Genomic DNA, 57,671 nt, shown 5'->3' on the forward strand with positions numbered 1-57,671 from the left:
TGTTTTTACTTAGATTGGTATTATAGGTCTTAATTTTTAAAGCCCACAAACAAAAAAAGAGCCCTTAGGCTCTTTTTGAAATTAAGTTTAAGGTCGAATTAACGACGTAGACCTAATTCTGCGATTAATGCTGTGTAAGCTGCAACATTTTTACGCTTTAAGTAGTCAAGTAATTTACGACGTTGACTAACCATGCGTAATAGACCACGACGGCTGTGGTGATCATGGATGTGCTCTTTGAAGTGACCTTGAAGGTGGTTGATTTGTACTGTGTACAATGCAACTTGAACTTCAGGTGAACCAGTATCGCCTTCTGCGCGACCAAATTTTGCTACAATCTCAGCTTTCTGTTCTGCACTTAGTGACATAACGTACTCCGATATTTTGCGGTTATGTGGATAACCTATTTTAATTATTATCGCCGATCACTAATTCAGCGATAAAGTGAAGGGCGAAGTTTACGGACTTTTAACCTTCTGTGCAACTACAAAAACGCTTATTTCTAGGTTATTTATTTAGCTATGACTTCCCTGCTCACACAAGAGTGTAAAGTGAGAGAAAATCAGCCTTACCGCCGCTATAGATATTAACTAGCAGGTCATTGTTAATAATAAAAAACGGCTTTCTCAAAAAGTGAAAACCGTTTTATTTAATAATTACCGTAAAGGATTTAACGTAATGGTTTCATTAAGCTTTTAATCACCGAACGTAAACTAACGAATACTACAATAATAGCCAGTACTGGCAATATGATAAACATACTTGGATGCCACTGTGGCGATAACTCGAATCCCCAAATCATTAGTGCAGATAAGATAATTTCAGCAGCAATCGCTGCAACAAAGCCCCCGCTTAATGCCAATAAACCATATTCAGCCCACAATGTGTGGCTAATACGTTTTTTACTCGCACCTAATGTGCGGTAAAGCGTTATTTCTCTTTTACGTTCACTCAAGCTTAAACGTAATAAAGTAAAAATTAAGAGAATACCGGCGACGACACCCAGTGCAGCTAAACCAGTTAGCGACCAAGATATTTGTCTTAATAAGCTTTGTACTTTAGTCGCCATCGTACGTAAATCGAGTAAAGTAACCGTTGGATAAGATCGCGCTAACTCATTCACTAAAGGTGTTTGATCTTCTTCCGCTCTAAAGCTGACCATCCAAGTAGAGGGTAAGTCGGCTACCGCATCCTTACTAAAAATAAACACAAAGTTAGGTTTTAAGCTTTGCCATTCCACCGCCCTTAATGAATTAACAGTAGCAGTGAAAGGTTGGCTATTCACTTCAAAAGTCATGGTATCGCCAATTTTCAAACCAAGCTCTTCGGCTACTTCTTGCTCTACTGATACGGTTTTTTCACCAGTCCAATCGCCCGCAACCACTTCGTTATAAACAGGAAGCTGATCCATCCAGGTAAAGTTTACTTCTCGTTTCAAAATACGTATTTCTGGATCTTGATAAGCAGGCAACTCAGTGGTTTCTTGACCTTTTATTTTAGTGATTCGACCACGAATAATGGCAAAAGCATCACTGTGTGGTAATCCTGACTTATCCAGCTCTTGTAAGTAATCTTGCTGTTGTTCAGGGCTAATATTAATAGAAAATACATTAGGTGCATCTGGTGCTAGGGTTTGCTGCCAATCTCCTAATAAATCACTTTTAACTAACCAAATTAATGCGACTAACATCAGCGAACCAGATAGAGCGGCGAGTTGCATCATGCTATTTTTTGGCGAGCGACTAATACGACTTAAAGCTAAGCTGAAAGCAGCTCCCCACTTTAACTTGCCCAATAATTGTAAAAAACCATAACTCAAGCCAGCCAGTACAACAAATAACACCAATAAACCGATTAACACCATCCAAACTAGTTTATTGCCACCATAAAACACGACTAACGCAGTGAAAGGCAGTAGCAATAACCACCAGCTCGTTTTACTGTATGTGACAGATTGCTTTTGGATAACATTAATCGCCGGCGCATCCAATAAACGAGTTAATGGAATTAATAGAGCAGGTAATCCGATACACAGTGCGACACCCAAAGCGAACAAGAAAGGTTGAATACCTACACTAGGTAACTCTTGCGGGAGAATATCCGCCAAAGGCACTCGTAATAAATACTCTAGTAACAATCCTAATGAACTACCGACTACAAATGCACTGATAAACATGATTAAGACTTGTGTGGTTAACCAAGATCGTAACCAAGCTCGGCTTGAGCCCATACTTTTTAACATAGATACGGTTTCACTACGATTTCGTACGTAATGAAGACAGGTTAAAATAAGCGTCACCGCAGCCATTAATATCACCATTAAAATAGTAAGTGATAAATATTGCTTGGCCTTATCCATTAATCGGACGGCACGACTTTCTCTATTTTGGTCTACCCAAGACTCTCCCGGCTGTAACTCATAACTTTCCTGAAAAGCAGCTAATGCAGTAGGAGGACCATTAATAAATAGACGATAACGTACCCGGCTGCCAATCTGAATAGCACCTGTTTTCTCTAGGTCGCTACTATGGATAAATACATTAGGAATGCTATTAAAAGGGTTATAGGCTAACTCAGGTTCTTCTTCTATTACACCTGTGATCGGCAGTTCCGCATCACCAATAGCAATAGTATCACCCACTTTACTTTCTAAGATTGAAAATAAGCGAGGAGAAAGCCATAGCTCACCTGGTTTTACTTCGTTTCTGGCGGATTGATTGGCATCACGAAGAGTTAATGAACCGCGCAATGGGTAACTACTTTCAACACTTTTCACTGTGACTAACTGTAATTTTTCGTCACTGAAAGCCATTGTTTGAAAACGGCTTTGAGAAGAAATAGTTAAACCTGCATCTTGCGCTTTTTCTACCAACAGCTCAGGAATCGGGTTCGAGGACCTTAACACTAAATCAGCAGCTAATAGATCGCGCCCTTGATTGGTCATCACCTTTTCAACACGTAACGCTAACGTTGATAAAGCGACAACACAAGCAATGATCAAGGTTAATGCCACCATTACTGGCCATAACTGACCAGACCAGATCTCTCGCCAGCTCCAGCTGATTATCATTTTATTTGTTTTCATGCGCTTTCCTGACATTGACCTGCATTCATAACCAAAGTGCGTTGGCATCTTTTTGCCAATTCAGGATCATGTGTCACTAATACCAGCGTGGTTCCCTGCTCTTTATTCATTGCAAATAAAAGCTCAACAATCGTCTTAGCGGTTTTTTGGTCCAAATTCCCGGTAGGTTCGTCAGCAAATAATATTTTAGGCTGAGTAACAAAAGCTCGTGCTAACGCAACGCGTTGCTGTTCACCACCAGATAACTGTGTAGGTAAATGGGTTTCTCGACCAGATAAGCCAACTTCTGCTAATAATTTTTTTGCTTTTAGTTCATTGTCTTCTTGGTCTTCATTGCCGCGTAATAGCATTGGCAAAGTAACATTCTGCAAAGCGGTTAGAGAGGGGATTAATAAAAAATTCTGAAAAACAAAACCTATTGATTCACTGCGCATTTTAGCGCGTTGTTCATCATCCATATCGGAAATAGTAGAGCCTAAAAGACTGATTGAACCTGAGCTTGGCAAGTCTAATCCAGCTAATAAACTCATCATGGTGGATTTGCCTGCACCAGACGTTCCCATAATAGCGACAGACTCTCCTTCATTGATGTTAAAGGAAATCCCCTTTAGGATAGACAGTTCGTTATCATTACTAATCACTGATTTAGTAATATTTTCAACACTTATAATGGATTGACTCATGATTAAACTTGTTTCCTTAATATTTTCGTTGCTTATTTTTTCATCTGCGGCCAACAGTAACACGTTACTAATTGTTGGAGATAGCCTAAGCGCAGGGTATAAAATACCAGTTGAAGAAAGCTGGCCAGTTTTATTACCAGAACAGCTCAGCGCGCAAAATCAAAAAATTGATGTAATAAATGCCAGCATTTCTGGCGATACAAGTGGTAATGGCCTAGCACGATTGCCCGGTTTATTAGCAACACATCAACCCGATTATGTATTAGTTGAATTAGGCGCTAATGATGGATTACGAGGCTTTTCTCCGACCATTATTAGTAAAAACTTAAAAACTATAATTGAAACAATAAAAGCGCAGAACGCTAAACCAATATTGATGCAAATTCGTGTCCCAACAAATTATGGGAAACGCTACGGACAAGCTTTTGCTGATATCTACCCTGCGCTAAGTGAACAAGCAGACATACCGTTAATGCCATTTTATTTAGAACAAGTCATCACAAAACCAGAATGGATGCAAAATGACGGTTTACACCCTAACGTTAAAGCACAAAGTTGGATTGCAGAATTCATTGCCACAGAACTTGGTAAAATAATTAAATAGCCTTAAATCGATAGCAGATTAATACAGCCACATTTATAGTGACTGTATTAATCGACCGCCCTACTACCTAAATAATTTCACTGATTTATAAATCAAAATAAAATAACTAGCCTGCAAAACATTTTAGATTTAATATCAAAAACTTACTCTAGTCAAAAATCCAAAAAATAATATAACAATAAGTACGACACTACTCTTCGCGGGGATCAAGGATGATTAAAAATCAAAAAACAGCGACTCTATTTGCTTTATTAGCGGTACTTATGTGGTCAACTGTTGCCACCGCATTTAAAGTAACACTTATCTATTTTAGTGCCTTGCAAATGTCATTAGTTGCAAGCTTAGCCAGCAGTGCTGTCTTGTTAATTATCTGCTATCACCAAGGTAAGATTAATTTATTAAAAGATAGCTTTTTAAAAGCGCCATACTTTTATTTACTGATGGGTGCAATCAACCCCTTTTTATATTACTCACTGCTATTTCAAGCCTATGACTTATTACCTGCGCAACAAGCACAGTCACTCAATTACACTTGGGCCATAACATTATCTTTATTAGCGGTGCCTGTGTTGGGACAAAAATTACGTAAGAATGATGTTATTGCGATTACTTTAGGTTATTTAGGCGCCTTAATTATTGCGACTAAAGGCAACTTATTAACTCTCGACTTTGAAAGCCCATTAGGTGTTGGTTTAGCGTTATTGAGCACTATTTTATGGGCCTGTTATTGGATATTTAATAGTAAGAATGAAGCCGATCCAATCGCCTCTTTATCACTTTGCTTTCTATGCAGTTTACCGATGATTTTCGTTGCAGTACTCATATTTGACGATATCACCATGACTTCATGGCAAGGTTGGTTAGGTGCAACCTATATAGGGTTATTTGAGATGGGGTTAGCTTTTGTAGCTTGGTTGACTGCGCTTAAATATGCTGAGAGTACGAGTAAGATAAGCAACCTAATTTTTATCTCTCCTTTTGTTTCCCTATTACTGCTCAACGTTATTATTGGTGAAACTATTTATCCAGCAACAATTATCGGACTAGTACTAATTATCGTGGGTTTATTTATTCAGAAAAAAAATTAATAGGCATCACACTAACTTTGTAATCTATAAGAAAATAATTTATAGCGATTAGTTATTTTTAAAGGAGTGGTATGAGTTGAGGATTAAAAGGAGTTGAAACAGCTTAACTCAAATTTTAGGTATAAAAAAACCAGCTTATCGCTGGCTTATTTATAGAATTGGTGCCCGGAGCCAGACTTGAACTGGCACGCCTATTAAGCGACGGATTTTAAATCCGTTGTGTCTACCGATTTCACCACCCGGGCAAATTCTATAATGGAGGCGGAACCCGGAGTCGAACCGAGGTGGATGGATTTGCAATCCACTGCATGGCCACTCTGCCATTCCGCCAAAAACATTTGGAGCGGTACACGAGACTCGAACTCGTGACCCCAACCTTGGCAAGGTTGTGCTCTACCAACTGAGCTAGTACCGCATCACTATGTTTATCTCAAGAAGAAGCAGTAACTGTTTCCCCTCTCGATGTGTGCGCATTCTAATGATTCTTAACAATGAGTCAATACTATTTATCGACTTTTTTACTTCTTTTACTCTGTTCGCCGCTTTTTTAGCCTAAGCGGCGAGATATTCATCAATATAAGTGAAATTAATCACCTTTTACTTCATTACCTTTCTTCAATAACGGCCAAGCTGCTTTTAGGTACACAATCATAGACCACAGCGTTAACGTCGTCGCAATATATAAGAATATAAAACCTGCCCATTCCATTGTGACTGAGTATTGCCATATTAATAAAAACAACGCTAACATTTGTGATGCGGTTTTCACTTTGCCAATCCAAGAAACAGCGACAATTCCTCGCTCTCCTAATTCAGCCATCCATTCACGTAAAGCTGAAATAATAATTTCTCGACAAATCATCACCATTGCGGGAATAGTTATCCAAATAACAGCATAATGCTCAACGATCATCACTAAGGCGACTGCCACCATGATTTTATCGGCAACAGGGTCTAAAAACGCACCAAATGGGGTTTGTTGGTTTAAACGGCGGGCTAAATAGCCATCTAGCCAATCTGTCACACCTGCTAACCAAAATACAAAGGCAGCGGCTGCAGCTGCCCATACGCTTGGAAGGTAGTAAATAATGACAAATACAGGGATTAATAAAATTCGAAAAGAGGTTAGTATATTTGGTATGTTAAGCATTGATATATCCTTTAGGCTATGCACGCTTATTTTGGCACTTTATGCTTAGCTTTTGCAAATGCTTAACTCATAAAATAAGTAATAAAATGAACTAACTACTTGTTATGAGAAATATAATTTATATTTTACTCGTGGATGATGATTTAAAGTCATTTTTAAATGTAATTAATGATGTAAAGCTTCATGAATGGTTTCAGCTAAACTTTTACTAATACCATTTAATTTGCATAATTCATCAATACTCGCCGACTTAACCCCTTGTAACCCACCAAAGTGATTTAACAACATTTGGCGACGTTTAGCACCTATGCCCGCAATACCTTCTAAGGTACTAGTTCGCCTTACTTTATCGCGTTGCTGTCTATGCCCCATGATCGCAAAACGATGTGACTCATCGCGAATCTGTTGAATAAGGTGTAATGCCGGTGAATCACTTTCAACTTCTAATATTTCATGACTATCAGCAAGTATTAGTGTTTCTTCTCCTGCTTTACGGGCAACGCCTTTGGCAATACCAATAAGTAATGGATACTTCTCAGGAAAATTATGCTCTAAAGAGCTAATAATAGTCTCTGCCTGGCTTAACTGCCCTAGCCCACCATCGATAAAAATGATATCAGGAGTGGTTTCTGCAGTTTGCACGTCTTTAAAGCGACGAGCTAAAACTTGCCCCATCGCAGCATAATCATCGCCTGGAGTGATGCCTGTAATATTGAAACGGCGATAATCAGATTTTTTGGCGCCTTCTCGATTAAACACAACACAAGACGCTACGGTTTTTTCGCCCATCATATGAGAGATGTCATAACACTCCATACGTTGAATAGGAGAGGTTAACTCTAGCTTTTCTTCTAGGAGGTTATAACGTTGTAGAATCGACTTCTGTTGGCTTAAATGGGTACTTAACGCGACTGTTGCATTCGTTTTAGCTAACTTAGTAAATCGTAAACGCTCACCACGCATGACTATTTTTAATTTAGTTTTATAACCGCTGTGTTCCGAAAATAATTCTTCGAATATTTCACGGTCTGCAAAATCATCGGTTAACAGTATTTCTCTTGGTATAGCTCGGCCATTCTGACCTGACAAATAAAATTGGCTTAAAAAACTACTTAGCACCTCTTCTTGAGTCGAGTTTTTAGGTACCTTAGGAAAGTAGTTACGGCTCCCCAGTACGCGGCCTTGTCGAATAAACAACATATGAATACTGGCAACGCCATGTTGATAAGCAAAACCTAATACATCTAGCTGCTCTACCTCACCACTCACCCATTGCTGCTCTTGTACCTTTTTCAAGGATTGAATTTGATCGCGTCTAACTGCAGCCTTTTCAAACTCTAGATTAACACTCGCATCTTCCATTTCAGTTACTAGCTGCTCAATAACGCCTTGGCTTTTACCTTGTAAAAATGCTGTCGCAAGCTCCACTTGATGTGTGTACTCCTGTTCAGGCATTGCCTTAACGCAAGGACCTAAGCAGCGTTTAAGTTGGTACTGTAAGCAAGGTCGAGAGCGATTTTTATAGTAGCTATCTTCACATTGACGAATAGGAAATAACTTCTGCATTAAATGTAAGCTTTCGCGAACTGCACCACCACTTGGGTAAGGTCCAAAATAAGTGCCTTTACGCTTTTTATTTTGCGACCTAACTAACGTTAACTGCGGGTGTTTATGGTCACTTAGAAACAGGTAAGGATATGATTTATCATCACGCAGTAAAACGTTGTATTTAGGCTTATGCTGCTTGATAAAGTTGTGCTCAAGAATCAAGGCTTCCGTTTCAGTATGCGTAATCGTCACTTCAATACGTACGATATGACTCACTAAGGCTAACGTTTTAGGGTGTTTCTGAGTCAGGCTAAAATAACTGCTCAAACGTTTTTTAAGGTTTTTAGCTTTACCGATATAGATAATTTCATCTTTATCGTCAAACATACGATACACACCAGGTTCAGTGGTCACGGTTTTTAAAAAAGCGTCTGAGTTGAATTTAGTCATAAATGAGATCACTGCGTATAATAAAAAGGCACCTAAATAGATGCCTAATATATCATTTCAAAATAGAAAATTTAAAGCGTATCAGCGTCTAACATGCCGTAACGAATCGCAAGATGCGTTAATTCAACATCGCCTTGAACACCTAATTTATCAAACAAACGGTAACGGTAGCTGTTAACCGTTTTAGAGCTTAAGCTAAGTTGCTCAGATATATCGACAACACGCTGCCCTTTGGTGATCATAATCATGATCTGTAACTCACGTTCCGATAAAACACGGAATGGATCTTCGTTACTTGGTGCCAGTTGTGATAACGCCATCTGTTGGGCAATTTCAGGCGTTAAATAACGCTGACCTGAATTGACTGCACGGATTGCATTTAACACTTCTTCTGGGCAAGCAGCTTTGCTGAGATAACCAGCAGCACCAGCTTGCATTACTTTTGTTGGAAATGGATTTTCAGTATGCATAGTTAACATAATGATTTTAATATCTTCATTGATACGTAAAATCTTATTCATTGCATCCAATCCACCAATACCAGGCATATTAATATCCATTAAAATTACGTCTGGTTCATTACTTCGGCACCACTTTACAGCTTCTTCTCCGCTTTCAGCTTCGCCAATTACTTTCATGCCTCGAACATCATCAATGATACGGCTTATCCCTGTACGAACTAATTCATGGTCATCGACCAGCAGGATATTTATCACTAAACTTCTCCGTATGAGTAAAGTTAACTCATAAATTAAACAGGTTAATACTTATATGTTTGATACTGCCACTTTCTGTTGTTCATGTACTTTGTTAACAAACATAATATCCTGAATAACTTACTAATATCGTTGTGCATCAATTTTTCAACGAGCAACTTTACCTAATTTTTTATCTCGCTTATAGAGCCAGAACAAACTATTGCCACTCTGTGCAAGTTTTCACGCTTATAATGCATACAAAATGAATAAGAATGCAAATTTAAGCACTTTATCTTTCATAATACAATTTAGCTAGCGCGACATCATAACAAACTATTTCCAATAAAATACAAAAAAAAAGGTCACTCGAAAGTGACCTTTTTTAAAAAACATAAAAAATAGTATCGATTACATTTAAATATAATCGTTATTATTTGCTGATATCGTCAAAAAATGTTTTTAAGCTATTTAAAAAACCTTCTGACTTAGGCTTATGTTTTTTACTACTGCTTGAACATAAAGAACTTTCAAACTCTTTTAATAGTTCTTTTTGCTTGATAGAAAGTTTAACTGGTGTTTCCACTGTCACTTTACACATCAGGTCGCCTGTAGAATGGCTGCGTACTGATTGAACGCCTTTATTACGCATACGGAACATACGGCCCGTTTGAGTTTCTGCAGGGATTTTTAATTTAACACGTCCATCTAAGGTAGGGACTTCAATTTCACCACCTAGCGCAGCTTCTGTGAAGCTGATTGGTACTTCACAGTACAAGTCGTTGCCGTCACGTTCAAATACATCGTGTGGACGAACGTTCATTTGTACATATAAATCACCAGCAGGTGCGCCATGCTCTCCAGCTTCACCTTCACCACTTAAGCGGATACGGTCGCCTGTATCAACACCAGCAGGGATTTTAACGGATAATGTTTTGCTGCGCTCGTAACGCCCTTCTCCATGACACTTATTACATGGATCAGTAATAATTTTACCTTTACCACGACAAGTTGGACATGTTTGGTTAACCGCAAAGAAACCTTGGCGCATTTGTACTTGGCCTTGACCATGACATGTACCACAAGTTTTACTTTCAGTACCTTTCTTAGCGCCTGAGCCATTACACTGTTCACAATGTACTAACGTAGGAATTTGGATCTCTTTAGAGATACCTTTAACAGCCTCTTCTAAGGTTAGTTCCATGTTGTAGCGTAAGTCAGAACCTTGCTGTGCACGTTGACCGCCACCACGACGACCACCGCCAAAGATATCTCCGAATATATCGTCAAAACCGCCACCGCCGAAACCACCGCCGCCGCCATGGCCTTGCTGATTAACACCATCGTGACCATATTGATCAAATGCTGCTCTTTTTTGGGGATCACTAAGAATTTCGTAAGCTTCTTTTACTTCCTTGAATTTTTCTTCTAGCGCAGTATCACCTTTGGTACGGTCTGGGTGGTACTTCATCGCCAGGCGTTTATAAGCCTTTTTAATCTCTTTCTCTGTCGCATCTTGGCCGACACCAAGTACTTCATAACAATCACGTTTAGACATGGTCAGTTCTCAAACCTTTATTTATACCAAGTTCAACTCTGTTTATATTATTAACATTATTAAAATTGGTATTGTTCAAAACAAACGCGCGGATTATAGATAAATCCATAACCCGCGAGCTGATACGATACTGCTAATTAGGGGTTACCCAATTATTTTTTCTCGTCTTTTACTTCTTCAAACTCAGCATCAACGATGTCATCGTCTTGTTTAGCTTCAGCTTCTGGCTGAGCTTCACCGGCTTCGCCTGCTTGTGCTTTTTGTTGAGCAATTTCCATTAGTTTTTGAGAAGCTTCTGCTAGTGCTTGAGTTTTAGCGTCGATTTCAGCTTTATCTTCACCTTTGCTTGCTGTTTCAACTTCAGCAATTGCAGCTTCAATTTTCTCTTTCTCATCAGCTGGTAATGCGTCGCCAGCTTCTTCAATTTGTTTCTTAGTACCGTGAACCATTGCATCTGCTTGGTTACGAGCCGTTACTACTTCTTCAAATTGCTTATCAGCATCAGCATTTGCTTCTGCGTCATTTACCATTTTTTCAATCTCTTCGTCAGATAGACCTGAGCTTGATTTGATAGTGATTTTTTGCTCTTGGTTTGTATCTTTATCTTTAGCAGATACATGTAAGATACCATCCGCATCCATATCGAAAGTTACTTCGATTTGTGGAGTACCACGAGTCGCAGCACGGATACCTTCTAAGTTAAATTGACCTAGAGATTTGTTGTCTGCAGCACGCTTACGCTCACCTTGAAGAATGTGGATTGTTACCGCACTTTGGTTATCTTCAGCTGTTGAGAATGTTTGTGATTGTTTAGTTGGGATAGTTGTATTTTTCTCGATAACTTTCGTTAATACGCCACCCATTGTTTCGATACCTAGAGATAACGGTGTAACGTCTAATAAAAGAACGTCAGTTTTGTCACCTGAAAGTACAGCACCTTGAATCGCAGCACCCATTGCAACCGCTTCATCAGGGTTAACATCTTTACGTGCAGCTTTACCAAAGAACTCTGCAACAGCAGCTTGTACTAATGGCATACGAGTTTGACCACCAACTAAGATTACATCATCGATGTCATTAACAGAAAGGTCAGCATCTTTAAGTGCAATACGTAATGGCTCAAGTGTTGCTTTAACCATGTCTTCAACAAGAGACTCTAATTTAGAACGAGTCACTTTGATGTTTAAGTGTTTAGGACCTGATGCATCAGCTGTGATGTATGGCAGGTTAATATCAGTTTGTTGTGCAGAAGAAAGCTCGATTTTTGCTTTTTCAGCAGCTTCTTTAACACGTTGCATCGCTAGTGGATCTTTAGTTAGATCAAAGCTTTGCTCTTTTTCAAATTCTTTAACGATGTAGTTGATTAAACGGTTATCGAAATCTTCACCACCTAAGTGTGTATCACCGTTTGTCGCTAATACTTCAAATGTTTTCTCGCCATCTACTTCATCAATTTCAATGATTGAGATATCGAAAGTACCACCACCTAAATCGTATACAGCAACTGTGCTGTCACCTTTAGTATTGTTAACACCGTAAGCAAATGCAGCAGCTGTAGGCTCATTGATGATACGTTTAACATCAAGACCGGCGATACGACCAGCATCTTTAGTTGCTTGACGTTGTGCATCGTTAAAGTAAGCAGGTACTGTGATTACTGCACCAGATACTTTTTCACCTAGGTAATCTTCAGCAGTTTTCTTCATTTTTTTAAGAATTTCAGCAGAAATTTGCGGTGGTGCCATTTTGTCACCGTGCGCTTCAACCCATGCATCACCATTGTCAGCTTTAACAATTTTGTAAGGCATGATTTTAATATCACGTTGTACTTCTTCATCTTCAAAACGACGACCGATAAGACGTTTGATTGCAAACAAAGTGTTTGTTGGGTTAGTTACAGATTGACGCTTAGCAGGTTGACCTACTAATGTTTCACCATCTGTGTAAGCAATGATTGAAGGAGTAGTACGTTCACCTTCTGCGTTTTCAATGATTTTAGCTACATCACCATCCAGTACAGAAACACATGAATTTGTAGTACCTAAATCAATACCAATAATTTTACCCATTTTACTTTCTCCACATTTATTAATGTTTTATTTGTTTAGTTGACTCTCTGCAGCATTGCAGTGTCCGTTTCATACTTCATATATAAGGGGCTATTTTTAGGTTTCAAGGGCAACAAGTAAAAAAAATCATTTTTTTTAACATTTATTTTAAAAAGTGACTCACTTCAGCGAATTGTCTGGCACTTTATGCCTCTACGGTTAATTTTTTACTTGAAATTCCAATACTAAAAAATGCCTAAATACAAAAAAGGCACCGAAGTGCCTTTTATTAATCAATCAAATAGACTGATTAAATACTATTTAATTTAGTCGTTATGCGTCTTTTGAGACAACAACCATTGCAGGGCGGATAATTTGACCACCACTTAATTCGTAACCTTTTTGCATAACAGCAACAACTTGGTTAGCAGGAACGCCTTCAACCACTTGCATGCTCATTGCTTGGTGTTTCTCTGGGTTTAATGTTTCACCCATCGGATCAATTTGTTGAATACCAATACTTGAAATTGCTTTTAATAGCTCGGTAAGTGTCATCTCAACACCATCAACCATAGGTTTTAGTGTTTCATTTTCTTTATCAGCATGTTGAATTGCTAATTCAAGGTGGTCAACGACTGGCGTTAACGCATTAGCAAATGTTTTTAATACTGATTTACGACGGTTCTCCGCATCGATACCCGCTTTACGGATTTCGTTTTGAGAGAAAGCTTGAGCGCGGATCACAAGATCTTTCTGCTCTTTAATCTCTTCTTCAGCTGCAGCTAGCTTTTTAGTTAGCTCTTCAATTAAAGCTGATTGGTCATCGGCTTGCTCAAGCGTGCCTTCTACTGCTTCTTGCTCAACAACCTCTTGTTCGACAGCTTCATCACCTAAAACCGTTTCAATTGCTTCTTCAACCGTGTTTTTTTGTTCTTCGCTCATAGCTCAATCCTACTTAATTTTATTTTGGTCAATAATATAAGCTCTATTATGGGGATAGTAATAATAGTTTCAAGGCTGTTAATAAAAACATTTTTAAGAGGTATACTGAAAATCATCACATTTTAATGAGTATGTATTTTATGACGCAAGACAATCAGCAACAAAGTCGATTTCAAACTATTGGATTAATTGGTAAACCTCAGCATAGCGAAGCGTTACAAACTCTTACTAGCCTATACTTTTTTCTACAAGCTCGCGGGCATGCAGTGATCATCGATATTCGTCTTGCCGATGATCTAGAATTACCACAAATTCGTTATGAAGATTTAGTCGGTATCGGGAAAAGATGTGATTTAGCGATTGTGGTAGGCGGAGATGGCTACATGCTAGGGGCTGCCAGAGTATTAGCGAGATTTGATATACCGGTAATTGGCGTAAATAGAGGTAACTTAGGTTTTTTAACAGACTTAGATCCTGATAATTTCGAAAAGCCATTGAGTGAGGTTTTAGAAGGTACTTACCAAACCGAACATCGATTTTTATTAGAAGCGCAAGTTTATAGCCATGGTCATCTAAAAAGCAGCAGTACCGCAGTTAATGAAGCAGTATTACATCCAGATAAAATAGCTCACATGATCGAATTTGAAATTTATGTAAATGATAATTTCATGATTAATCAACGAGCCGATGGATTAATTCTCTCAACACCAACAGGGTCAACAGCCTACTCTTTATCTGGTGGCGGTCCAATCATGACCCCAAAACTCGATGCAATCAGCTTATTACCAATGTTTCCTCATACTTTAAATAGCCGCCCTATTGTTATCGATGCCAATAGCACTGTGCGTCTGAAGGTAGCACAAAGCAATAGTACAGAGATGCAAATTAGCTGTGATAGCCACGTAAATTTATCTGTATTACCCGGTGATGAAGTCATTATTAAAAAAACTAAACACCAGCTAACCCTTTTACACCCGCAAAATTACAACTATTTTCATGTATTACACACTAAATTTGGTTGGGGAAATAAACTTTTCTAGTTACTCCCCAAGTAACTGAGCAATCAGCATAAAATAAAATATTTAGCATAAAATAGATAAACAGCACTTTACTGTTTAAAAAAACAGTACTAAACTGTGTTTTTAAACAGTAGTTTTATCGTTGCTAATATCATCATAGGATATCTATTTTATGCTAAGCCAATTAACTGTTCAGCACTTTGCCATTGTAAAATTTTTAGAGCTTGATTTTCACCAAGGTATGACCACTATTACAGGTGAAACTGGTGCGGGTAAATCCATTGCGATTGATGCATTAGGCTTATGTCTTGGTGCTCGTGCTGATGCAAGTATGATTAGACAAGGCACTGATAAAGCAGAGGTAAGTGCACGGTTTAACTTAATTGATACGCCCAATGCTTTAGCTTGGTTAAAAAGCAACGATCTTGAAAACACGCTAAGCGATAATCAAAATGAATGTTTATTGCGCCGAGTGATCACCCGTGAAGGACGCTCCCGTGCTTATATCAATGCCATTCCAGTACCTTTATCCCAACTAAAAAGCTTAGGTCAATTATTAGTTAATATACATGGACAGCATGCTCACCAAAGTTTATTACGCACAGACATACAGTTATCAATTATTGACGAATATGCCAACCACCATCAACTACTACAAAAAGTAAAAGATACTTATCAAGGCTGCCACTTTCTTAAGAAACAATTACAGCAACAACAATTAAGTCAGCAAGAAAAGCAAGCACGTAAGCAACTACTTGAATACCAAATCATTGAGTTAGACGAATTTGCATTAGGTGAAGGCGAGTTCAGTGAAATCGAAAGCGAGCATAAGAAATTAGCTAACAGTGGCGCATTACTAGAAAGTACTCAAGTCAGTTTAAATTTACTGGCTGACTCCGAGGAGGTGGATGCACTTACCTTATTACAAAAAAGTATTTCTCTACTAGAGTCACAAGTACAACATGACAGTCAACTAGAGCCAATCGTTAGTGCTTTGCAAGAAGCGGTGATCCAGGTAGAAGAAGCCGGCTACGAACTACGTCAATACAGTGAAAAACTAGAGCTTGACCCTGAGCAATTTGAGCAACTTGAATCACGTTTAAGTCAAGCAATGACATTATCTAGAAAGCACCAAGTCCAACCAGAAATGCTTTATGATTTCCATCAAAAGTTGAGTAAAGAATACCAACAACTTAATAATAGTGAAGCACAAATCGAACAGCTAACTTTAGAGCTCGAAACGGCAAAACAAGATTATATTAAGCATGCTCAAAAACTTAGTCAAAGTCGCCAACGCTATGCTAAAGAGTTAAGTAAAAAGATTACTAAAAGCATTCAAAAATTAAATATGGAAGATGGCCAGTTCGAAGTCGCGATGACACAACATGAAAGTGATAGTCTGAGCCCATTAGGCATTGACGGAATCGAATTTCAAGTTGCAGCAAATGCGGGACAAGGTCTACAAAATTTAGGAAAAGTAGCGTCTGGTGGTGAGCTATCGCGGATCAGTTTAGCGATTCAAGTGATCATTAGCCAACGAGTTTCCACGCCAACGCTCATTTTCGATGAAGTGGATGTGGGTATCAGTGGTGCAACAGCTGCCGTTGTTGGTAACTTATTACGTCAACTTGGTGAAAGCACACAAATCTTCTGTGTAACACATTTACCGCAAGTGGCTGGGAATGGTCATCAACAAATGATAGTGAATAAACAAAGCGATGGTAAAAGTACTAACACCAATATGCAGCTATTGGATGAAACTCAACGTATTCATGAATTGGCAAGACTATTAGGCGGTGACAGTATTACCGAGCACACTTTAGCAAATGCCAAAGAGTTATTAATTATTTAAAGTATTTAAAGTATTTAAAGTATTTAAAGTATTTAAAGTATTTAAAGTATTTAAAGTATTTAAAGTATTTAAAGTATTTAATCTGTAAATGGAGACTTAATATTTTGGCTTAATGTAAAGACAAAAAGCGATCATATCATAGCAGCGTAGTTAACATTCACCTTAATATTAACTACGCTTAACAACAGTCAATATTCAAAAAATCGCCCATAAAAAAGACTCAATTTAAGATCTACCCAAAGCTTACTGAAAATCAACTATATGAATTAATTAGCTAAAATAACTTAGTCTAATGCTTATTTACCCTATTGAAAAAGCTATTCTGCTTAGACATTAATTTAATAATATCAATAGAGTGGACAGGCTTAGAAATTAAATAACCTTGCAAATAATCACAGCCATTTTCAAACAACCAGTTAGCTTGCTCTTGTGTTTCGACGCCTTCTGCAACCAAATCTAACCCCATTCCTTTTGCTAAACCAATAATAGACTTAACAATGCAAATGTCTTCTTCTCCGTTTGGTAAACCATCAACAAAAGATTTATCTATTTTTAGCTTAGAAACATTTAAATTCTTTAAACGAGAAAGCGAAGAGTAACCTGTACCGAAGTCATCAATGGATAATTGAATGCCTAGATCAATTAGCTTTTCTAATTGGGTTGATAACACTTGAAAATCTCCAGCCATCAACTCCTCCACGATTTCAAACTCAACTAAAGACGTAGAAACTTGATGTGCTTTTAAACACCTATCAATTTCACTTACCAAATGAGCAGAAAATAATTGTTCTGAAGAAATATTAACGGATATTCTTTGTAGATCTAATCCAGCATCTAAAAATTTATTAATATCAACACAGGTTTGTTCAAATATAACGTTACCTAGCTCCCCCATTAGCCCTAAGCGTTTTGCAATAGGTAAAATGATATAAGGAGAAATAATCCCTTTCGAGGGATGCACCCAGCGCACGAGCGCTTCTAATGCAAAGCCAGAAGTCTGGTAGTCTTGCTTTATGATAGGTTGATAAAATGGAACAATATCGCCACTATTTAAAGCATTAACAAACTCATGCTCTAATGACGCTTCTTTTTGGTACTCTTCTAACCAAACTGGGTTAAAGTAATAAATGCTACCGTTGCCTGCGTTCTTAGCTTTTAACATTGCAATTTCAGCTTTACGTAATGGGTCTTTATCTACTAATTCTTTTATATAGCAACTATATACACCTAGGCTAGCAGTTAAATTAATCACCTCATTAGTAAAGGTTTTAAATTCATCAGTAAATTGCGCTTGAATATTTGATAGCATCTCTTCTAATTGATTTTGCTCTTTAAAATCAATTAACCACAAAGCAAATAAATCACCACCGACTCGAGACAAACTATATGGGCAATTAGCAGAAATAGTTTCTAATCGACGTGCTATTTCACACAACAACTTATTAGCAAAATCATAACTAAAACGTTTATTGATCCCTGTAAACTCGTCCAAGCCTATTAATATGACGGCACATTTATCGTTAGGTGATGAATGTTCAATCTCTTTAACTATTCTATTTTGAAAAGATAAGCGATTTTCTAAACAGGTCAAAGGATCGACCTTTTCCATATAACGTATTCTTTGTTTTTCAAATAACCATTTAGATTGGACATAAGCCAATGAAATATAATCAGCAACTGAAACTGCATAAGAGATTTCAGCCATATCCCAATGATGGAACTCTTCTGTTTGTTCAATGCACAAAACACCCGATAAGCGGCCATCTTTAAAGATTGGTGCATCTAACATCGACATAATGTTAAATGCAGTAAGGTAACCTTCTAAAAACTCTGTCGTTCTGTAATCAGTGCGTGCATTGTCGACGTTAATCACTCGACTGGTATTCAACGATTTAAAGTAGATAGGACACGAAGCCTCTGGAATCTTTAGGCCTGTTTCAAATAAGTCATGCTTTTTTATATATAGGTACTGACAAATAATGTTACTTTTATCATTATCAAATAACCAGACACTAGCCCGCGCAACATTTAATAATAGACAACATGATTTTAGTATCGCCTTAATTTTATACTCAGAATCGTCTTTTTCTGGATCGCTATTTTCTACTCCAAGCTGTGTTAAAGATTGCTGTAAAGTTAAAAATTTATCCAATAAGTCCATGACAATAATCCTTAATCAACCTTCATACCTATTATGGTTAATATGTAAAAAAGCTATAAATGAATTAAAAGCTTAATTTTCTTTTATAAATACAGTCTATAACGATTCAGCTTATGATTAACACTAAAAAATACTCCTAAAGGGTATGTTTTTTTTGATAAGTAGCTTTATAACGCTATTTCTATATACATTTAAAATAAAAGGTTTAAGCGATACTGCTTAAAATAGTATAAGAATTAGATTAATTCATTTATAGCTCTGTAAATTAAAAGATATTTTTGATTGCTCAATATTAGGTTTTTACTATAGAACAAAGCTATCAATAAAATATTTTGTTATATTAGATGCACTTCTATAGATGGGCTTTGAATAATGAAAAAAATAGTAACACTACTTTTAATGGTAGCCTTAACTGGTTGTTCTCAATTTAATACATCAGAAGATATTAGCGTGCCTAGTAATCTTACATGGCAACAACATCAAAAAAAGTTGCAGCAACTCGATAACTGGATCTTAACTGGAAAATTGGCTATTTTCCTTGAATCAGATCGCCAAACAGCAAATGTTTATTGGCGACAACAAGGTGATAATTATGCAATTCAATTAACTACTTTTATTGGAACCCGCATTTTACAAATTACCAAAAACGAACAAGGTGTCGAGATTATTGATAATGACGATCAAGTTTATACTGGGCAAGATGCAAACACTTTAGTTAAGCAACTTGCTCCCGGACTTGATCTACCAATACAAGCATTACAACAATGGATAAAAGGCAACCCAGAAAATGCGCCTTATCAACTTAATGAACAACAACAAGTGAGTGACTTACTTGGTATAGATAGTAGTGGCAACCAATGGGAAATCAGATATAAACAATACCAAGACTTCTCTGGCTTTTACCTACCACGAAAAATTGACCTTAATCGCGATGGCATTAAGCTTAAAATAGCGGTTAGCCAATGGAATATCCAATAATAATAGAGCTTCATCATGCACATTGAAAAAATTCGCTGGCCTGCTCCAGCGAAACTAAATCTCTTTTTATACATCACAGGGCAACGCCCTGATGGTTATCATAATTTACAAACTCTATTCCAATTTATTGATCATTGTGACTTCTTAACCATTAATGCGAATAAAAGTGGGAAGATCTCTATAACACCTGAAATTGCAGATGTCCCACTTGAAAGCAACCTTATTTATAAAGCAGCTCGCTTACTTCAAGAGCATACTCAATGCTCTCTTGGTGCACATATTGAATTAGAAAAGAATCTACCGATGGGTGGAGGACTCGGCGGTGGGTCATCGGATGCGGCAACTACTTTGGTTGCTTTAAACTATCATTGGCAACTCAATTTGAGTGAACGAACACTAGCAACTTTAGGTGTCAAGCTTGGCGCTGATGTCCCTATTTTCATACATGGTAAAGCCGCTATTGCTGAAGGTGTCGGAGAAAAACTAACATCCGTTTTCCCTAAGCAACCTCACTATCTTATTGCCGTACCTAATTGTCATATTTCTACGCCGGATGTATTTAAAAATCCATTTTTAAAAAGAGACACAAAAAAGCTTTCACATGAACAACTTATGAACAATAAATGGACAAATGACTGCCAACCTTGTGTTAAAAAAAATTATCCCGAGGTTGCTAAGACTATCGACTGGTTGCTAGAATACGCTCCGACTCAAATGACCGGAACAGGAGCATGTGTTTTTAGTACATTTGAACAAGCTTGTGATGCAGAATCATTAGCTGAAAAATCGCCAAACTGGTTGAACTGCTTCACGACCAAAGGCGTAAACGTTTCACCATTGCGTGAATTGTTAACGACCAAACTAGATTAATTTGCATTGAATTAATCACACTTGTTAATGGTAAATTGCCATTAGCCAAATCAACAGGATTACAGAGGTCCTCATAGTGCCAAACATGAAATTATTTGCAGGTAACGCTACACCCGATTTAGCCCAGAAAATTGCTGATCGTCTTTTCATCAAATTAGGAAGTGCTGATGTAGGCCGTTTTAGTGATGGTGAGATACATGTTCAAATTAATGAAAATGTTCGTGGTGATGATATTTTCATCGTGCAATCAACTTGTGCTCCAACTAACGACAACTTAATGGAACTAATCGTTATGATTGACGCACTTCGTCGTGCTTCAGCAGGACGAATTACAGCGGTAATCCCTTACTTCGGTTATGCTCGCCAAGATCGTCGTGTTCGCTCAAGCCGTGTTCCAATCACTGCAAAAGTAGTTGCTGACTTCCTATCTAATGTCGGCGTTGACCGCGTTATGACAGTCGATTTGCACGCAGAACAAATCCAAGGTTTCTTTGATGTGCCTGTCGATAACGTATTTGGTAGCTCTGTACTACTTGAAGATATGTTAGAGAAAAAATTAGAAAACCCAATGATTGTATCACCAGATATCGGTGGTGTGGTTCGTGCTCGAGCACACGCTAAATTATTAGATGATGCAGACTTAGCAATTATTGATAAACGTCGTCCTAAAGCAAACGTAGCACAAGTAATGCACTTGATCGGTGACGTTGAAGGACGTAACTGTATCATCGTAGATGACATGATCGATACTGGCGGTACATTATGTCAAGCAGCAGCTGCACTTAAAGAGCGTGGTGCTTTATCTGTATATGCATACGCAACTCATGCAGTATTCTCTGGTTCTGCATTAGAAAATATCAAAAACTCTGTCATTGATGAGTTCATCGTAACGGATTCAATTCCATTAACAGATGAAATCATGGCAACAGGTAAAGTGAAACAGCTTACACTAAGCGGTATGCTGGCTGAAGCAATCCGTCGTGTAAGTAATGAAGAGTCTATTTCAGCGATGTTTCATTACTAAAAAACAATAAGATAGTAACAAGGTCTTAGTGAGTTTTTAGAAAAGCGTTTATTTCTTCGGAATAAACGCTTTTTTTTCGTATTTAATTTGTACAAAACTACTTACTGAGTTACTATAGCGCGCCTTTTTTATACGCCCTTTTAATAAGGGGAAGGTGGTTATCGCTGGTCGCAAACGATAATCTATTTTAATTTGAGGAATTAATATTAATATCCTCATTAATGGAGTTTTACCATGTCAGTAATTACATTAGTAGCAACAAGCCGTACAGACTTAGGGAAAGGTGCGAGCCGCCGCCTACGTCACACAGACCAAACACCTGGTGTTGTATACGGTGCAGGAAAAGATCCTGTTTCTCTAACTTTCGAACACAAAGAATTAATGAAAGTTGAAGGTATCGAAGCATTTTACTCTTCAGTATTAAGCCTAGAAATTGACGGTGTTGCAGAGCAAGTATTGCTTAAAGATATCCAACGTCACTCTTTCAAAGAACGCATCCAACATTTAGATCTTTTACGTGTTGACGCAACTCAAGCAATCACAACTACAGTTCCTCTTCATTACTTAAACGAAGAAACTGCAGAAGCTGTTAAAAATGGCGGCGTAGTTGCTCACTTAGCAAACGAATTAGAAGTAACTTGTTTACCAGCTGATCTTCCTGCATTTATCGAAGTTGATATTGCAAACGTTGAAATTGGTCAAACTGTTCACATCTCTGATGTTGCACTTCCAAAAGGTGTTGAATCTGTTGAGCTTAACAAAGGCGAAGAGCATGATTTACCACTATTAGCAATCACTGTTAAGAAAGCAGCGGCTGTTGAAGAAGAAACTGAAGAAGCAACAGAAGCTGACGCTGCTGAGTAATCGTGTCAACTACGATTAAATTGCTTGTGGGCCTGGCTAATCCAGGCCCCGAATATGCAAATACTCGACACAATGCCGGACAATGGTACATACAACAACTCGCCTCTCAAGAAAACATCCAGCTAAAACCAGAAGCTAAATTCTTTGGCCACACTGGTCGTATTCAATTTGCTGGAAATGACATTCGCTTATTAGTCCCTACTACCTTTATGAACCTCAGTGGTAAAGCAGTTAGCGCAATGGCAAAATACTACCAAATCAAGCCTGAAGAAATTTTAGTCGCTCACGATGAGCTAGATATCGTACCAGGTATCGCTAAATTTAAACTCGGCGGTGGTCATGGCGGGCATAATGGTTTACGTGATATCATTTCAAAGTTAGGCAATAACAAAAATTTCTACCGTTTACGTATTGGTATCGGCCATCCAGGCGATAAAAATCGTGTTAGCGGTTATGTACTTGGTAAAGCAACGAGTACAGAACAAAATTTGATCGAGCAAAGTATCGATGAAGCAGCGCGTTGTACCCATATTTTAGGCGTCGACGGTATCGAAAAAGCGATGAATCGCTTACATAGCTTCAAAGCACAATAACAGTAAATTAATAGGATAAAATCATGGGTTTTAAATGTGGTATTGTAGGTTTACCCAACGTTGGTAAATCAACCCTTTTTAATGCATTAACGAAAGCAGGCATTGAAGCGGCTAACTTCCCTTTTTGTACTATCGAGCCTAATACTGGCATCGTACCTGTACCTGATCCACGTTTAGACCAACTTTCTGACATCGTAAATCCACAGAAAGTAATACCAACAACGATGGAGTTTGTTGATATTGCAGGGTTAGTTGAAGGTGCATCAAAAGGTGAAGGTTTAGGTAATAAATTCCTAGCTAACATCCGTGAAACTGACGCGATTGGCCATGTTGTTCGTTGTTTCCAAGATGAAAACATTGTCCACGTAGCTGGTAAAATCGACCCACAAGAAGATATCGATATCATTAACACTGAATTAGCATTAGCTGATTTAGAAAGCTGTGACCGCGCGATTTTACGTTTAGGTAAAAAAGCAAAAGGTGGTGATAAAGATGCTAAATTTGAACTACCAATTCTAGAGCGCATTAAAGCTCATTTAGAAGCAGATGGTATGGTACGTGGTTTAGATTTTGAAAAAGAAGAACTAGCTGCTATTCAATACCTAAGCTTTTTGACATTAAAACCAACGATGTACATCGCTAATGTAGCTGAAGATGGCTTTGAAGATAACCCATTCTTAGACAAAGTACGTGAAATTGCTGCGAAAGAAAATGCAGTTGTTGTGCCTGTCTGTGCTTCTATTGAATCAGAAATTGCTGAATTAGATGATGAAGATAAAGCAGAGTTTTTAGAAGGTATTGGCCAAGAAGAGCCAGGTTTAAACCGTGTTATCTACAGTGGTTACGAGCTATTACATTTACAAACTTACTTCACAGCTGGTGTAAAAGAAGTACGTGCTTGGACAGTCCCTGTTGGTGCAACAGCACCGCAAGCAGCTGGTAAAATCCACACTGACTTTGAACGTGGTTTTATCCGTGCTGAAATCATTGGTTTCGATGACTTCGTTGAATGCAAAGGTGAAGCTGGCGCAAAAGAAGCGGGTAAATGGCGTCTTGAAGGTAAATCATACATCACACAAGATGGTGACGTAATTCACTTCCGCTTTAACGTTTAATACCAATTACGTTAATGATAATAAAAACGGCAACCTAGGTTGCCGTTTTTTTATCTCTTTAAAAAATATGGATAGGATCAAAAAGCAAGTTCTAATCTATTTCTGCCATTCTCTTTTGCTTTATATAGCGCTATATCAGCACGTTTTAATAGACTATCAAAATCTTTATCTTGTTCAGATATTTTTGCCATACCAATACTAATGGTGACATTAATCTTATGTGGATTAAGACTCTCTACTGCATCCAATAACAATATCGCTTTATTAAAGGCTTCTTCATCTTCACATTGATCAAAGAGGATAACAAACTCTTCCCCACCAGAGCGAGCAGTCACAGCGGTTTCATCATCTATTGCTAACGCTTCTCCAACTTGCTGTAACACCAAATCTCCTACTGAGTGACCATGATTATCATTAATTGATTTAAAGTGGTCGACATCGATCATTAACACCCATAACGGATGCTGCTGTTGTTGGGATGCTTGCATTTTTTGCTTAGCAACATCCATTAAATAGTGTCTATTATATAAACCAGTTAGCTGATCATAAAAAGCTAATTGGTTAAGCTTATCTTGCTGTAACTTAATGGTTAAATGTGTGCTCACACGTGCAGCTACAATCGCAGGACGAAATGGTTTCGTAATATAATCAACGGCTCCAATCATTAACCCTTTCTCTTCATCTTTCTCCCCCTGTAAGCCTGTCACAAAAATAACAGGAATAGCGGCTGTAACAGGGTTCATTTTTAGTTGCTCACATACTTCGTATCCATCCATTTCAGGCATAGATACATCTAATAAGATTAAGTCTGGTTGTGGTATTTGAGCAGCAATCTCTAAACATTCTCGACCACTATGTGCAGTTTTCATCTGACATAGGCCTTTGATACAAGAGGCTAACATCTTTAAGATACTAGGTGAGTCATCAACTATCAGTACCGTTTGTTTATTAAACATTATGTAATAACTCCCATTTATCGCAAAACACAGCAATTAATTCCATTTAATGACCACTTTCATATTAGCGTTTTATTTTTATTCTGCACAAAGTTGTATCTCAATACCTTGTTCTGAAAATAAATTAAGTAACTTAGGATCTGATTTAGGATCTGTGACTAAATAGTTAATTTTATGCGCTCCACATACTTTATAGGTACTCATTTTCCCTAGCTTTAAGTGAGAAGCTAATGTCACCACTTGTTCAGATTGCTCAATAATAGTCGCTAACGTTTCAGCTTCATCAATATGATTGATGCTTAGACCTTGACTAGGATGCAATGCACACACACCTAGAAAACAACTATCGAAGTGAATTTTTCTCAGCATGGCATTAGTGGTAGCACCTAATGCCATGACTGCAGGTTTAAATATTTTCCCGCCTAATAAAATAAGCTCAATATTATTATGGTGTATTAGCTTCGTTGCTACTAACGGACTAGGAGTGACAACTGTAAAACTAAAATCAGTAGGTAAATTCATTGCCAGTTGAAGACAAGTACTTCCAGAATCAATGAGGATCGTATCACCTTCTTTGATTAATGGGATGGCCGCCAATGCAACACGTTGCTTTAACGGATCAACCTCTTCATGACGTTGACGGTACTCTTGATTTTCATGCTGTAAAGGCAATGCTCCACCGTGAACACGTCTTAGTTGCTTAAGTTCATCAAGTGTTTTTAGATCTCTACGAACTGTATCTTCAGAAACACCTAATTGAACACTTAACTCTGCCGCATAAACTCGCCCTAACTGGCTGAGTAGCGCTAAGATTTTACTGTGCCTTTCCTGCTGTAACATAATTACCCTACACTTTTTTATTTGATTTTACTTAAGCACTCAGAAATATCTACTTTTAGGTACTCTCACTTTGCTCTGAGTCTCATTAATTATATAATTAAATTCATGTACTTAAGGCTTAATTACTCGCTGTATCCGTATTAAATCGATAACCTGCAGCTAATTGGCTAAATCCAGCTGACGCGCCTTTAGTGACATGTATTTGATGGTTAATACGCTCTTTTAAAGCATCTACGTGCGATATAATGCCGATTAGCTTACCACTAGCATTTAGCCGCTCTAATGCCTCTAAAGCCACTTCTAATGTGCCAGCATCTAAGGTGCCAAATCCTTCATCTAGAAATAAAGATTCAATTTGTGTTTTATGGCTTACTAAGTTGGATAAGGCTAGCGCTAAACCAAGGCTCACTAAGAAACTTTCACCACCCGATAAGGTTTTAACATCACGTACCGCATTAGCCTGCCATAAATCAATAACCTGTAATGCCAAAGGTTGATTAACATTTCGTTGCAATTGATAACGTTGGTGTAAGTTTGCCATCTCTTTATTGGCTAGATACACCAGGTTATCTAAAGTCACTCCCTGTGCAAAGGTTCTAAACTTAGCACCATCAGCAGAGCCAATCAGTTTATTAAGCATCTCCCAGTGCTGCGCTGTTTGTTTTTTTACCTGTTGTTGTTTAGCAATCTCTTGTTGTTTGGCTTGGTTCGCTTGATCGGATTGTAATAGCCCAAATTTAGTTGCATAAATTGTTTGGTGTGATTGTAACTGTTGCTCTAGCGTTACAATTTCATCTTCCACTTGCGATAATGACTTATTCGTCAATTTAATGGCTTGCAACTCAATTTGTTGATTTAACAAGGTCTCTAATCGGGTATTCTCTTTTAATAGCTCTTCTTGTAGTTGCTGGCGTTGTGCCAGCAAGCTTGCCATCTCTTCAGGTGTTAGGCGAGCCTTTAGATATTCCTCTTCATTGATAAATGAAGAGGCGACTAATGCTTTTCCAAATTGCTCTGATTTTGTTTTGCTTTCTGTTGCATATTGCTTTTCGGAGGCTGTTATTTGTATGATCTCACCTTTCATTGCTTGCGCTGCATCTAACTCTATTTGCAATGCTTTATTAATTTTTTCAAGCTGTGCTTCGCACGTCACTAATTTAGCGTGAGTGTTGTCACGCAGTTGTTGCTCACTTTGCTCACCAAATTGCTGAACTCTTTGCAGTTGTAAATGTTCAACTTGCTGTATTAATGTTTTCGCTTTTACACTCGTTTCATCTAGCGTTTGCTGTTGTTGCTGTAACGCTTGTGTCAATAGCTGCACTTGCTGATTTAACTCGGTTAATTCTGTTGTTATTTTTTGTTCATGTTGCAATTGTCTTTTATATTGCTCAACTTGCTCAGTCGCTTTTTCAATCCATTGTTGTGGTTCATCAAACAACAACGTTCCTAATACATGATGTGTCACGACCTGCTTGGGTAAAGCCTCGATAATTTCAGAATGTAATGTTTCTACTTTCTGTTTAGCTTGTACCAATTCCTGCGATAAAACTGTTATCTGTTCAGATAAAGTCTTTTCTTGATAGTTATTTTGCTGCTGTACTAATGACAATTTATGTTGTTGTTCTGAAATATTTTGTCGCTGCTTTTCTAATTCTAGATGGCTTTGCTGTAATACTCTAAGCGCTTCAACCTGACTTTGTATAACTGAGTATTTACTTTCAATATTCTGACTTAGTGCTATTAACTGCTGACTGCTACTTGCATCATATACACGATTTTTTAAATATTCATGAGCTAACCAAAGCTGTTGTTTTTCACTTTTATCTGTCAACAGTAATTGTTGCGAGGCTTGTAATTCATTGAACTGTTCAATCTTAGATTTTAACTGACCATTTAATTCACTATAAGCTGATCTTGCTTTAATTAAAGCCTCTTGCAATTGTTGTAAGCGCAATTGATGTTCGGGCACATCAATCTTTTGATAATTCATCAATGCAGGATGGGATAATGAGCCACATAAAGGACATGGCTGATCTTCTTGTACCTTTAGCTTCAGTTCCGCTAAGCTTTGAATAATTTGTTCTTGCTCTAATAACTTTTCAGTATTGGTTACATCTTCTGCTAGTTTTTTACCTTTTTCCTTAAGATTATTTAACTGGGTTTTATCGTTATTAATACTATTCTCTAAACGAGCTAGATCACTTTGCTTTTTAAATAGATCAGCTTCAATCAGGTCTAGTTTTTCAGATAGAGGCAACCCGCTGTGTATCTGTTTTAACTCACTTTGTAATGATATTAAGCACTGGTTGGCACCTTCTAACGAAGCTTCCGGTAAAGTATTATTGGCAGCAATTATCTCATCACTTAATTGTTGTAATTTTTCTTGTAATGGAGTCGTACTTGATAACAGAGTTTGTAATTGTTGATTTACTTGTTCATTACCTGATATGAATGACTGTTTTTTGTGCTCAAATTCAGTTAAAGATGCTGATACGCTAACTACTTTAGTCTTTGCCTCATCTAACTGTGCTAATTGCAGTGCAACACCGGACAAACGGTCACTCAAAGCAGGTATATAATCTTGGTCCTGCAATTTCTCTTGGCTCTCTTTTAGTTGAATTTGAAAATCTTCAACTTTTTTCTGCATTAAGCTAAGTTCATGCTGGCTTAGCTCAACTTGCTTTTGTCTGGTTGCTAACTCTGTTTGTAAACTTTGGTTTTGTGCATTTTTATCTGTAATGGCAATATCTAACGGTACTAAGATTTTGTTTATTTCATCAATAACTTGTTTTGTCTCTTCCTGTTGAATCGATACACTACTGGATTGCTGTAACTGCTTTTTCTGTAAAGAGTCGATAGCAAGGGTGTTCTCTTCCTTTTTCTCTTCAATACTAGTTAATTGCGCCTTAATTTTTGTATGTTGTTGCACAGCATATTGTTGCGATTCATAAAACGGAGTCAGCTTTTCCGCTTTTTCAGCGTTATTTAAGCTTACCTCTTGGCTTTTAAAGGCTCTTTTTTGCTGTTCAATACTTTCAATTTTTTGCTTTTGATCGACAACAGCTTTTTCATATTTAACATTTTCTTGTAGCCAGGCTAAGGCTTTATCTAGGGTTTGCGCTTGTTTAGTTAAGGTTTTTTGTTTCGTTTCGAGATGCTTTACCTCTTCAATTAAAATTTCTCGATCACCTTCATCTAATACACTCAACACTTTTGCTTGCTCTGTTAATAGTGTTAGCTCTGCTTGTATCTGTTTATTTTGCTGATAAACATATTGTGCTATTTCACAATAGATCTCTGTGCCAGTTAACTCTTCTAGTAACTCAGCTCGCTCACCACTCGATGCATTTAAGAATGCAGCAAAACCACCCTGCGCTAATAACATAGATTTAGTAAAACGAGAGAAATCTAGCCCAGTTAACTCAGTGACTTGTTTTAACACCTCGCTGCTTTTAGTCGCTAATACTTGCCCCGCTACCTCGCTTAATTCACATAAAGGAGCTTGCAAGTTACCATCTGCATGATTACGTGCGCGCTTTTGTGACCAATAGACACGATAAGCCTTGTTTTTAACGGCAAACTCAACTTCTGCTAAACAATCCCCTGTACCACGCGTCATTAACTCATTTTTGCTTTGTGTTAACTTATCCAAACGCGGTGTTTGTTGATATAAGGCTAAACATATCGCATCTAAAATTGTACTTTTACCAGCCCCTGTTTGTCCGGTGATCACAAACAAGGCGTTATCTTGAAAAGCTTGATCTTGAAAGTCTATTTTCCACTCCCCTTTTAAGGAGTTTAAATTTTTGAAGCGCAACGATAAAATTTTCATGATTGATGCTCCACAGCAGATAACACTTCAGCAAATAGCCCTTTGAGTTGCAGCTTCTGCTCATCACTTATATTGTCTTCAATATCTAGGCGATGCTCAAACAACTGTACAGGCGTTACATTCTCTAGGCTTTTTTTATCATTTTCTTGCCATTGATTAGCTTCATTAATTTGTGGACTGCTGACTTTCAAAATATCAATGGTAGTGCCTTCCACTAATTGGCTTAGATATGTGTGTAAATCAGACATATATTGTGCCTGCTTTAATTTTACTTCCACCCAAACGGTTTCATCTTTTAAAGAATCTTTAAGCGCATTGATTTGCTCTGTGATCATTTCTAGATCGCCACTAATAATTTGTAGCTGCTGAAAACGTGGAATATCAAGCTCACTAACCTGTAAATCATTTTTATCGATAAACTCAATGATGTTTACTTTTTTAGTTTGTTTGCTTTCATCGAAACTTAACGGAATAGGTGAACCACAATAACGGATCACGTCAGATTTTTGCACGCGTTGCGCTTTATGTAAGTGACCTAATGCAATGTAATCAAAATTAGGAAATAAAGCTGCAGGAAAGGCAGTTAAAGTACCAATATATATTTCACGTACCGAATCAGATACAGAGCAACCAACGGTGGTCAAATGTCCACTAGCAATAATCGCAGTATCAACTGATAACTTGTCAGCTTTGATCTTGTTTTTTGCTAACTCATAAAGTGATTGATAGGTATCGGCAATACCTTGTTGTAGCGATTGTTGCTTTTGCTCAGCAGAACTACCTTGCTCACTGAGCATGACATCATTCGCGCGTAAAAACGGCAGCGCGCACATTAGTGCATATTGTTCACCTGCTTTATCTTTTAACGTAATCAGATGTTCAGATAAATCATCACTTAACCCAGCAAGAACAGATACATTTAAAGCACTTAGCAATGATTTACTTTCATTAAGTACGGCAACGCTATCGTGATTGCCAGATACAATAACTAACTGTGAGCAAAAACTCTGTTGTAATTGCACAACAAAATCAGCATAAAGCTTTCGAGCATAGGAAGCTGGCGACGCACTATCAAAAATATCGCCAGCAACAATAACAGCATCAATTTCCTGTTTATTGACTACCTCAATTAACCACGATAAAAATGCTTTATGTTCGCTTTCACGAGTTTTCATCATAAAATACTGGCCAAGATGCCAATCTGAGGTGTGTAATATCTTCATAGTTCGCTATCATTGAGTTTAATTACCTTCAGTTTAACTTTTTCATTGAGAGAAAACTCTACAACAAGATGGTTTTTAGTTATGTTTGCACAAAATAAAAACAACTTGACCAGCATTTAGGCAAATAAACAAAAAAACCTTTTTTTTCTTAAAAATTAGTTGACGAGGTACGCCGATATCCGCATAATGCGCCCCATCGAAACGACGCACTGTTTTACAGAGCAAGTTAAGATTAAAGTAAAAAATGGCTACATAGCTCAGCTGGTTAGAGCACATCACTCATAATGATGGGGTCCCAGGTTCAAATCCCGGTGTAGCCACCATTTACTTTACGCGGAAGTGGCGGAATTGGTAGACGCGCTAGATTTAGGTTCTAGTATCGTAAGGTGTGAGAGTTCAAGTCTCTCCTTCCGCACCATTCTTTATTAAATAAAGAATCCAATCAGAGAAATTCAACTCTTTAAAATAAAAAATTGGGATATCGCCAAGCGGTAAGGCACCGGGTTTTGATCTCGGCATTCAGAGGTTCAAATCCTCTTATCCCAGCCACATTCTCTAATACGTTACTAACGAATTAGAATCCTTGAAGAAGGTTAAACTTGAAATAATGTTTTATTTAATTATAAAATATTAAAGAGAAGTAAACTCTTAAAATAACAACTGGGATATCGCCAAGCGGTAAGGCACCGGGTTTTGATCTCGGCATTCAGAGGTTCAAATCCTCTTATCCCAGCCACATTCGCGGAAGTGGCGGAATTGGTAGACGCGCTAGATTTAGGTTCTAGTATCGCAAGGTGTGAGAGTTCAAGTCTCTCCTTCCGCACCATTCTTCTACTAAGAAGAAATAAATTAACCAGCTTATTGCTGGTTTTTTTATGCCTGAAATTTGAGTTTATATAAATTAACTTCAAATCTTTTTCTCCCAACCACATTCTAGAAAGTAGCGAAAATGCTAGACGCGCTAGAATTAGGTTCAGCTACTCCCAAAGAAAGCGCAAGCTGTAACAGTTCAAGTCTCTCCTTCCGCACCATTCTTCTACTGAGAAGAAATAAATTAACCAGCTTATTGCTGGTTTTTTTATGCCTAAAATTTGAGACTTATACTCATACCAATCACACTAATTAACTGATCTATTCTACTTGTTAAAATAACTTATTTCTTCGTTGTAATTTTCGCAAATAGAATAACTATTTAACTTAAATTACGCCTTGAACTCAGTCATTTTTCCTGCGTAAAATTTAGATCACTTATTTAATATAATTGGTATCATACCAATCACACTAATTAACTGATCTATTTTACTTGTTAAAATAACTTATTTCTTCGTTGTAATTTTCGCAAATAGAACCACTATTTATTAGTATCAAATTCATACATAAAGAGAAACTTATGCCCAATCCTCCTTGTCCAAAATGTCATTCTGAATTTGTCTATGAAGACCAAAATCTACTAATATGCCCTGAATGCGCCTATGAATGGAGCCCATCAGAACAAGTTGCAGAAGCAGCACTTTTACAAGTTAAAGATAGTAATGGAACACCATTAAATGATGGTGATAAAGTCACTATGATTAAAGACCTTAAAGTTAAAGGCAGCTCTACAGTGATTAAGGTTGGCACGAAGGCGACTATAAAACGAATAATTGAAGGCAAAGATCATCAACTTGACTGCAAGGTAGATGGCATTGGTGAAATGATGGTAACAGCTAAATTTGTAAAGAAAGCCTAAGCTAATCATAATATTTGATAAGTGACTTAATTCATTCATATTTAACCTCTGCGTTAGGTTAGTTTAACCTTTCTTTTTAACCGTTTAATAAATCTGATGCATAAGCACTCTTGATTCAAATATGAAGAATCATCGAAAAGTACAATATAACGACTCTACAAAACAGTACTTGGTTAAGTTACACTTAATTAAATTATTACAATGACTTATTAAGTCAATTATTATAAAACCTAACAAACACATACAGGAGAATGGATAGATTATGTTTACTAAAGAGATGGTACATACAGCACTACAAACTTGGTGTGATAACGTTGTTAAAGTAGGGAAAGTTCACTCTGAAGGTGGCGATGCACAAGCATTTTCTCTTCAAGTGTTATCTGAAAGCTATGACTACGATAATGGTCATGTATTATTTAAGCCAACTTTAACATTTGGTCAACAAACTTTCCGCCCTACTAAAGAAGGTGCGCTTTCTTACTTTGTTGGTGGTAATAGCGAGTTTCCAAATGATAACGGTTTTAAACTTAAACCTTGGGTAAAAGTTTGGTACAGCAAAGAAGATTTTATTCTTCATGGTGATTTAGCGATAGTACAGTGTAATGTGCATTTCATTGGTGAAGATGACAGCCATATTTTTGTAAATAAAAGCTTTGTATTTAAACAATGTGAAGATAATAAAGTACGTATTATCTTGCATCAATCTTCTCTACCTTACCAACCATAAGTATTTAATACCCCACTTATTTGTGGTTTCAAAAAAACCAGCTTTACGCTGGTTTTTTTAACTATTTAACTATTTAAATATTTAAATATTTATCTTAGTAGTTTTTAGCCAATATAAAAAAGCAACAAATACACCAAAGCTCAATGAGATATAACAAAGTGGCGTTCCCATTTCACTTCTTGGACAAATATCTCCCTGAGAGAATTCCAGTGCACTACCTATAACAGCAAGTAAGATTACTGGTGTCCAACCTATGGTAAATAGCCATTTGGAATATTTTTTGCGATCAAATGAAGCAGCGATTAGCATTAACAAATAACCAATGCTAACAATATAACAAGCCGGTATGTTGATAACCGATGGACAAGGGGCAATACCTGTAACTGTTAAATAAGAAACAGAAATTCCCCCATATAACCCTGTACTGAGCGACACTAATAGAATAGCTTTAATAGCCATGGCGATTAGTATATTTAGCCCTTTATTTTCATTTTCTGGCATGTCGTTCATCTTTTATAAATTTAATTTTTTGTATTGTCTATGCACGACATAAATCGAAATAGAAAATATAATCAAATGCACAACGTTCATTGCCGCAGGCAACAACCACACACCAATACTTAAACCAGTAAAGTAAGTAGCAAATATCGCCCCCAAAATAACTGCTGGACTAAATAAAGCGACCCAACGCGGATATAAGGTTTTATCTAATGCAATACGCCATATCCAAAGTATAGAAACAACAACCATTGCTAAACGTAACGCATTAACCAAAGGTTCGTTATGTGCGCCAAACTCACTTAATAAACTTTGTAATTGCAAAACAAAATTAGAATCCGTTGTGTCGGCTATTTCATGGGCTGTTAGCGCTAAATAAATACGCCCTCCTAACCATGCATTACCGACCATAAAAGCATAACCACCGAGTAGAGTAATAATCCAACCATGTACTTTACTTCCGCCTTTAATAAACATTTGTCCTAAGTGCCAATACCCTAAAATATATAGAGGGGCAGCTAAGGTACTAAAAAAGTGTCCTATTGTTAGCCTGTCTTTACTTACATTAGCAAAGTAACCATAGCCTTCAGCTTCATAACCGCCAAGAGGAGAAAACTGTAAAGTAAACTCCCCTATTCCCACTAATAAAGCAGCAAGAAATCCGGCGATACCGGTTAATAGCAAGATATTATATGTTTTTTTATCCACAAAAATGCTCTCTTATTAATAATTTAAAGTGCTAAGCTTTTATTTAATATCACTGTTGATTATTGATAATCAGCAAGGTTAATCGTGGAATCCACTTGAGGTGAATCAATACTCACTGTTTTGCCATTTTGGTAGCTCACTTGTATAGACTTAATGTTAGTTTGATTATCTAAACCAAAAAACAGGTCACTCGTTTGATCAGAGCCTAAGCCTTCACTGCTATAAAACTGGTTTGTATAGGTTTGACCATTTTCCATAGTAAGTGTCACAATTGCCCCTAATGAGCGAGTTTGGTCTTTAAATCGCACTTTTAACCAATGGCGTTCACCACCATTGTTAATAAATGCGCGCAACTTACCGTTTAAATTACCAATAACGGCATCAGGCCAACCGTCTTGATTAAAATCTGAAACGACAGTAGTAACACCAAAATGTTTATTGGCAATGCCTGCCACTTCTTCGACCGGCTTAAATGTATTATCTTGGTATTGTTGTAATAGGTTTCCAGGGTAGAGATCTAGGTGTTCAACAGCAGGAAAGCGGATATAGTTTTGAGTAATAAGATAATCAGCTAAAGAATCGTTATTAAAGTCATAAGAGACAAGACCCCAACCAAATCCATATTTAGCAGCATTATTTGCTAATGCAGTATCCTTGAATTTAAAGTCACCTTGATTTTCTAGCAAGATATAGTCTTTATTTAAGGTTTGATCGTCAGTTAAATCACCAACAACTAAAAAGTCAGGTAAGGTTTTTCCTACGTTACTGAAGTATAAATCTAATAGCCCATCATTGTTATAGTCACTAACAGCAATGCCCATTGGATAACTATAAGTAACCGGTAATTCAATACTATCAAATGTTAAATCACCGTTATTTTTAAATACACGAACAAACCCTGTATCTTGAGCTACAACTAAATCACTTAATCCATTATTATTTAAATCAACAAAAACAGCTGTGAAGGTATTATGTTGCTCAAATACACCTGATGACTTAGTAATATCGGTAAAAGTATTATCACCATTATTTAAAAGTAAGTTGCTAATACCACCATAAACTTGATTAAAAATAGTTTCACCTTCAACGTATTCTGGACGAATATAATTTGAAACATATAAATCAACGGCACCATCGTTGTTAATATCGCCAAATGAAATTGATAGAGGCAACGATTTTTTATCTAAAGGAAATTCTACTCTTTTCCCAATAAAACCTTCTCCTGTATTTTCATAAAGGTAAACGCCGCTACTTCGAGCAACAAATAGATCTACCCGCCCATCATTATTAACATCAATGGAAGCTGCCCCATAAGTAGGGTCATCATTCGCTTTATCAAACCAGCCCTGTGTTGGTAAACTCACCAAGCTATTATTAACATACTTTTGTAAGCTATCTTGTTGACCAATACCACCACCAACAAAGATCTCATCAATATTATCATTATCTATATCAATGGTAGATAACGCCATAAAAGGTAAACCTGCAACAAAGTCTGATTGATGTGTAAAATCAGTACTAATTTCAGTAAAGCGTAAATCAGTTTCACCTTGTGCTTGTTCTGCTCCTTGTACAATATAAGTTACAATTCTAGTAAAAAAGAATGAAATACATATTAATATACCGATAACAATTAACGATACTTTCTTCCATTTACTCATAGTTTTCTCCGGTTGAGTGACCAATTTATTCATCCTTGTCAGGCGTTGTATCAATAAGACCAGAAAAACCATTTTAATCATTCAACTATTTCAATAGATTCGATTTTATTAGGTTAAATGATAGATGATAGATGATAGATGATAGATGATAGATGATAGATGATAGATGATAGATGATATTCAAGTATAAGGTTTTAAATATAAGGGGAAGCTATTAAATAAAATAATATAAATTTAGTGAAAATGACTTTAAAAGAAGTGATTTAAAAAGAGAAGATTGAAAAAAATATAGTCAGTATTTTTACTTATATTTAATTTTTTTCTTTCGTTAATCTAATGAGAAGTAAATTGAAGAACGTAAGGAGACTCACTCCTGTATCAGTAAGAGTGAGTGTTTAGATATTTAGACGCTACTTTATGCTTTCACCCTATTCAAAATCCTGCACAAGCCTAAAACCGAGAGAATTAATGCGTAAGCCATTATTCATCGCATTCAATGCAGTACTTGGCGTCAGATGATGTGCCAACCAGAGAAATGAACCACCACGATAAATATAGGTTGCACACTTTTGGCTACCTTTTTCTCTTGTGGGAAAACAACTAGAAGTCCATTCAGCAACATTCCCTACCATGTCATATAGCCCAAATTGATTTGGACTAAAACGAGCAACTTCTAGCGTATTTTCTCCATTTGCAGGCGCCCCACAATTTCTACAATTAGCAACGCCATACAAAAAATCGTCACCCCAAGGGTAAATTGTTTCTAAATTAGCTCTTGCAGCATACTCCCACTCTTCAGTGGTAGGTAAGCGAAATGTGCCGATTGATAATGAATTAAGCCACTGAATATATTTTTGAGTATCCAACCAACTTACATTGATAACAGGATGTGAATCACGCCCCCAGTTTTCATCAAAAGGATAATTACAAGCTTCACCTTCAACGCAAGGCGGATTTACCGCTCGATTCTTATATACCCATGAAGAAATTTCCGTTTTACATCCTCCACTCTCTACACATTGGTCATACATCTGAAAAGTCACTTCGGTTTCTGCCATTTTAAAGCTTTTAACAGTCACTTCACGTTCCACATAATCATGTTGAGGACATATGTCTATGCCTTCTGGACATGTATTTAATGTAATATTACCGCCAGCAATGGGCAACATTTTCGGAATAATCACCGTTTTATTTTCTACTATTTGGCAGGAACTAAGGCTAAATAAAAAAATAGGTAAGACAAGTTTATGTAGTAGTACAGGATTCATATGGGATAGCATTTTATTGATAAAAAATTTATTATATATTTATTATCTTTAAAAGAATAGAAACTTACTTATGATCCTTTATTATTTATAAATAACACCAAAAAAGTTAACTTATCGCATCAAGATACTTATTAGCCCAGATACTCAGAAAGTTAAAATAACAAACTAACTCTCTAAATATCACGAGTCCCGCACTTAATTTTTCCAAAAACGAAGTTAAACTCAACAATGCTTATAGTTAATTTAAGCGATTTTATAAACAAATAGTTACTTTAATAATGCTTGTGCTAGCCATGATTTGAACTGTGCCGCAGGCAATGCGCCATTCAAGGTATCAACCACTTTTCCATTTTTAAATACCATCAAGGTCGGAATACTACGAATATTATATTGTGCACCTAACTGTTGTTGATCTTCAGTATCTACCTTTATAAATCGGGCAGTGGTGTTATGTGAAGCGACGTCTGTAAATGTCGGAGCGAAATTGATACAAGGGCCACACCATGGGGCCCAAAAATCTACGACTACGGGTTTATCACCATTAATTAAGGTCGATAAATTAGCGATAGTACCTTCGATAGGAGCCCCTTGTAGTAACTCTTTTTTACAGCGTCCACAGGTAGGCGTTGCTTCAATTCGTTCAACAGGAACACGATTCATAGAATGGCAATGTGGGCATCTTGATGTAATTGTTGTCATGTTTACTCTCTCTTTTACTGCTTTAGCATGGCTAATTGCGATAATAAAATGAAGGTCGCTGAATAGTAATCTGTTTCTGCACTTATCTCAGGGAAAGTAACATCAGAGTCCCCATTCAGATTAGCTTCAGTTGCCTTTTGAATCGCTTGCATACCAGTATTAGCCGTTAATGTTGAAACCTGATCAGTTAATAAATCCACTGATGCGGGTACACTCTCTTGAGCCCAAAACGCTATATATGGTGCGGTTAAATCTGTTTGATAATTTTTGGCTAACATCAAGTAAAGAGGTAGTCTGTTAGCATTTTCACCATATGTTGAAGACAGTGCTCCTTCGAGAGTAACTTTATCTTCAGACAGCATCATCCAATCTGCTGGCAAGTCCCATTTTCCAAAACGGGCCCACTTCATAAGAGAAACGCCTGATTGATAGACTTCTGACCAGATAGGATCTCCAGTAATATCAGCAAATAAGTTGAAAGCAGGAAATACCCAGTAGGATAAATTGATTTGCAGAGGCTTATCGCCACTTTGAATACTTTTTTCAGTTGGTAATACCAGTTGATAGCCATACTTTTTATCAATTAATTTAGCTTTAATAGCATCTAGGACTCTGAACCCTTCTACTAAATAAATTTGGCGATCCCATTTGTTTTCAGCCGCAAATAATGCCCACGCAATGATAATATCGCCATTACTTGCATTAGGTTGAGATGAGATACAAGCTTTATCACAAGTTTTCTCTGAGAAATCGACTTGCCCACGGAATAGGTAATCTTTACGTTGCATGTGCTGTTGAGTCCACGCCCAGATTTTCTCAAATTGCTTTCTATCATTTGAGAAAACAGCAAATAACAGTGCAAAACCTTGCCCTTCAATACTTGATAGGTTGTTGTTCTCGCGATCAATAACTTGTCCATCAGTAATAAATTGTTCTTTATAAGCAATCCAATTTTTTTGATAGGGAGTTCGCTCAAAAGAAAGAAATTGTGGTAAAAGTGATATTACAATGAAAAACAATAGTATTAAGGCGAATATAATTTTCTTCATTTTCCCAGTATTCCTTAACTTTTTAAGATGGTCGTATTGATAAATAGGCCGCTATAATAAAGGTGAACAGTATAAAGATCACCAATAATTAACCCCAAGTCTATTTAAGCATTGGATAAGTAAATAAAAAGAAATGACAAAGGTTTACTAACCAATGGCACACAATAGCCCACTCTAAGCGCTGAGTTTTATAGAAGATATAGCCATAACCAAAACCGGCCACTAACGACACGAGTACATAATTAAGCCCACCTATAAAATGTGCTGCAGCAAAAATACACGCAATAATCATAGGCGCTAAAACAGCAACTCGAGTTTTACTTAGTTGTCGTGAAAGCCTAGTTTGTAAAATACCTCTAAATAAAGCTTCTTCCGCCACACAGGTAAATAACAAATTAATGACGATAAACTCGAACCAAAAGTTTGGAATCTTGGGGTTAAAATCCACCAGCCCTAAAAGCAAAGCAAGAATCAGTGTTGCGATAATAGTACTAATGGTAATAAAGAAAGGTTGTTTTAAACTCAGCCAATTAATACTTCGCGTATTTGTGTGGTTCGAGCTAGCACTACTATTATTGAGTTTCTTAAAAAAGTAAGCGCTCAGTAAAAGGCCTGCAATACCTTTATCAACATTAGCATATAAGGAGTAGGTTATCGCATCTTTACTAATTTGCTCATTAATAATAATGGGCAAGTTATTAAAACCAGGTAAGTAATGTAATGCCAGTGCTATTCCAGTAATAATAAATGCAACATCAAAGATTCTGGAAAAAACATGATGTTTTATGTTAATTGCCACATAGTACAAAGCAACATAAAGCATAATACTAGCAAGACCCATATTGTTTATATGCTGTTCGCTATAACCAATAATAACGCAAATTAATAATAAAAAATGCCAAAGAGATTGTTTAAGTAGGGTTATTTTACAGTAGGGGAAAACAGCTAAAATCGCTAAGGCTAAAATATAGAAAGTCATTATCAATGGCTCAGTTTTTTCAATGTAAATAGATAGCTGAGAATAACAGTAAACGGCTAAAAACAAAAAAGGAGCCTATTGGCTCCTTCGCTTTTCTATCTACTGTATAAACTTAACTTATTTAGCAAGAACTGCATTAAAGCGTTCAAAGCCAGCTTCTAAATCTGCAATCAAGTCATCTGGACTTTCTAAACCAATATGCACTCGTATTAATGGCATACTGCTATCCCATTCCGTCACAGTTCTGATTTTATCGATTCCCGAAACACTTAAAATTAAGCTTTCAAAACCACCCCATGAAAAGCCCATTTTGAAATGATGCATATTTTCAACTAAGGCTGTTAAAGCTTTACTACTTCCCTCTTTTAGCACAAATGAGAATAACCCGTTTGCAGCGCTAAAATCACGTTTGAAGAACTCATGCCCAGGGCATGATTCGAATGCAGGATGACGAATATGGTCCACTTCAGGTCGAGTTGCTAACCAGTTTGCTACTTGCAATGCATTCTTTTCATGCTGAGCCATACGCACACCTAAAGTACGTAAGCCTCGGCTTGCTAGATACACATCATCGGGTGAGGTACATTGCCCCATCAAATAACTATTTTCTCGTAATTGTTCCCAATGAGTCTCGTTTGAAGTTGCAGTTCCCATCATCACATCAGAATGACCGACGATATATTTAGTAGCGGCTTGAATCGAGATATCAACCCCCATTTCAAAAGGTCGAGAGTTAATTGGCGATGCCCACGTGTTATCTAACATCACCACTAAACCATGCTCATGTGCAATCTTACTTAATGTCGGAACATCTTGAATTTCCATAGTAATTGAACCTGGAGACTCTAAAAATAATACTTTAGTGTTGTCTTGGATTAAGTCTTTAATGCCTGCCCCAATCATTGGATCATAATAGGTGGTTTCAATACCAAAACCAGCTAATAAACTATCACATAACGCACGTGTTGGTTCATAAGCACTGTCTACCATTAACAGATGATCACCCGCTTTTAAAAACGACATTAATGAATTACTAATTGCAGCAGAGCCCGATGGATAAAGTGCTGTTCCTACTCCGCCTTCTAACTCAGCAATCGCAGCTTGAAAAGCAAAGTGTGTTGGTCCACCACGTCGACCATAAAACATCTCTCCATTCGCTTTATTTTTTGAAGCAAAACGCATCTCCTCCATGGTTTCAAATACCATGGTTGAAGCTCGTACCACAGGCGGGTTGATTACCCCTTTAGTCCATTTTTTATCGCGACCTAGTGTTACTATCTGTGTCTCTTTTTTCATTTCACTCATCCATCCCATCATTAATAAAGCACTGAAGAATCTATTCAGAATATAGAATTAACATACTACCACTTCAAAAATAGATAAACAGCGAGAATATTGTCATAAGATAGTCTCGATTAAGTGGCTTAGTAGTAGTAGAAGTAGGTATAATTATGATTTATATCTTTCAGTTTAAATAGGTTCGCAATGCAGCTAGAAACACACTTCCACCTTAATCGTGAACACTATGCGGAATGCTTTGATCAATCAATGTCTTTAAAGCCGCCACAGAAACCACGTTGGGGATTTATTGCAGGTGCAATTATTACCGGGCTATTTTTTCTTTTTTTAACCGAAGTTCAAGGATTATTAGCCTGGTTTTTCTTTGCCATAGCAATACTTGAATATTTTAGTTTTAAATATCGCCGCGCGTGGTGGTTAACACGGCAAATGATCAGTAAGAACGCAGGGAACAAAGTCACCCTTATTTTCGATGAAAATGGAATTGAAAATAAAAGTGTATATATCAATAGTCAGCTGGCTTGGGAATCAATTAAAAGTTACCAAGAAACTGAAGCGGGATTTATGTTGAACTTACAACAAGGTGGGCAACAATACCTCAGTAAAAGTTGTTTGAACAAAGAGATACAAGATTATTTGTTAACACATCTTAAAGATAAGAAAGCGACACAAAAGAATTAATTTTTCTTTAATACTTTTACAATATTAAGTAAAAAAGAACCTATATTCAAAAGGCACACTCGCCACTAATAGGTTCTTTTTACTATTTGATATAATTGCTATTAAAACTAATCGGCTATTTTCCTAAACGCAGCACTTTCATCATTACTCGGGTCTAGCGCAACCAATTGAAGATTAAGAGTATTCTCATGTGTAGGTAACTCGGCTGCAGCCTGGTTTTCACTATGTGTTTTAAAGTTCACCTTAATAAAACCTTCCTGCACAAAGACGTTATCCTTCACAACACTTTTTTCTTCAATAATAATTGCAGTATCACGCACTCGATTACCTAATAACTCAGAACCAATATGACGAGTTTGTTCGGTTTTAAAATCATAGGAAAATAAACCGACATAAGTAAATACGCCACTCCCCATCCTATTAATAATAAATGGCGCAGCAAAGTAGGTAATATCTGTTCTGTTATCATTTAGTACAGCCAATTTAGACATATTTAAATAAGCCGTCCCTCTATCATAAATTGGGCCAGTATCTGCCTGAGCAGGCGCGACTAACACATCAAACTGACCAAATAAGAAATCATTACCTTCAATTTTTTCTAATCCATCTAATAATACTGGACGCTCATTTTCAGGATAAATAATTGAAGTAGGGTGCGCATTCGATAAAGATTCAAAAATAACCTCTTGGGTAGTTTTCTCACAATTTATCTTAGTTTCGCTAGCCAAAATTTGGTCTGAAGTACAACTATTTTGACTACTATCTCTACCTTGAAAATAATAGACTGCGCCCATCATAATCAAAATGACGAGTAACACTTTGTTGAGGGTTTTATTCATATTATTTCTCTACTGATAAGTTAATATCCGTTAAAACTCGTGCAAACTCATCGGTTAAAGGCGCGTGTATTTCAATTTTTTGCTCGGTATGTGGATGAGTAACACTCAAATAAGCGGCATGTAATAGTAAACGATGAATGTCAAAGTTATCTCGAAACATTGTATTATGCTTACCGTCACCATGTGAAGTATCACCAACAATAGGATGACGAAGATGTTTCATGTGGCGACGTAATTGATGTTTACGCCCAGTTTTAGGTTGTAGCTCTACTAAAGAGTAACGAGAAGATGCGTAAGGACCAACGGCAATAGGCACTTCTGTTTGTGATATACAGCGATACTCTGTTACTGCATCTTGAGCTGGCTTTGTCATATCTGCTTTTTTATCAGCGATTTTGTCATATTGATATTTTAAAGGGTAATCTAAAAGCCCTTCGCCAATATGCCCTCTTACCACAGCTAAATAAGACTTCTCTGTTGTATGGTCAACAAACTGCTGCATCAAATGACGAGCACTATCTTTATCTAACACAAACAATAACACACCAGATGTCGGCCTATCTAAACGATGTACCGGGTAAACATGTTGTCCGATTTGGTCTCGTAATTTTTGCACTGCAAACTCAGTGGCATGAGTATCTAACCAACTACGATGAACTAATAATCCAGAAGGCTTATTAATTGCTACCAAATATTCATCTTGGTACAAAATATCTAGTTCTGGGCTGCTACTTTCTACTACTATATCCTGTTGCTCTGCAACGGTCGCTAGCATTGACTCGAGATTATCAAGTTCGTTATCAACTGATAGACTTAGCTCGGTAGGTTGTTGTTTTAGTGACTTCATAACTCTCGCTTACTACTCAGCCATCATTAAACGCGCATGCGCTAATAGAACTGAAGACGTTTATTCTATAAACATTGAAAATAGGAATGAATATAACAATAAACACTAAAAATTTCATGTCAGTATTGGTTAAACCATATATTCCGAATAGACTGATTTCTTGTACTGTGTAATCCAGAAAATATATAAACTAGGCAATTTTGTAAAAGGACAAACAATGCGCAAAGTAATACATATATCGAAGCCCTTCACTCTGAGTTTGGCCCTGATAATAGGGATGTTGAGTATATTAAATATCAATGCTGCCGAAAACGATTTTAAAAAACGCATTAATATTGCCATTGAAGACTCTCTTGCACATTTAGAGAGTAGTGTTGAGCTAATTCAAGATCCCAAACAGTTTCCAACTTACGCTAACAAAGATCTTACTTGGCAACTTCATGCTGCGCACAAGTGGACTGCAGGTTTTTATCCTGGCTCTTTGTGGCAAGGTTATCAATTAAGCGGTGATCCACGCTTCGAACGGTGGGCAAAAAAATGGACGGAATCCTTAGCAGATCAAATAAATGATGAAGGTAGTCATGATTTAGGTTTTAAATTTATGACGACCTATGGCAATGCAATTACACTTAGTAACGATATTGATGTTAAAGCTTACAAACAAGTCATGCTTTCAGCAGCAGAAACATTAGCGAAACGTTATCAAGAAAACATACAGTTGATTAGCTCAGACTGGGACGATAAATATTATGAAGACTCAGTTCCGGTAGTCATTGATATCATGATGAATTTAGAACTATTGCTATGGGCTGCGGAAAATGGTGGTAAAAAGCAGTGGGCAGAGATAGCAAAACATCATGCTTTGAAAACATATCAAGACTTTATACGTGAAGATGGTAGTAGCTACCACATTGTTCGCTATAACAAAACAACTGGGAAAATCATTAATAAAGGAACGTTACAAGGTGATGGTGATGAAACCACTTGGTCTAGAGGGCATGCCTGGATGGTTTATGGGATGGTTGTGATGTACCGCTATACGAAGCAGCCTATTTATCTTGAGTATGCTAAAACTTTGGCGGACTACTTCATTAAACGACTACCAAAAGACGGCATTGCGATGTGGGATTTAGACAGCAAGATTCTACAAAGAGACACTTCTGCTTCAGCCATATTTGTTTCAGCATTAATTGAAATGACTAGGTATATTGATAACCAAAAACAACAAGAACATTACGTAAAACAATACACATTAATATTAAACTCCCTAATATCTGCACCCTACTTTATCGAAGATACTAGCAAAGCCCCTATTATTAATAAATCAGTACATTATTATACTAAACCCAGCGCCATTGATGTTCCCGCTATTTTTACTGATTATTACTTTCTAGAATCGTTAAATCGGTATCAACAAACAAAACACAAAATTAAAGTCAAATTTTAAGCCTAAAAATAAACTCAATGTCAGTTTTTTTTACAAAATAATGAAAAACATATTTCGTAATTATAAAAAAACATTTAATAACAATCAGATAGCGAAATGGAACGCTTTATGCTTAGCATATAATGTAAAGCATTATTAATTTATATCTGTTTAATGACTTAAGTGTCGGAGTTACAAATGAAAAAAATCATAGGTATGTTATTTTTACTAATACTAAGTACCACAGCAAACGCAGTAATCTTATACGATTCAGGGGATCCTATAGACACAAGTGGACGCTGTGTAGCGGAAGGTTGTTTGGGTTCAACAGAGTGGTCGATTATTTCTGAGTTTACGGCAGATCAGCACTGGGACATTACTGGCTTTCAGTTCTTTGCTACAGATAATAATGAAATCAATGGTAACGGCGGCGATGGCATAGGCTTGGGCATTGAAAGTTATCAATCAACAAGTTGGCAAATCATTTCTTCTGATGACCCATTTGGTCCGGCTTTATTCAGTGGTCAAACAACTGCAACAACTAATACTTATAATCTAAATAATATTGATGTTACTGACTTTTTATTGTCAAACTTAACTCTTTCATTAGATAAAGGGACTTACTTTTTAGCACAACATCATGACTTTTCAGATGAGTCTGAGTTTCTAGTATTAGAGTCTGGGTATCGCTCAGACTACTATCAAACAGATAACCTAACTGGTGAATACAAAATTAACGGTACCGTTGCTGTAAAGATAATCGGCACTGTTCCTGAACCAGCTTTATTCGGGTTGTTTGGTTTGGCACTAGTTGGTTTGGGATTTTCACGTAAAAAGAAAGTACGTAGCTAATATCCATCCAACAAATTTATTCTATTAGCCTCTGATCCCAGGGGCTTTTTTATGCTGACAAACAAATACTCAAAAAATCATTAGTATGATTATTTAAGCTATTGGTCAAACATTAACTGATATATGCAGCACTAAAAATAAATAATTATTAACTTATTGTTATTAGTATTTTTAATACTTTAAAAGCTTGATTGTTTTTTTAAATGCCACTAACTGATGACAATCCTCCCAAAACTCTTCTTCTTGTTTTTTATAAGAACTCTTTCTTTTAGATAAAACCTTCCCACAAAAAACATAAGCCACTGATAAATAAAACTTAACTAAGCAAGCAATTAAACCCACGCTAAACAGTAATTGGTTTACTAATACTTTATGTAGATCACAAAACTAATAGATAACGATCAATATAGACACCTAAATAACAGTAATCGTGACATCAAAAGGATTTCCTTATATCAAAGATTGATTAAATATTGCGAGCCAGTTATCCTTGCTTAAACGTAAACATATAATAAGACATTTAGGAGTTAAATATGACTAAGCCAGTAATTGGTTTCATCGGCCTTGGCCTTATGGGCGGCAACATGGTTGAAAACTTACAAACTCGTGGTTTTCAAGTAAACGTAATGGATCTTAATAAAGATGCTGTTGCTAAAGTAATTGCTCGCGGTAATGCAACTGAGGTTGCTTCTGGTAAAGAACTTGCAGAAAAAAGTGATATCGTAATGCTTGCATTAACTACTTCGAAAGTAGTTGAATTAGTTGTTTATGCTGAAGACGGTATCCTAGCTGGTATGTCTGAAGGTAAAACTCTTATCGACTTCGGTACTTCAATTCCTGATTCTACTCGTAAAATCGGTGCAGCTCTTGCTGAAAAAGGCTGTGGCATGATTGATGCTCCATTAGGACGTACCCCTGCACACGCTAAAGATGGTTTGTTAAACATCATGGCTGCAGGTGATATTGAAACATTTAATAAAGTTAAGCCTGTATTAGACGAACAAGGTGAAAATGTATTCCACCTTGGCGCATTGGGCGCAGGCCATACAACTAAATTAATCAATAACTTCATTGGTATGACAACAGTAACTGCAATGTCACAAGCTTTTGCAGTAGCTAAAGCAGCTGGTGTTGATGGACAACAACTATTTGATATCATGTCTGCTGGCCCTTCTAACTCACCATTCATGCAATTTACTAAATTCTACGCAGTAGATGGTGAAGAAAAATTAGGTTTCTCAGTGGCTAATGCAAACAAAGATCTTGGTTACTTTAATCAAATGGTGGCAGACCTAGGTTCTGAGTCTCTAATCGCTCAAGGTACTTCTGCTAACTTACAAGCAGCTGTTGATGCTGGTCTTGGCCAACATGATGTACCTGTTATTTTTGATTACTTTACTAAACTAGAAAAGTAATCAAAAACCAATAAAAGCTCATTAGTTCTAGTCATTTAAGTGGGCTTAAAATAATACTATGACACGCACATTACCTTAAATATTTAAAGTAATGTGCGTGTTTTTTTATTAATACCCATAAAAACTTATACTTTTCATATTTCCTATTGAGTAGATAACGTACTCTTTAATAACAACTTCTAAATGAAATGTTATTTATTGACCTCCCTCACAGCAACCGCTTTATTATTCGCCACATCTTAGCTATATTCTATATCATTAGTAGTACAAAACAAACGCAACACCAATTAAAAATAGAAGTTTAATTGCCCCTAGCTATCAATCTAATTGATACAAACAACTTCACATTTAAAATTGAATAAGCAATAGTAGTACACAACGAAAACAACCTGTGCTGTAAATAAGTTTACCATTTTAATTTAAGAGGATTTACATATGTCTGATAGTAAGTGTCCAGTAATGCATGGTGCCGCGACAACACCAACGGCAAATAAAGTTTGGTGGCCTAAAGCGCTTAACCTAGATATTCTTCACCAATATGATACAAAAACTAACCCATTAGAAGCAGACTTCGACTACCGTGAAGCCGTTAAAACATTAGACGTAGAATCTCTTAAAAAAGATATGATCGACTTAATGACAGATAGCCAACCATGGTGGCCAGCTGACTGGGGTCACTACGGCGGTCTAATGATTCGTATGACATGGCACTCAGCGGGTACTTACCGTATTGCTGATGGTCGTGGTGGCGCGGCATCTGGCAGCCAACGTTTTGCACCTCTTAATTCTTGGCCTGACAATGCTAACCTTGATAAAGCACGTCGTTTACTTTGGCCTATCAAAAAGAAATATGGTAACAAATTAAGCTGGGCTGATTTAATCGCTTATGCTGGCACAATGGCTTATGAATCAATGGGCCTTAAAACCTTTGGTTTTGCCTTCGGTCGTGAAGACATTTGGCACCCAGAAAAAGACATCTACTGGGGTTCTGAAAGAGAATGGTTAGCACCAAGTGGTAGTGAAGGTTCTCGATACTCTGGTGAACGAGATCTAGAAAACCCACTAGCAGCAGTAATGATGGGTCTTATCTATGTTAACCCTGAAGGTGTAGATGGTATTTCTAACCCACAAAAAACAGCTGATGATATCCGCGTTACCTTTGCTCGCATGGCAATGGATGATGAAGAAACAGTAGCTTTAACAGCCGGCGGTCATACTGTAGGTAAAGCACATGGTAATGGCGATGCTTCACAAGTAGAAGCAGATCCAGAAGGCGCAGAATTAGAAGATCAAGGTTTCGGTTGGTTAAACAAAACTAAACGTGGTATTGGCCGTGACACAGTAACAAGTGGTATTGAAGGCGCTTGGACATCTAATCCTACCGAGTGGGATAATGGTTTCTTTGATTTATTACTTAACTACGATTGGGAACTGAAAAAAAGCCCTGCAGGCGCAACACAATGGGAACCAATTGATTTACCAGAAGAGAAAAAACCAGTTGATGTTGAAGATTTAACAACACGTTATAACCCAATGATGACTGATGCCGATATGGCAATGAAAGTTGATCCTGAATACCGTAAAATTTCTGAGAAATTTGCTCAAGATCAAGAGTATTTTTCTGAAGTATTCGCACGTGCATGGTTTAAACTAACTCACCGTGATTTAGGTCCAAAAGTACGTTACATTGGTCCAGATGTACCACAAGAAGAATTAATTTGGCAAGACCCAGTACCAGCTGGTAGTACTGATTACGATGTTGATGCAGTTAAAGCAAAAATCGCAGCATCTGACTTAACAGTAAGCGAGCTAGTTACAACGGCTTGGGATAGTGCAAGAACTTACCGTAATTCAGATAAACGTGGTGGTGCTAACGGTGCGCGTATTCGCCTAGAGCAGCAAAGAAACTGGGAAGGTAATGAGCCTGAACGTTTAGCTAAAGTATTAAGTGTACTTGAAGCAATTGCTACAGAAAGCGGCGCAAGTGTTGCAGATGTTATTGTATTAGCGGGTAATGTTGGTATTGAAAAATCAGCAAAAGAAGCTGGTTTTGATATCTCAGTTCCATTCTCAGCGGGTCGTGGTGACGCAACTCAAGAAATGACTGATGATCACTCGTTTGAGGTCCTTGAACCTTTACATGACGGTTTCCGTAACTGGCAAAAACAGCACTTCACAGTTACACCTGAAGAAATGTTACTTGATAAAGCACAACTACTAAACTTAACAGCACCTGAAATGACAGTACTAATTGGTGGTATGCGTGTAATTGGTACTAACTTCGGTGATACTAAACACGGTGTATTCACTGATAACGAAGGTGCATTAACTAATGACTTCTTTGTTAATCTGACTGATATGAGTAACTCATGGGTACCTACAGGTCGTAACTCTTACGAGATTCAAGACACAGCTACGAAAGCAGTGAAATGGACAGCAACGAGAGCAGACTTAGTATTTGGTTCTAACTCAATCCTTCGTTCATACGCTGAAGTATATGCACAAGACGATAACAAAGAAAAATTTGTTAAAGACTTCGTTGCAGCTTGGGTTAAAGTAATGAATGCAGATCGCTTTGATTTAGTATAATCCCATTATTAGACTGTGATGGTCTAATAAAATAATCTCTAAGCCCTGATTTTTCAGGGCTTTTTTGTATCTATACTTCCTGAGTTAATAATCTAGACATCAAATTATGGTATTCCTACGCGAGATACGTTAGCTTTGACTCACATTTATCTTATACCAATTGCATTAAATAAGTGCTCTAAATTTTGCGCAGGAAAAATGACTTAGTTTAAGGCGTAACTTAAGTTATATAGTTGTTCTATTTACGAAAGTTACAACAAAGAAATAAGTTATTTTAACAAGTAAAATAGATCAGTTACTTAGTGTGATTGGTATTACTGAGGAAAAATATGAAGATTCAAGCAGACGTAGCTACAATCGATATCTTAGGCCATATCATACTGTGGTTTTTATTAATTATGGTGACCTTTGGCATTGCCGCTTTCTTTTACCCTTACTCATTTTCTAAATTTGTAATTAACCGCTCAGAGTTAATTGATGATCAGGGTAAGGCGAGAAAGATGTCATGTAACACTGATCTTTTTGGTAATATTGGCCATGTTATTTTATGGATGATTATCTCTATTTTAACCTTAGGTCTAGGTTATGCTTTCTATTTTTATAAAGTCTGGAATTACTCGCTAAACAACACCACTCTTAGTAATTAATCCTCTGGGTATGGCGATAAATATAAGAGAGTTTGAATCGCAACATAGAGGTCTTGTTGATACCTGTATATAATCGCCATACCATTAATAAATAAAGATAGTTTTTCATGAGCATGAACACACTGACCGATTTTTTAGAACAAGCCCAATGCCAATTTCGCGTGTATGACTTAGGGCGTATTGTGCAAAAAATAGATAACAGCGAATTCCAAAAAGTGGCGAATAATGAACAGGCTTACCCTTACCCTATTCAACAACATGCTTTTCTCGCAATTACCTTTTGGCAAGTTGCAGCACAAAAAGAGCACTTTGTATGGTTTTTAAAAATGCCATTAGACGAACAAGGTTTAATGAAAATTACCGCGCAAACTAGTTTTATACGTATGGTAGTAGAAGCTATGGGAGAAAATTTAACTGCTGATGTCAGTGATAAAACACAAGAGCGTCTAGCAAGTAACCCATTTGTGTTTAAGCCGAGTGCTGAAAAGTTAGCTATCTTTAATGCCAATATGAATAGTGTTTTTGTGCGTCCAGCTTCTTCATTTTATCCTGCAGTACAGGCTTATTTTTCAGGTTCAATAGACAATCAAGATTGGCAAACACTTGGCTTTCAAGGTTTTGCAGATATTGCAGCACGCTTAGATTATGATGACAATCAAAAAAAGATTATTGCAGCTTTACCAACTCTGACAGAACAACCTTTACAAACTTTATGCTTATGTCTTGAGAATCAAACCAATATCAGTACTGAATTAGTAGAGAAAATAACAGAACAAGCAAAACAACGTTTGCATAACGGTCAGACTACTACTGCGATTTTATTATTAAGAGCAATAGCAAATGCAAATGCACAAGGGTTAACGAAACAATTATTAGAGACACAGTTCTCTTCTGAATTGTTACATAATGCAGACTGGTATATCACAATCGCAGGTCGCTGCTGGACTCAATTGCAAGATGAAACATTATTAAATCGTTACTTTGAAGCTTTAGCTACACACCAACAGGCCCTATTTCCGCAGTTATTTGCAGACCTTGTTGCGATTCCATCATTACGTGAAAAAGTATTAAAACAATTACGTTTAACAGCACGTTCACCAGCGTTATCGCAAGCTATTGGTCTGTTATTTTCTGGGTTAAAACCAACTAACTAAAGGTATCGGTATGATTATATGGGATCTGTTATTTATTCTACTGATGGTTTTAGTGGGCACTACTATTTGGAAGTTACGCCAACAATCAGAGTTAGCCAAAAAACTAACCGAAGTACATTGCCATAAGCTCGGCTTACAATTATTGTCTTTTTCTCGATCTCGCTTCAACTTTACATTAGGCAGTGATTTCTTGCAGGCTAGTTTTGTATTTGAATTTAGCAGTGACGGTGACAATAATTATCAAGGCGGCTTAACCTTAAATGGATTGATCAAGCCACGTTTTCAATTACCTGCATATCGTGTCGTTGACGATCAGCAGACTTCTCATTAGAGGCCATTTATGGATCGTATTATCTTAATTGCCCAACAATTAATTAAAGAAGGAAAAACGCCAACTACTAGCTTAATCAAAGCGCGTTTACCTAAAAATACGCCACTACCGACTATTATTCAAGGTCTGAAAATGTGGCAAGACAACCCGACAAAAAAAATTAATACGCCTACCGAGCCAGCACTCACAGGGACTGGTATAAGCCATGAAAGCAGCAGTATTGATGAGTTGATTAATAACCGCATTAAGCAAGCTATTTCCCCACTACAAGAAGAGATCAACACCTTAAAAATGCAGATACAAACATTAGAAAATAAAATAGCGACAACACAGTCGGCGGAAGATTAACCGTGTATATTAAAGAATTAAGCTTTGAATGCTATCAAGATACACAATATGCCGCGGTAGAGCGAGCTATCAACAACTACTTGGATATGTTGCGTTACAATGGACAGATACTTGGCAGAGAGTTCCCCGTGGCTATGCAAGGAGCAATTTTCACAACTCGTTTAGTATGCCCTGAAGAGCATAGTTTACACGCACGCTTTAACAGCCCCCAGGTCACACATGCCTTGCAAGGGTTAACTAACGCAGGCTTATTAGCTCCAAAAGTAAAGACTATTGCGGAAGACCTTAACTCACAACAATGCGCAACTAACTTCACCCCAAGTTGGCAAATCTTATATACCACCTTTTTAGATACTTGCTCGCCACTGCGCTGTGGTGAAACTTTAGCGCCTATTCCTCTTTATCGTACACCAGAAGAGATAAGCAACGGCGACCGAAAAAGTGCAATAAAATGGCAAGAAGAATGGGTTAACTTGGATGAGTTGCAAATGAATGGTTCAGCGGTATCAAGTGCTGCACTAAAAGAGCTAGGGGAAGTTGACAGTAAATTCTTTTACCGTGGCACTAACTTATGCAAACGCATCCAATATATAACTAAAGTCCCTACTTATTATTATTTATATCGAGTCGCTGGTAAATCACTACAAGAAGAGCAGAATAGGCCTTGCCCAAGCTGCGGCGGTGAATGGAAATTAAGTGAGCCACTATTCGATATTTTTGACTTTAAGTGCGACCAATGCCAACTTGTCTCGAACCTTTCGTGGGACTTTAAAAAATAGGATATAACTATGTTAAAGAAAATAAAAATAATTATTATGGTAGTAGTACTACTAATCATTGGCTTCTTTGTACTGAGGGGCTGCTCTCAAGATGAAGTAGGTGACGTAAGCTTAGGTTTATTTACCACGCAAGACATTAAACTCAATATATTAAAAGACCCATTAGTCTCAGGTGTAACTTGCCACATTGCCTCGATTGAAGCTGATTTAAGCTTTTCTGATCCAAGTGATAGTGCTATTGCATGTCGTCAAACGGGTGAAATTACATCAGCAATGATCGCTAATATTGATAAAAGTAAATCAGGGGAAGTGGTGTTTAAAAAATCAAAAAGTATTTTCTTTAAAAATATGAAAATACGCCGTATTTTTGATACTGAAAACCAAACCTTAATGTATGTATCATATTCAACTAAAGAAACATCAGGTAGCTTTAAACATAGCCTTTCAACTGTACCGCTATGGGGAACAGATGCTTACCAAGAAAAGAATGCTGTTACACCAACATCAGAGCCAAAAGACGCGTTATAAAATAAGCTAATAAAAAATGCCCCGTATAAGTATCACTTAACGGGGCATTTTTATCATGTGAATACTTTATAAATTAGGCTTTAATACCTCAAACATCGCTTCAATATGATCATCACGATCATTTAACGCTGCAATATAACGGTACTTTTCACCACCAGCTTCTTCAAATATCTCTCTATTCTCTGATTCTAGCTCTTCTAAGGTCTCCAAACAGTCAGCACTAAAAGCAGGACTAATAATCGCAACATCTTTAATACCTTGTGCAGGCAAACTTTCTAACGTCGCATCAGTGTAAGGTTTTAACCATTCAGCTTTACCAAAACGACTTTGGAAAGTACTAATAACTAAGTCTTTATCTAGATTTAGCTTTTCCACGACCAAACGTGTTGTTTGCAAACATAAACAGTAATATGGGTCGCCATTTTCTAAAAACAATTTAGGCATACCATGATACGAAAAAACAATCTTTTGTGGTGTACCATTCTTTTGTAAATCCTCAGCAACACTATTCGCTAACGAATCTATGTAACTAGTGTTTTTATGGTAGCCATTGATAAAATGTAACTCAGGTACCCAGCGCCATGTTTGTAATACTCTAGACACGGCATCAAAAGTTGAACCTGTCGTAGGACTGGAATATTGAGGGTATAAAGGCAACACCACAATACGTGTAAAACCTTTCTCACGTAACTCTTGTAAACCAGATTCAATAGATGGATTTCCGTAGCGCATACTCATCACTACTTCCGTATTTTGGTAACCTTTTTCTTTTAAAAGCGAACTTAATTTGTCACGCTGTAACTCAGTAATATGAGTTAAAGGAGAGCCCTTTTCTGTCCAGATACTTTTATATAAATTAGCAGACTTTTTGGGTCTTACTCGTAACACGATACCGTGTAAAATTATCATCCAAATAAGTCTCGGTATTTCAACAATGCGTCGATCCGATAAAAATTCTCGCAAATAAGTACGAACCGCTTTAGTAGAAGGCTCATCTGGACTACCTAAATTTGTTAGTAAAATACCTGTTTTTTGATGAAATCGCCCTTCATGAGGGTTATCGGTTATTCCAGAGAATCGTGACACATTAAGCTCCTTTTTTGAGCATTAAAAATAATAGTATAAAGTTATTTACTCCAGTGGCATTAGTGTAGATCAATATTAAATAACTAATATTAAAGACCTTATAAAACTATTTAATTAGTTTTTAACATGCAGTATTAGAGAGTTTGAATAACCTTAAAAATTTAAATAACTAGTTGAAATATAGCTCATTCGACGTTTAAGGAATAATCTTTTTTATCTATTGAGTCCATTGGTTTTACAATGCTCATAACATAATTAACAGATAGATCCTTTGCTGATATAGACCAACTCCATTTTAGTGGATTAAACACAAAACCTCGCTGATCTTGGATATTTAACTGAGCTTGATTAATCATTTTTTGTAACTCAACAGGCTTAATAAACTTACTCCATTGATGAGTACCAATTGGCAACCAACGCATTACTCTTTCAGCGCCAAAAATAGCAACCACGTAGCTTTTTATATTACGATTGATTGTCGAACAAATCATTAACCCGCCAGGCTTGAGCATGCGACCACAGGCATCTAAAAAAGCACTGGGGTTAGCCACATGTTCAATGACTTCCATATTCAATATCACATCAAACAACTCACCTTCTTCCAATAAGTTTTCAGCTAATGTATTACGATAATCGATGTTTAGGCCAGATTGTTGTGCATGTAATCGTGCAACAGGAATATTATTCTGAGCAGCATCTGCTCCCAATACATCAGCTCCAAGAGCAGCCATTGGCTCACTTAATAAGCCTCCACCACAACCAATATCTAATAAACGTAACCCTTTAAATGGCAAGGTTGATTGACTATCTCTTCGGTAGTGCGAGGTTATCTGTTGAGTGATGTGGGCAAGACGCGTTGGGTTTAATTGATGTAATGGTTTAAACTTTCCCTGCGGATCCCACCACTCACTAGCCATTGCTTGGAATTTTTTAACTTCGTCTGGATTCAATGTATTCATCATGATCAACTTATCTGTTAATACTTAATCGTCTAGTAACTTCGCGACTTTATTAAAGAAGATTTTTAGCGTTTCTTCATTGTCATAATCTAAGTCATAAGCACCGTGAAATAATAATGTAACGGTTAAGTCTTTAAAGGCTAACCAACATGTATAACCATCAAAGTCATGTGAAGCGGTGATATCTTGATATTGATATACACCTTCTGACTTAACACCCTTACTAGTAATTAACTCAAATACTTGTAGTAAATGGCGTTTTTTCATTTTATTAATATCCATCATTTCACCTTTCTAATATTGATATCCATTGTGATAAATACTGCTTCGGATATTGTTTATTAATACGTAATGGCAAATAAAAAGATCAAAAAAAGCCCCGGTGATTACTCAGCGAGGCGCTTTAATAAATAACGATAAGTTAATGATTAATCTTCTGAATCATCAATAATGACACGTTTTTTACGGCGCATTGGTGCAGCACCAACATCAATTGATTCATGGAAAACATTTTCTTGTTTTTTGTTACTTACTCTCGCTTTTTTAACTGTTGTTTTTTTCTTATCAGCAACGGTTTTTTTCTCTTTAACAACTTTCTTAACTGCCGGCTTCAAACCTTTAAATTTAGGATTGATGCCTTCCACCTTATCAAAGCTAATTTTTTGAGCAACAAAGCTTTCTACTTTCTTAAAATTATTCCAATCTTTTGGGCCAATAATAGAAATTGCATCGCCCAATTCACCTGCACGGCCTGTACGGCCAATACGATGAATGTACTCTTCAGTATGCTTAGGAATATCAAAGTTTAAAACATGGCTAACATGTACTAAATCCAAACCACGTGAGGCAATATCAGTTGTTACTAATATTTTTTGCTTTCCGCGAGAGAATGAATCCATTATTTTATTACGATTTGCTTGAGAAAGGTCACCATGTAAGGCTGTAGCAGACAATCCTTTTTCAATCAAAATAGCACTTAAACGCTCTGTATCAGCACGTGTTGCGGTAAAGATAATCGCTTGATCAATCTTTTCTTCTTTTAAGAAATGGAATAACAATTTCTCTTTTTGATTAAGGTTATCAGCCAAATAAAAGCGCTGTGTGATCTCACTGTGTTGTTGATTCTCTTCGCCTACCGCAATGCGAATAGGTGATTTTAATAGATGCCCTGCAAACTCATTAACTTCACCGTGACCTAAAGTTGCAGAGAACATTAATGTCTGACGTAAACGATGATTTGCCGCTTCGTTGATAGCAGTGAGTTGCTCAGCAAAACCCAAGTCCAACATTCGATCTGCTTCATCTAAAATTAGCAGCTCTAAACCAGGTAAGTGTAAAAGACCTTTTTTAACATGATCAACAATTCGGCCGGGAGTTCCAACAATAAAGTGCGGG

Annotated in this window: 51 protein-coding genes and 8 tRNA genes (1 of these 59 running past the window's edge); 28 read left to right on the forward strand and 31 right to left on the reverse strand. The window is 37.0% G+C overall.

Annotated elements, in window-relative coordinates:
• Window positions 1-98: 98 nt before the first annotated feature.
• The 3 genes from rpsO to V5290_RS06780 form a co-directional block, all read right to left on the reverse strand.
• On the reverse strand, window positions 99-368 hold the full coding sequence (gene rpsO / locus V5290_RS06770) for a 30S ribosomal protein S15 (RefSeq protein WP_028870486.1): 270 nt from the start codon (window positions 366-368) through the stop codon (window positions 99-101).
• A 302-nt stretch (window positions 369-670) separates the two neighbouring features.
• A complete protein-coding gene (locus V5290_RS06775) occupies window positions 671-3,085 on the reverse strand; it encodes an ABC transporter permease (RefSeq protein WP_333383162.1) in 2,415 nt (804 codons plus the stop codon).
• Window positions 3,082-3,768: an ABC transporter ATP-binding protein gene (locus V5290_RS06780; RefSeq protein ID WP_333383164.1), complete on the reverse strand. Its 687-nt coding sequence runs from the start codon at window positions 3,766-3,768 to the stop codon at window positions 3,082-3,084. Before V5290_RS06780 ends, V5290_RS06775 begins: the two co-directional genes overlap by 4 nt.
• Here V5290_RS06780 and tesA point away from each other — a divergent pair.
• A complete protein-coding gene (gene tesA, locus V5290_RS06785) occupies window positions 3,767-4,372 on the forward strand; it encodes a multifunctional acyl-CoA thioesterase I/protease I/lysophospholipase L1 (RefSeq protein WP_333383169.1) in 606 nt (201 codons plus the stop codon). The genes V5290_RS06780 and tesA overlap by 2 nt on opposite strands.
• 215 nt (window positions 4,373-4,587) lie before the next feature.
• Window positions 4,588-5,460 carry a DMT family transporter gene (locus V5290_RS06790; protein ID WP_416351605.1) on the forward strand — a complete coding sequence of 291 codons (873 nt, stop codon included), beginning with the start codon at window positions 4,588-4,590 and terminating at the stop codon, window positions 5,458-5,460.
• Window positions 5,461-5,619: 159 nt separating this feature from the next.
• Here V5290_RS06790 and V5290_RS06795 read toward each other — a convergent pair.
• The 9 genes from V5290_RS06795 to grpE all read right to left on the reverse strand — a co-directional run bounded on the left by V5290_RS06795 (window position 5,620) and on the right by grpE (window position 13,851).
• Window positions 5,620-5,705, reverse strand: a tRNA-Leu gene (locus V5290_RS06795).
• Between the two features lie 11 nt (window positions 5,706-5,716).
• A tRNA-Cys gene (locus tag V5290_RS06800) sits at window positions 5,717-5,790 on the reverse strand.
• A gap of 9 nt (window positions 5,791-5,799) precedes the next feature.
• Window positions 5,800-5,875, reverse strand: a tRNA-Gly gene (locus V5290_RS06805).
• Between the two features lie 171 nt (window positions 5,876-6,046).
• On the reverse strand, window positions 6,047-6,610 hold the full coding sequence (gene pgsA, locus V5290_RS06810; RefSeq protein ID WP_333383176.1) for a CDP-diacylglycerol--glycerol-3-phosphate 3-phosphatidyltransferase: 564 nt from the start codon (window positions 6,608-6,610) through the stop codon (window positions 6,047-6,049).
• A gap of 165 nt (window positions 6,611-6,775) precedes the next feature.
• On the reverse strand, window positions 6,776-8,608 hold the full coding sequence (gene uvrC / locus V5290_RS06815) for an excinuclease ABC subunit UvrC (RefSeq protein ID WP_333383179.1): 1,833 nt from the start codon (window positions 8,606-8,608) through the stop codon (window positions 6,776-6,778).
• 71 nt (window positions 8,609-8,679) lie between these two features.
• The gene (gene uvrY / locus V5290_RS06820; protein WP_333383182.1) at window positions 8,680-9,324 is read right to left on the reverse strand and encodes a UvrY/SirA/GacA family response regulator transcription factor; all 645 of its coding nucleotides are present in this window, start codon (window positions 9,322-9,324) and stop codon (window positions 8,680-8,682) included.
• A 412-nt stretch (window positions 9,325-9,736) separates the two neighbouring features.
• Complete coding sequence (gene dnaJ, locus V5290_RS06825) at window positions 9,737-10,861, reverse strand: molecular chaperone DnaJ (protein ID WP_333383184.1); 1,125 nt, start codon at window positions 10,859-10,861, stop codon at window positions 9,737-9,739.
• Between the two features lie 152 nt (window positions 10,862-11,013).
• Window positions 11,014-12,930 (reverse strand): molecular chaperone DnaK, encoded by a 1,917-nt coding sequence (gene dnaK, locus V5290_RS06830; protein ID WP_333383187.1) that lies wholly within the window; start codon window positions 12,928-12,930, stop codon window positions 11,014-11,016.
• Window positions 12,931-13,242: 312 nt separating this feature from the next.
• Window positions 13,243-13,851: a nucleotide exchange factor GrpE gene (grpE, locus tag V5290_RS06835; protein WP_333383190.1), complete on the reverse strand. Its 609-nt coding sequence runs from the start codon at window positions 13,849-13,851 to the stop codon at window positions 13,243-13,245.
• A 140-nt stretch (window positions 13,852-13,991) separates the two neighbouring features.
• On the opposite strand from grpE, the gene nadK reads away from it, so the two are divergent.
• Complete coding sequence (gene nadK, locus V5290_RS06840) at window positions 13,992-14,891, forward strand: NAD(+) kinase (RefSeq protein ID WP_333383193.1); 900 nt, start codon at window positions 13,992-13,994, stop codon at window positions 14,889-14,891.
• A gap of 151 nt (window positions 14,892-15,042) precedes the next feature.
• A complete protein-coding gene (gene recN / locus V5290_RS06845; RefSeq protein ID WP_333383196.1) occupies window positions 15,043-16,722 on the forward strand; it encodes a DNA repair protein RecN in 1,680 nt (559 codons plus the stop codon).
• A 289-nt stretch (window positions 16,723-17,011) separates the two neighbouring features.
• On the opposite strand, the gene V5290_RS06850 is transcribed toward recN, so the two are convergent.
• Complete coding sequence (locus tag V5290_RS06850) at window positions 17,012-18,883, reverse strand: sensor domain-containing phosphodiesterase (protein WP_333383199.1); 1,872 nt, start codon at window positions 18,881-18,883, stop codon at window positions 17,012-17,014.
• A 372-nt stretch (window positions 18,884-19,255) separates the two neighbouring features.
• Between V5290_RS06850 and lolB the strand changes: the two genes are divergently transcribed.
• From lolB to ychF, 6 genes are all read left to right on the forward strand, one after another.
• Window positions 19,256-19,861: a lipoprotein insertase outer membrane protein LolB gene (gene lolB / locus V5290_RS06855; protein ID WP_333383202.1), complete on the forward strand. Its 606-nt coding sequence runs from the start codon at window positions 19,256-19,258 to the stop codon at window positions 19,859-19,861.
• Window positions 19,862-19,876: 15 nt separating this feature from the next.
• On the forward strand, window positions 19,877-20,731 hold the full coding sequence (ispE, locus tag V5290_RS06860; RefSeq protein WP_333383205.1) for a 4-(cytidine 5'-diphospho)-2-C-methyl-D-erythritol kinase: 855 nt from the start codon (window positions 19,877-19,879) through the stop codon (window positions 20,729-20,731).
• 76 nt (window positions 20,732-20,807) lie between these two features.
• The gene (locus V5290_RS06865; RefSeq protein WP_290041575.1) at window positions 20,808-21,755 is read left to right on the forward strand and encodes a ribose-phosphate pyrophosphokinase; all 948 of its coding nucleotides are present in this window, start codon (window positions 20,808-20,810) and stop codon (window positions 21,753-21,755) included.
• Window positions 21,756-21,989: 234 nt separating this feature from the next.
• Window positions 21,990-22,619 carry a 50S ribosomal protein L25/general stress protein Ctc gene (locus V5290_RS06870; protein ID WP_333383210.1) on the forward strand — a complete coding sequence of 210 codons (630 nt, stop codon included), beginning with the start codon at window positions 21,990-21,992 and terminating at the stop codon, window positions 22,617-22,619.
• Window positions 22,620-22,621: 2 nt separating this feature from the next.
• Window positions 22,622-23,212, forward strand: coding sequence for an aminoacyl-tRNA hydrolase (pth, locus tag V5290_RS06875; RefSeq protein ID WP_113820207.1), 591 nt, complete (start codon window positions 22,622-22,624; stop codon window positions 23,210-23,212).
• A 23-nt stretch (window positions 23,213-23,235) separates the two neighbouring features.
• Entirely contained in the window at window positions 23,236-24,327 is a 1,092-nt protein-coding gene (gene ychF, locus V5290_RS06880) for a redox-regulated ATPase YchF (RefSeq protein WP_333383215.1), read from the forward strand.
• A gap of 77 nt (window positions 24,328-24,404) precedes the next feature.
• On the opposite strand, the gene V5290_RS06885 is transcribed toward ychF, so the two are convergent.
• The 4 genes from V5290_RS06885 to sbcD all read right to left on the reverse strand — a co-directional run bounded on the left by V5290_RS06885 (window position 24,405) and on the right by sbcD (window position 31,178).
• Window positions 24,405-25,283 carry a diguanylate cyclase gene (locus V5290_RS06885; RefSeq protein WP_333383218.1) on the reverse strand — a complete coding sequence of 293 codons (879 nt, stop codon included), beginning with the start codon at window positions 25,281-25,283 and terminating at the stop codon, window positions 24,405-24,407.
• A 78-nt stretch (window positions 25,284-25,361) separates the two neighbouring features.
• The gene (locus V5290_RS06890; protein ID WP_333383221.1) at window positions 25,362-26,123 is read right to left on the reverse strand and encodes a DeoR/GlpR family DNA-binding transcription regulator; all 762 of its coding nucleotides are present in this window, start codon (window positions 26,121-26,123) and stop codon (window positions 25,362-25,364) included.
• 118 nt (window positions 26,124-26,241) lie between these two features.
• Window positions 26,242-29,955, reverse strand: coding sequence for an AAA family ATPase (locus tag V5290_RS06895; protein WP_333383224.1), 3,714 nt, complete (start codon window positions 29,953-29,955; stop codon window positions 26,242-26,244).
• Window positions 29,952-31,178: an exonuclease subunit SbcD gene (gene sbcD / locus V5290_RS06900; protein WP_333383227.1), complete on the reverse strand. Its 1,227-nt coding sequence runs from the start codon at window positions 31,176-31,178 to the stop codon at window positions 29,952-29,954. Before sbcD ends, V5290_RS06895 begins: the two co-directional genes overlap by 4 nt.
• A gap of 246 nt (window positions 31,179-31,424) precedes the next feature.
• On the opposite strand from sbcD, the gene V5290_RS06905 reads away from it, so the two are divergent.
• The 7 genes from V5290_RS06905 to V5290_RS06935 all read left to right on the forward strand — a co-directional run bounded on the left by V5290_RS06905 (window position 31,425) and on the right by V5290_RS06935 (window position 33,634).
• Window positions 31,425-31,501 (forward strand) — tRNA-Met (locus V5290_RS06905).
• Window positions 31,502-31,511: 10 nt separating this feature from the next.
• A tRNA-Leu gene (locus tag V5290_RS06910) sits at window positions 31,512-31,596 on the forward strand.
• Window positions 31,597-31,652: 56 nt separating this feature from the next.
• Window positions 31,653-31,727 (forward strand) — tRNA-Gln (locus V5290_RS06915).
• Window positions 31,728-31,839: 112 nt separating this feature from the next.
• Window positions 31,840-31,914: transfer RNA gene (locus V5290_RS06920), tRNA-Gln, on the forward strand.
• A 5-nt stretch (window positions 31,915-31,919) separates the two neighbouring features.
• Window positions 31,920-32,004: transfer RNA gene (locus V5290_RS06925), tRNA-Leu, on the forward strand.
• A 564-nt stretch (window positions 32,005-32,568) separates the two neighbouring features.
• The gene (locus V5290_RS06930; protein WP_333383230.1) at window positions 32,569-32,907 is read left to right on the forward strand and encodes a zinc ribbon domain-containing protein YjdM; all 339 of its coding nucleotides are present in this window, start codon (window positions 32,569-32,571) and stop codon (window positions 32,905-32,907) included.
• Between the two features lie 262 nt (window positions 32,908-33,169).
• Window positions 33,170-33,634, forward strand: coding sequence for a hypothetical protein (locus tag V5290_RS06935; RefSeq protein WP_333383233.1), 465 nt, complete (start codon window positions 33,170-33,172; stop codon window positions 33,632-33,634).
• Between the two features lie 81 nt (window positions 33,635-33,715).
• Here V5290_RS06935 and V5290_RS06940 read toward each other — a convergent pair whose 3' ends face one another.
• From V5290_RS06940 to V5290_RS06975, 8 genes are all read right to left on the reverse strand, one after another.
• Entirely contained in the window at window positions 33,716-34,135 is a 420-nt protein-coding gene (locus V5290_RS06940; protein WP_333383236.1) for a hypothetical protein, read from the reverse strand.
• A gap of 12 nt (window positions 34,136-34,147) precedes the next feature.
• Window positions 34,148-34,840, reverse strand: coding sequence for a DUF6796 family protein (locus V5290_RS06945; protein ID WP_333383239.1), 693 nt, complete (start codon window positions 34,838-34,840; stop codon window positions 34,148-34,150).
• A gap of 59 nt (window positions 34,841-34,899) precedes the next feature.
• Complete coding sequence (locus V5290_RS06950; RefSeq protein WP_333383243.1) at window positions 34,900-36,501, reverse strand: VCBS repeat-containing protein; 1,602 nt, start codon at window positions 36,499-36,501, stop codon at window positions 34,900-34,902.
• 428 nt (window positions 36,502-36,929) lie between these two features.
• Window positions 36,930-37,670: a formylglycine-generating enzyme family protein gene (locus tag V5290_RS06955; RefSeq protein ID WP_333383245.1), complete on the reverse strand. Its 741-nt coding sequence runs from the start codon at window positions 37,668-37,670 to the stop codon at window positions 36,930-36,932.
• A gap of 366 nt (window positions 37,671-38,036) precedes the next feature.
• Entirely contained in the window at window positions 38,037-38,468 is a 432-nt protein-coding gene (gene trxC / locus V5290_RS06960) for a thioredoxin TrxC (protein ID WP_333383248.1), read from the reverse strand.
• A gap of 14 nt (window positions 38,469-38,482) precedes the next feature.
• Entirely contained in the window at window positions 38,483-39,517 is a 1,035-nt protein-coding gene (locus tag V5290_RS06965) for a glycosyl hydrolase family 8 (protein WP_333383250.1), read from the reverse strand.
• Window positions 39,518-39,617: 100 nt separating this feature from the next.
• Complete coding sequence (locus tag V5290_RS06970) at window positions 39,618-40,496, reverse strand: CPBP family intramembrane glutamic endopeptidase (RefSeq protein ID WP_333383253.1); 879 nt, start codon at window positions 40,494-40,496, stop codon at window positions 39,618-39,620.
• 117 nt (window positions 40,497-40,613) lie between these two features.
• On the reverse strand, window positions 40,614-41,792 hold the full coding sequence (locus tag V5290_RS06975; RefSeq protein WP_333383256.1) for a cystathionine beta-lyase: 1,179 nt from the start codon (window positions 41,790-41,792) through the stop codon (window positions 40,614-40,616).
• A gap of 189 nt (window positions 41,793-41,981) precedes the next feature.
• Between V5290_RS06975 and V5290_RS06980 the strand changes: the two genes are divergently transcribed.
• On the forward strand, window positions 41,982-42,476 hold the full coding sequence (locus V5290_RS06980; protein ID WP_333383259.1) for a YcxB family protein: 495 nt from the start codon (window positions 41,982-41,984) through the stop codon (window positions 42,474-42,476).
• A gap of 107 nt (window positions 42,477-42,583) precedes the next feature.
• On the opposite strand, the gene V5290_RS06985 is transcribed toward V5290_RS06980, so the two are convergent.
• Window positions 42,584-43,315, reverse strand: a complete 732-nt coding sequence (locus V5290_RS06985) for a hypothetical protein (RefSeq protein ID WP_333383262.1) — start codon at window positions 43,313-43,315, stop codon at window positions 42,584-42,586.
• A gap of 1 nt (window position 43,316) precedes the next feature.
• A complete protein-coding gene (gene truC / locus V5290_RS06990) occupies window positions 43,317-44,090 on the reverse strand; it encodes a tRNA pseudouridine(65) synthase TruC (protein WP_333383877.1) in 774 nt (257 codons plus the stop codon).
• Between the two features lie 289 nt (window positions 44,091-44,379).
• Here truC and V5290_RS06995 point away from each other — a divergent pair, with 289 nt between their 5' ends.
• The 10 genes from V5290_RS06995 to V5290_RS07040 all read left to right on the forward strand — a co-directional run bounded on the left by V5290_RS06995 (window position 44,380) and on the right by V5290_RS07040 (window position 54,231).
• Window positions 44,380-45,609 carry a glycoside hydrolase family 88 protein gene (locus tag V5290_RS06995; RefSeq protein WP_333383265.1) on the forward strand — a complete coding sequence of 410 codons (1,230 nt, stop codon included), beginning with the start codon at window positions 44,380-44,382 and terminating at the stop codon, window positions 45,607-45,609.
• A gap of 177 nt (window positions 45,610-45,786) precedes the next feature.
• On the forward strand, window positions 45,787-46,440 hold the full coding sequence (locus tag V5290_RS07000) for a PEP-CTERM sorting domain-containing protein (RefSeq protein WP_333383268.1): 654 nt from the start codon (window positions 45,787-45,789) through the stop codon (window positions 46,438-46,440).
• Between the two features lie 533 nt (window positions 46,441-46,973).
• Entirely contained in the window at window positions 46,974-47,855 is an 882-nt protein-coding gene (locus tag V5290_RS07005) for an NAD(P)-dependent oxidoreductase (protein ID WP_333383271.1), read from the forward strand.
• A 435-nt stretch (window positions 47,856-48,290) separates the two neighbouring features.
• Window positions 48,291-50,444 carry a catalase/peroxidase HPI gene (gene katG, locus V5290_RS07010; RefSeq protein ID WP_333383274.1) on the forward strand — a complete coding sequence of 718 codons (2,154 nt, stop codon included), beginning with the start codon at window positions 48,291-48,293 and terminating at the stop codon, window positions 50,442-50,444.
• Between the two features lie 329 nt (window positions 50,445-50,773).
• Complete coding sequence (locus V5290_RS07015; RefSeq protein ID WP_333383277.1) at window positions 50,774-51,091, forward strand: DUF6693 family protein; 318 nt, start codon at window positions 50,774-50,776, stop codon at window positions 51,089-51,091.
• Window positions 51,092-51,198: 107 nt separating this feature from the next.
• A complete protein-coding gene (locus V5290_RS07020) occupies window positions 51,199-52,245 on the forward strand; it encodes a DUF3549 family protein (protein ID WP_333383280.1) in 1,047 nt (348 codons plus the stop codon).
• 10 nt (window positions 52,246-52,255) lie between these two features.
• Entirely contained in the window at window positions 52,256-52,576 is a 321-nt protein-coding gene (locus V5290_RS07025) for a DUF3301 domain-containing protein (RefSeq protein ID WP_333383282.1), read from the forward strand.
• A gap of 9 nt (window positions 52,577-52,585) precedes the next feature.
• Window positions 52,586-52,924, forward strand: a complete 339-nt coding sequence (locus tag V5290_RS07030) for a hypothetical protein (protein ID WP_333383285.1) — start codon at window positions 52,586-52,588, stop codon at window positions 52,922-52,924.
• Window positions 52,925-52,926: 2 nt separating this feature from the next.
• A complete protein-coding gene (locus V5290_RS07035; protein WP_333383288.1) occupies window positions 52,927-53,703 on the forward strand; it encodes a Zn-ribbon-containing protein in 777 nt (258 codons plus the stop codon).
• A 36-nt stretch (window positions 53,704-53,739) separates the two neighbouring features.
• Window positions 53,740-54,231, forward strand: coding sequence for a CreA family protein (locus V5290_RS07040; protein WP_333383879.1), 492 nt, complete (start codon window positions 53,740-53,742; stop codon window positions 54,229-54,231).
• Between the two features lie 66 nt (window positions 54,232-54,297).
• Here the strand turns inward: V5290_RS07040 and hemH are convergent, their stop codons facing one another.
• The 4 genes from hemH to V5290_RS07060 all read right to left on the reverse strand — a co-directional run.
• The gene (gene hemH, locus V5290_RS07045) at window positions 54,298-55,317 is read right to left on the reverse strand and encodes a ferrochelatase (protein WP_333383291.1); all 1,020 of its coding nucleotides are present in this window, start codon (window positions 55,315-55,317) and stop codon (window positions 54,298-54,300) included.
• Window positions 55,318-55,502: 185 nt separating this feature from the next.
• Window positions 55,503-56,279, reverse strand: coding sequence for a bifunctional 2-polyprenyl-6-hydroxyphenol methylase/3-demethylubiquinol 3-O-methyltransferase UbiG (gene ubiG, locus V5290_RS07050; protein WP_333383293.1), 777 nt, complete (start codon window positions 56,277-56,279; stop codon window positions 55,503-55,505).
• Between the two features lie 21 nt (window positions 56,280-56,300).
• The gene (locus V5290_RS07055) at window positions 56,301-56,558 is read right to left on the reverse strand and encodes a DUF3081 family protein (RefSeq protein WP_333383297.1); all 258 of its coding nucleotides are present in this window, start codon (window positions 56,556-56,558) and stop codon (window positions 56,301-56,303) included.
• 146 nt (window positions 56,559-56,704) lie between these two features.
• Window positions 56,705-57,671 carry the 3' portion of a DEAD/DEAH box helicase gene (locus V5290_RS07060; protein WP_333383299.1) on the reverse strand. The gene runs 368 nt beyond the window's last position, so 967 of the gene's 1,335 nt are visible here — the last part of the coding sequence; its start codon lies off the right edge, out of view — the gene reads right to left on this strand; its stop codon occupies window positions 56,705-56,707.

The organism is Psychromonas arctica (assembly GCF_036697365.1).
Classification (GTDB): domain Bacteria; phylum Pseudomonadota; class Gammaproteobacteria; order Enterobacterales; family Psychromonadaceae; genus Psychromonas; species Psychromonas arctica_A.

Coding starts and splice junctions, on each gene's coding strand:
- rpsO (WP_028870486.1), bottom strand. CDS start 368: ATGTCACTAAGTGCAGAACAGAAAGCTGAGATTGTAGCAAAATTTGGT.
- V5290_RS06775 (WP_333383162.1), bottom strand. CDS start 3,085: ATGAAAACAAATAAAATGATAATCAGCTGGAGCTGGCGAGAGATCTGG.
- tesA (WP_333383169.1), top strand. CDS start 3,767: ATGATTAAACTTGTTTCCTTAATATTTTCGTTGCTTATTTTTTCATCT.
- V5290_RS06780 (WP_333383164.1), bottom strand. CDS start 3,768: ATGAGTCAATCCATTATAAGTGTTGAAAATATTACTAAATCAGTGATT.
- pgsA (WP_333383176.1), bottom strand. CDS start 6,610: ATGCTTAACATACCAAATATACTAACCTCTTTTCGAATTTTATTAATC.
- uvrC (WP_333383179.1), bottom strand. CDS start 8,608: ATGACTAAATTCAACTCAGACGCTTTTTTAAAAACCGTGACCACTGAA.
- dnaJ (WP_333383184.1), bottom strand. CDS start 10,861: ATGTCTAAACGTGATTGTTATGAAGTACTTGGTGTCGGCCAAGATGCG.
- dnaK (WP_333383187.1), bottom strand. CDS start 12,930: ATGGGTAAAATTATTGGTATTGATTTAGGTACTACAAATTCATGTGTT.
- grpE (WP_333383190.1), bottom strand. CDS start 13,851: ATGAGCGAAGAACAAAAAAACACGGTTGAAGAAGCAATTGAAACGGTT.
- nadK (WP_333383193.1), top strand. CDS start 13,992: ATGACGCAAGACAATCAGCAACAAAGTCGATTTCAAACTATTGGATTA.
- recN (WP_333383196.1), top strand. CDS start 15,043: ATGCTAAGCCAATTAACTGTTCAGCACTTTGCCATTGTAAAATTTTTA.
- V5290_RS06850 (WP_333383199.1), bottom strand. CDS start 18,883: ATGGACTTATTGGATAAATTTTTAACTTTACAGCAATCTTTAACACAG.
- lolB (WP_333383202.1), top strand. CDS start 19,256: ATGAAAAAAATAGTAACACTACTTTTAATGGTAGCCTTAACTGGTTGT.
- ispE (WP_333383205.1), top strand. CDS start 19,877: ATGCACATTGAAAAAATTCGCTGGCCTGCTCCAGCGAAACTAAATCTC.
- V5290_RS06870 (WP_333383210.1), top strand. CDS start 21,990: ATGTCAGTAATTACATTAGTAGCAACAAGCCGTACAGACTTAGGGAAA.
- ychF (WP_333383215.1), top strand. CDS start 23,236: ATGGGTTTTAAATGTGGTATTGTAGGTTTACCCAACGTTGGTAAATCA.
- V5290_RS06885 (WP_333383218.1), bottom strand. CDS start 25,283: ATGTTTAATAAACAAACGGTACTGATAGTTGATGACTCACCTAGTATC.
- V5290_RS06890 (WP_333383221.1), bottom strand. CDS start 26,123: ATGTTACAGCAGGAAAGGCACAGTAAAATCTTAGCGCTACTCAGCCAG.
- V5290_RS06895 (WP_333383224.1), bottom strand. CDS start 29,955: ATGAAAATTTTATCGTTGCGCTTCAAAAATTTAAACTCCTTAAAAGGG.
- sbcD (WP_333383227.1), bottom strand. CDS start 31,178: ATGAAGATATTACACACCTCAGATTGGCATCTTGGCCAGTATTTTATG.
- V5290_RS06930 (WP_333383230.1), top strand. CDS start 32,569: ATGCCCAATCCTCCTTGTCCAAAATGTCATTCTGAATTTGTCTATGAA.
- V5290_RS06935 (WP_333383233.1), top strand. CDS start 33,170: ATGTTTACTAAAGAGATGGTACATACAGCACTACAAACTTGGTGTGAT.
- V5290_RS06940 (WP_333383236.1), bottom strand. CDS start 34,135: ATGCCAGAAAATGAAAATAAAGGGCTAAATATACTAATCGCCATGGCT.
- V5290_RS06950 (WP_333383243.1), bottom strand. CDS start 36,501: ATGAGTAAATGGAAGAAAGTATCGTTAATTGTTATCGGTATATTAATA.
- V5290_RS06955 (WP_333383245.1), bottom strand. CDS start 37,670: ATGTTGCCCATTGCTGGCGGTAATATTACATTAAATACATGTCCAGAA.
- trxC (WP_333383248.1), bottom strand. CDS start 38,468: ATGACAACAATTACATCAAGATGCCCACATTGCCATTCTATGAATCGT.
- V5290_RS06965 (WP_333383250.1), bottom strand. CDS start 39,517: ATGAAGAAAATTATATTCGCCTTAATACTATTGTTTTTCATTGTAATA.
- V5290_RS06970 (WP_333383253.1), bottom strand. CDS start 40,496: ATGACTTTCTATATTTTAGCCTTAGCGATTTTAGCTGTTTTCCCCTAC.
- V5290_RS06975 (WP_333383256.1), bottom strand. CDS start 41,792: ATGAAAAAAGAGACACAGATAGTAACACTAGGTCGCGATAAAAAATGG.
- V5290_RS06980 (WP_333383259.1), top strand. CDS start 41,982: ATGCAGCTAGAAACACACTTCCACCTTAATCGTGAACACTATGCGGAA.
- V5290_RS06985 (WP_333383262.1), bottom strand. CDS start 43,315: ATGAATAAAACCCTCAACAAAGTGTTACTCGTCATTTTGATTATGATG.
- truC (WP_333383877.1), bottom strand. CDS start 44,090: ATGCTAGCGACCGTTGCAGAGCAACAGGATATAGTAGTAGAAAGTAGC.
- V5290_RS06995 (WP_333383265.1), top strand. CDS start 44,380: ATGCGCAAAGTAATACATATATCGAAGCCCTTCACTCTGAGTTTGGCC.
- V5290_RS07000 (WP_333383268.1), top strand. CDS start 45,787: ATGAAAAAAATCATAGGTATGTTATTTTTACTAATACTAAGTACCACA.
- V5290_RS07005 (WP_333383271.1), top strand. CDS start 46,974: ATGACTAAGCCAGTAATTGGTTTCATCGGCCTTGGCCTTATGGGCGGC.
- katG (WP_333383274.1), top strand. CDS start 48,291: ATGTCTGATAGTAAGTGTCCAGTAATGCATGGTGCCGCGACAACACCA.
- V5290_RS07015 (WP_333383277.1), top strand. CDS start 50,774: ATGAAGATTCAAGCAGACGTAGCTACAATCGATATCTTAGGCCATATC.
- V5290_RS07020 (WP_333383280.1), top strand. CDS start 51,199: ATGAGCATGAACACACTGACCGATTTTTTAGAACAAGCCCAATGCCAA.
- V5290_RS07025 (WP_333383282.1), top strand. CDS start 52,256: ATGATTATATGGGATCTGTTATTTATTCTACTGATGGTTTTAGTGGGC.
- V5290_RS07030 (WP_333383285.1), top strand. CDS start 52,586: ATGGATCGTATTATCTTAATTGCCCAACAATTAATTAAAGAAGGAAAA.
- V5290_RS07040 (WP_333383879.1), top strand. CDS start 53,740: ATGGTAGTAGTACTACTAATCATTGGCTTCTTTGTACTGAGGGGCTGC.
- ubiG (WP_333383293.1), bottom strand. CDS start 56,279: ATGATGAATACATTGAATCCAGACGAAGTTAAAAAATTCCAAGCAATG.
- V5290_RS07055 (WP_333383297.1), bottom strand. CDS start 56,558: ATGGATATTAATAAAATGAAAAAACGCCATTTACTACAAGTATTTGAG.